The organism is Streptomyces sp. NPDC046939 (assembly GCF_040644575.1).
Classification (GTDB): Bacteria; Actinomycetota; Actinomycetes; order Streptomycetales; family Streptomycetaceae; genus Streptomyces.
Genome location: NZ_JBEYWV010000046.1, coordinates 1 through 54,076, shown reverse-complemented (window position 1 = coordinate 54,076; position 54,076 = coordinate 1). Strand labels below are relative to the sequence as shown.

Here is a 54,076-nt window from a genome sequence, read left to right as displayed (position 1 = left end):
GGCGTGCCACAGGTCGAGGCCGAGCACCACGTCCCGGTACGGCGTGTCGACCGATCCGCGCCCGGTGGCGTCCGGCTGGTGTTCGGCCTGGGCGCTCTCCTCGGCTCGGACGAGAACGACAGGCACCGTGGACCGTGCGACGACGCCGTGCGCCACCGAGCCGACGACGAACCCGGTGAAGCCGCTCAGGCCGCGCGATCCGAGCACCAGGAGCTCCGCCTGCTCGCCGGCGGCCATGAGCGCGGGAACGGGTTCCTCGGCGATCTCGGCCGTACTCACGGCCAGTTCCGGGTGCCGGCGCCGTATCCCGGCCTCGACCTCGTCCAACAGCGCCTGCGCCCCCTTCTGTTCGGGGTCGCCTCCGTTGGGCGGGACGCTGATGCCGGCGAGCGGAGCATAGGTGTAGGGCTGCCACTTCCAGGCGTGCATCAGAAGCAGCGGCCGGTCTCGCAGCAGCGCTTCACGGGCGGCCCAGGCGGCCGCGGCCCGGCTTTCCGGGGTACCGTCGAGTCCTGCGATCACGGAACGAGTCATGGCCCAACCTCTTCGCGGTCCGGTGATTTCGGTTGTCCGGGGCACTGCTCAATGTCCCTGGCGCGCCCGGTGGTCGCGCCGGGCCCTGCGGCCCCCTCCATGGGGCCGGACGTCCCTCGTGACCCGGCTGGGCCTGCGTGTCGGACAAGCGCACCGGACGGCCGGGTCGTGTGCTGGACAGTGTCGACGGTCCGGGCAGCGGTTTCTCCGCCGACGGCTACGACTTCGCCGAGGTGTCGTACGTGTGCAGCGCCGACATCCGGGCGTGGTACTCGTCCTCGTCGATCTCCCCACGGGCGAACCGCTCCGCCAGCAGCATCTCGGGGGTCGGGCGGTCCGTCGGCCGCGAACCCCGTTCCGGCCCGGAGACGGCGCGCAGCGCCACGACGGCCACCATGAGGATCAGGGCCGCGATCAGCAGCGCGCTCAGTGACGCGGCGGTCACGTCCCAGCCGCTCATGTGTCGATATGCGTCATCACCGTGGAACATGAGGAGCCACCTCTCCGCGAGGTCACGCGAGCGACCGGCATGTGTTCTCGCAGTTCGAGCATCCCCCGAGAGGTCTTGAGCGCGCGAGTGCACCGATGGGTGGTACGAGGGGACATTCGGCCCCATGTGCCGTGCCGTCCGGCGCCCGACGATGACCGGACATCCCTTCACCATCCCGTGACGTCTGGAGGAGGCCATGCCGCGCAGCCCGCACATTGTCAGCGACGTGATGACGCACGCCGTCGTCGCTGTCGGCCGTGAAGCCACGTTCAAGGAGGTCGCCAAGGAACTGGAGCGGTGGAAGGTCAGCGCGCTGCCAGTCCTGGAGGGTGACGGCCGAGTGGTCGGCGTCGTCTCGGAGGCCGATCTGCTGGCCAAGGAGGAGTTCCGTGACGCCGATCCCGACCGGTCCACCCAACTGCGTCGCCTGCCCGACCTGGCCAAGGCCGGCGCGCTGACCGCGGCCGACCTGATGTCCGCACCGGCCGTCACCGTCCACCCGGACGCCACCCTCGCGCAGGCCGCCCGTGTGATGGCCCGGCGCAAGGTCAAGCGTCTGCCCGTCGTCGACGACGAGGACATTCTGCGAGGCATCGTCTCCCGGTCGGATCTGCTCAAGGTGTTCCTGCGCACGGACGAGGAGATCGCCGAAGAGGTGCGCCGCGAAGTCGTCGCATTCCTGTTCCGCGTCCCCGTCGAACCGATCCGGGTGGAGGTCAAGGACGGCATGGTGACCCTGACCGGTCGTGTCCGGGACAAGAGCCTGGAGCCGACGGCCACCCGTCTGATTCGCGCCGTCGAAGGCGTCGTGGACGTGCAGGTACACCTGTGGGAGACGGCGCGGCAGCCTGGCGAGGGGTGACGGTTCAGGTGAGGCCACAGGTCAGGCGATAGCCTCCCAGTCGTCCTCGGCGCCTATCGTCTCGGTCACCTCCCGGCAGCCGACAACGGTGAACGTGTCGGCCAGTCCGGTCAGTCTCAGCAGCCTGCTGAACGCCGCATCGTCGCTCACCAGGGTCAGACGCCTGCGGCGTTGCCGGCAGCGGTTGCGCAGCGCGCACAGCAAGGACAGGCCCGCGCAGTCGATGAACGACATGTGGCGCAGATCGACGTACACCTCGCCGGCCGCCTCGCCGACCAGCGTGAGCAGTGGGGCCGACATCTGTTGCCGTGCGAGGATGTCCAGTTCACCCCGGAGTGCGATCACCTGCCTCCCTCGCGATGTGCGGACGCGAAAGCCGAACGGGGCGTCTTCCTCGGCCACGGCTCCTCCTCCCGGTGCCTGAGCGGGCGGCGAGATGTGAGGGTGCCGAGACGTCCGAGACGTGGCGGGAGCAGCGATCCGGGCGTGGGCAGGGCCGCCCACATGACGCGCGGGTGCCCGCGCCATTGTCGTGCTCACCAGGGTCAAGGGTGAAGTCGATGTGCCAGGGATTTACCCTCGCGTGCGCCGGTCAAGCAACCTTCGCGGCGGGGAGAGAAGTTGTCCGGAACTTTGCGCTGAGAAGGCCGGTGCCCGTCGATGGGGAGGGTTCGCGGACGGCCCCGGCAACGTCGCCGAACAGCATGCCGTCAGGGCCGGTCGGCCCACCGCGTCGACCACCCGGGCGCGATGTACTGGACAGTGAAGGTATGCGGCGTTCGCCTTCATCGAAGGGAAGGAGGGCGAACCTCCATGAACACGTCTCGCTCCCTGCACCGCACCGCTCTCGTCTCCGCCGTACTGGCGGCCGGACTGCTCGCCACGGCGACCCTCACCGGCGACGCGGCGAAAGCCACGGCCCCCGGCCCGGTCGCCGTCACGTCCGGCCGCGGCGGTAGCCCGACATCCGCCGTTGACAGGGCCGCCGACTTCTACGGCACCTACATCGACGTGCTGCACGACTCCGGGCACGGGCGCCTCTCCGCTGCCCTGCGTGGGCACTACCTGACCGGGAACCTGCGGCACAACCTCGCGCGCTGGGAGGCCGCCCACCACGAGGACGGGGTACTGCGCGCCAAAGGTGTCCCCGTCCAGTGGTCCGTCGCCTACAACGACAGCGGCATGGGCCACTGCTGGAGCAGGGCCACCCTCACCTGGCAGGATTCCGGTGGCCGCACCCATCGCACACACCTGATGGTCCAGTCCGACCTGGCCACCGGCCTCGTCTCGGGCATCGAGACCGTCAAGTGACGGATGCGTCCCGCCACGCGAGCGGGGTGCCGTGCGCGGCGCTGTGGGGTGGAGGAGACGGCTCCGCTGGGCGACCGAGCGGATCGCAAGCCGCAGCGACGGCGGCGCCCCGGCCGTTCTGCGGGATGCTGGTACACGGGTGGTGCGCCGCACCGCTTCGCACCGCGGCAGAGCGCCGGTCCGGCCGCTGTCGTGCCGTTCGAGCTGTCCGATGAGGGTCTCGTGGCGAGGTGAATGCCATGCACAGCCGATTCGAAGCCGACCGGGGGCTCACCGCCCGTATGACGGTCACGATGTTCCTGCTCGGGCTGGTGTACGTGGCGTTCGTCGCCGCGCTGATCGTCCTTCTGAAGTCCGCGGTGCTGGTGGTCGTCATCGTGGCCGCGGCGCTGCTGGCGCAGTTCTGGTACTCCGACCGCATCGCCCTCTACGCGATGCGGGGACGCCTCGTCACGGCGGAGCAGCAGCCCCGGCTGCACGGCGTGATCGACCGGCTGTGCGCGACAGCCGACATGCCCAAACCCAGGGTGGCCGTGTCGGACATGCGCCTGCCCAACGCCTTCGCCACCGGGCGCAACGCCGATCACGCGGTGATCTGCGTGACCACTGGGCTCCTTGACCGTCTGGACACGGAGGAACTGGAGGGGGTTCTCGCCCACGAGCTGTCCCATGTCGCGCACCGCGACGTGGCGGTGATCACCATCGCCTCGTTCCTCGGAGTGATCGCCGGGCTCCTCGTCCGCTTCATGTTCTACTCCCAGCTCTTCGGAGGGCGCCAGCGCGATCAGAACACCGCTGCTCTGCTGGGGATCGTGATGGCGGTGTCCGCGGCCGTCTACGCCCTGAGCTTCCTGCTCATCCGTGCGCTGTCCCGGTACCGGGAACTGGCCGCCGACCGTGCCGGGGCCATGCTCACCGGCAGGCCCTCCGTCCTGGCCTCGGCCCTGACGAAGGTCAGCGGTGACGTCGCGCGCATCCCGGCCCGCGATCTGCGCACCGCCCAGGCGTTCAACGCGTTCTTCTTCACCCCGGCCCTGCGGTCCGGGCCTTCCGTCGCGGCGCTCTTCTCCACGCACCCCACCCTGGAGCGCCGCCTTGAGGCGCTCGAGCGGCTCTCCGCCGAGCTCGATGAGCCGGGCAAGCCCGGCCCGTCCTGACAGGGGCGTGATGCCGTGCGTCTCCTCGACATCCTTCTCGGCCGGAGCAAGCCCGCCGCACCCGATCTCGACCAGCTCTTCGGCCTGCCGTCGGCCGCGATCACCCTCCAGGCGGCCGTCGGTCACACACCGACGGGGCTCGGCTCCGTGTGCTTCGCCAGCACCGAGGGTGCCGCCTTCGCCGAGGTCCAGCGGGAGGTGCGGGCCTTGCTCGACGCCGACACGGAACGCGGTGACGTTCCGGTGGAGTTCAGCCGTGACGAGTACGGCTACTCGTGGCTGCTCTCCCGCCGTGGCCCCGACGACCTGCCTGCCCTCGTCAACGATCTGCACGCGGTGAACAGCGGCCTTCAGGACAGCGGGTTCGGCCCGCAACTGCTGTGTTCGCTGGTGACGTTCCGCGCCACCGGTGGGCCGGCCCCGCTCGCGCTCGTCTATCTGTACAAACGTGGCACCTTCTACCCGTTCGCCCCGACGACCGGGCACCGGCGCGACAACGCGCTGGAGCTGCGGGTGAGGGCCGCGCTCAGGGACGACCTGCGCATCGAGCCGGAATTGAGCCGCTGGTTCCCGGTGTGGGGCGCACCAGGACTGTGACACCCCGCTTATCTCCCAATATCCCAAGGAGGGGACATGACGAACCGCATCGATCAGCCGCGCAAGCTGGATCTCGTGGGCAACCCCGTCCGCCTCGGCGGTATCGGCACCGGCTTCGAGGCGACACTGCGCTACCGCGTGAGCGACGGGCACGACGAGGTCACCGGTGACTTCCACGTCGGCGGCGGAGGCGGTGAGCACGGCCAGTTCCAGGTTCAGGCCGATGTGGCCCGTGCGGCGTTCAAGTCCGACAGGCTCCTCGTGCAGGTCTTCGAGGTGAGCGCCAAGGACGGCAGCGAGATCCACGTCGTGACGGTGCCCGTGCTGTACGGGCCTCGCATCGTGCCCGGCTACTACGGCTACCGTGAGCACACGGTCGTCAAGGGCGACACTCTGGCGGCCCTGGCCAAGACCTACTACGGGGACGCCTCGTCGTATACGCGCATCGTCCGCGCCAATCCGGAGCAGATCACCGACCCCGACAAGATTCTGCCAGGCCAGGTACTGCGTATCCCCATCGGTTCGTGACCGCCCACGCCTCAGTACACCGAGGCCGGCCAGGTGCAGGCCACGGCCACGATGACGCCGACGTCGAGGAGTACGCCGACGGTGAGCCACGGGTCGAACCAGAGCGTCTTCAGTACGAGTCCTCCGGCGGCTCCGACGAGGGCCGCCGTGGGCCACCAGGTGCTGCCCGCCAACAGCCCCGCCCCGGCGACCGTGTAGACGACCGCGATGTACCAGGCGATCGACAGAGCGATGGCCCTGACCGGTTCCGGGGCGATGTGTACGGCGGTGAGGGCCCAGGAGTGGCCGGGGTCGAAGGGGGGCGATTCGCCGGGGCGGCGCGGCGCCGTCCAGACCCCTGGGTGCAGCAGACCGTGCACGATCAGGAAGACCGCCGAAAGAAACGTGATCATCTCAGCTCCTTCGCCCCACCGTTCCACCGTCCTTGCGGGGCCGCCTCCTCGCAGTGGTGCGGCGCCGCTCCGGTGAAGGCCGGTTGCAGCAGTAGCTCCACGAGGTCGTGGACGGTCGGGAAATGGCCCGGCGCTTTGGCTGCCATGACGGGTTCCTCCGCCCAGTCGTCTCGCTCGCCCCCCATGCTCGCGCCGCGGCCGGCCGGCGGCGAGTGCCCGAGCGGGCACGGGGCCGGTGTCGCACGGACCCGGCCGGCCGGGACGTTCGACCCCGTCCGCCGCCCTGTACGCCATCGTGGCCACGGTTCCCACGTCCGCCACCGCAGTTCAGGGCCGGTCGGCCCCTGGTCAGGGCTGGCTGCCTCCTGTCCGGGATCGGCCGCGGGCGCTGCACTGTAAGGAGAGGACGCAACTCCCCGCCGACACCGGCCGGTCGGGTGCTGGTCGGTACGTCGGCGGGACGGGGGAAAGGCGGTGTGCCATGCGCTTCGACGACCGCAGGGCAGCCGGACGACGGCTCACCTGGCATCTGCAATTCCTGCGCGGCCGGCATTCGGTCGTCCTGGGACTGTCCCGCGGCGGGGTGCCCGTCGCCTACGAGGTGGCCCAGGACCTCGGCGCGCCCCTCGACGTCCTCGCTGTACGCAAGCTGTGCGTGCCCTGGCAGCCTGAGCTGGGGTTCGGCGCGATCAGCGAGAACGGGGTCCGGGTCCTCAACGAGGAGGTGATCCTTCGGACGGGGCTGCCCTCGGTCACCCGCTCGGCCGTCGAGAAGGCCGAACGCCCGGAACTCGAGGCGCAGGTGCGCCGCTACCACGCGACGCGAGCCCCCGTCCCCCTCACCGGACGCCTGGCGGTGCTCGTGGACGACGGGCTGGCCACCGGCGCCACCGCGGAGGCGGCCTGCGCCGCCGCCCGTCGGCGGGGCGCGGTCGAGGTCGTCCTGGTGACACCCGTCGCACCGATGTCTGCCGTCGACCGCCTGCGCCCGCTGGTCGACGACCTCTACTGTCAGCAGGCCCTGCACCACCTCGGTTCGATCGGCGGGTGGTACGACGACTTCGCCCAGACCACGGACGCCGAAGTGCTGACCCTGCTCGGGCAGGCGACCCACGCGGCACCCGCGCCCCGGCTGACCGTCGCCTTCGAACCCGCACGGCCCAACAGGGAGGTCTCGGTGCCCACCACCGGAGAACTGCTGGCCGGTCACCTCTCGGTGCCCGACGCCGCTGAGATGGTGGTCGTGTTCGCCCTGGCCGGCAGCAGCGGCAGGAACAACCCCCGCAATCAGTTCCTCGCAGCCGCCCTCAACCGGTCCGGCATCGGCACGCTGCTGCTCGACCTGCTCACGGAGAAGGAGGAACGGGAGCGCGGCGCTGTCCTCGACGTCGGCCTGCTCTCGCGGCGACTGCACGAGGCCTCCTTGTGGCTCCGTCATGAAGCCGCCCTGCCTCTCGCCTACTTCGGTGCCGGGAGCGGAGCCGCCGCCGCCCTGGAGGCGGCCTCGTACCCTGACGCCGACGTCCTCTCGGTCGTCGCGCGCAGCGGTCGCCCCGAGTTGGCCGACCACGAGAAGCTGGCGCGGGTGCGTGCTCCGGTCCTGTTCGTCGTGGGCGGCCGGGATCATGAGGCGCTGCGCGCCTGCCGTCTCGCGACCGACATGCTGCACGGCGAGTGCGGGCTCGCCGTGGTGCCGGGCGCCTCGCACCTGTTCACGGAGCCGGACACGCTCACGGCCGCCGCCGAGCTGGCCGAGGACTGGTTCGCCGCGCATCTCGGCCGGCCCGTCCTGGCGGCTCTGCCGCAGCGCTCGGCGTGACTGAACGCGGCGCCGCCTTGCCGCCATGACCGCGTCGACATGCCGGTCAACTGGTCCTTGCTGTGCGGCAGCATGCCGGCCCGCCTCTGCTTCGGAAACGGGACAACGGGCGCGCCGCGCCGTCGAGCGGCCCGCCGCACGCGCGTCGCCGGGGGCCGGACGGCCCGTCGCGCGGGACATTCGTCCCTCGACCGGTCACCGGCGGGTGGGCACGCTGGCACGAGGACACCGCCGCGAAGACAGGGTGAGCATCATGGCTGCCAAAGAGTGGACCGTTCGCATCAACATCACCGAGGAAGGCGACGAGACCCGTGCCCGCGCCGTGCTCACCGCGCCGGGCTCGTCGATGACGCTCTTCGGCCGGGGTGCGGCCCGGCGCAACCCGATCGACCGGCCGGTCCCCGAGATCGGCGACGAACTCGCGGTCAGCCGCGCTCTCGCAGACCTGGCACAGCGCGTGCACGGAGTGGCGACGGACGACTTCGTGGAGCTGGCCGGGCCCGTCGACCCGGCGTGACGGAGGCCGGTCCCATGACGGTCCTGGTCGCCTGCGCGAGCGAGCACGGCTCCACCCGGGACGTCTCCGAACGCCTCGCCGCCCGGCTGTGGCAGCGCGGGCTGGCCGTGGACCTGGCGGCGCTCGGCGACGATCCGGACCCCGCGCGGTACCGCGCGCTCGTGCTCGGCAGCGCCGTGCACGACGGCGCCTGGCTGCCCGAGGCGGCCGACTACGTCCGGCGTCGGCAAACGGAGTTGGCCACCCGCCCGGTGTGGATGTTCAGCGTCGGCATGACCGCCGCGCTCCCCCTCCCGCTGCGCATGCTGGCGCTTCGCACGGAGCAGCCCGCGATCAGCCGCGTCGTCGAGTCCGTGGCGCCACGGGGCCACCGTCGCCTCTCCGGCGTGATCAGGCCGGACCATCTCGACCGGCGGGGCCGGATCGTCTTCCGGCTCCTCGGCTGCCGCTACGGGGACCACCGCGACTGGGCCGAGATCGACGCGTGGGCGGACGGTGTCGCCACGGCACTCGGCGCATAGTTCCGTGGCGCGCGTGGAGGGCGAGCGGCTCACCAGTCGGTGGTCAGTAGAGCGAGGCGGGCCAGCACAAGGCCACGGCCACGACGACCGCCACGTCGATCAGCATGCCCGGCGTCAGCCAACGGTTGAACCAGAAGCCCTTGAGCGCGATCCCCACGACGGCCGCACCCACGGCCCCCGTCGGCCAGTCGGTGAGTCCCGCGAGGACCGCCGAGCCCGCGATGGCGTAGAGCGCCGCGGTGGTGCAGGCGAGCAGTACGGCGGCGGCCCCCGCGCGGGCCTGTGGCAGCCCCACGGCGTCCAGCACCCAGGAGTGGCGCGGGTCGAAGGGCCCGGCCGGCCGGGCCCGGGGCAGCCACACCGGCAGGTGGGCGATCCCGTGCAGGATGAAGGCGGCGGCGATGAACGCACCGGCCACGGCGGGCCCCTCTCTCCGACGCTCGTGGGCGAGGCCGTTCACGACGACCCCGCTGTCAGCGTCGTACTCCGTCTGCCCTCTCCGACAGGGCCGGGCGGACCGCTCGCGGGGGTCTCACGTCCCCTCCCCCACCATGCCGGCGGGCTGCGACGATCGATACAGGAGCCGGTACACCTCCCGGACCGCGCTCGCGGCCCGGCCCGTGACCACCACATCTCGGGAGGCGAAGATCATGATGAAGCCGATCGTCGTTGGGCTCGACGGTTCCCGGCAGAGTCAGGCCGCGGCCGACTGGGGCGCCCGCACGGCTCTGCGCCGCGGACTGCCTCTGCGTCTCGTGCACGCCTGGCAGGGATCGACCGGACCGGTCGGGGCAGAGACTGTGCCACCCGACTGCACCGTGCCGCAGTACTGGGCGCGGCGGGTGCTGCGGGCGGCGATGGACCGGCTCAGCGAGCGCCACCCGCAGCTCTACATCAGCGCGGAGCAGATTCCGCGGCCGCCCCGTGAAGCCCTGCTGGCGGAGGCCGAGAGCGCCGAGCTGCTGGTCATCGGCAACGAGGGTCTCAGCAGCGTCGGGGCCCTGTTCTCCGCTTCCGTCGCCCTCGCGATCGTCGCCCATTCGCCCCTCCCGGTCGTCCTGGTCCGGGCCGGCTTCACGGCCGCGGACGAGCGCCGGCGCGACGGCGCCGGGACCCCCTCCGCGGACGCTCCTTTCCGTGACGTCGTCGCGGCCGTGGATCTGCGCGAGTCCTGCGACGGAGTGCTGGCGTTCGCGTTCGACGAGGCCGCGCGTCGTGGAACGGTGCTGCGCGCCGAGCACATCTGGCACCCCTCGATCCACACCCCGCACACGTCGGTCCCCCGCGCCCACGCCGAGGCGCAGGAGGCCGGGGAGGCCGCACTCACGGACCTGTTGCGGCCGTGGCAGGAGAAGTACCCGACGGTGCCGGTGCGCGCGGCGGTCGTGCGGGCCCGCACCTCCCACGAGATCGTCCACACCGCTGAAGGCGCGGGGCTGCTGGTGGTGGGGCGCAGGCCACGCCATACGGGCCTCGGCCCGCACACCGGTCCGGTCACCCACGCCGTGATCCATCATGTCGCCTGCCCCGTCGCCGTCGTACCGCACGACTGAGGAGCGGGCGCCGACGCAGCAGAACAGGCGGTACCGCCATGCTTCGGACACAGGCCCGTCGCGAGAGCGCGGGACACGCGGTGAGTCACCTCGTGCGCGCGGCGGTCACCGCGCCCTCCCTGCACAACTCGCAGCCGTGGTTCTTCACCGGCGACGCGACCGGCATCGACCTGTTCGCGGACGCCACGCGCCGCATCCCGCTCGCCGACCCTGTCGGCCGGGAACTCGTCATCAGTTGCGGCGCGGCGCTGTTCAACATCCGTCTGGCCATGCGGCACCTGGGCTTCAGGCCGGTCGTCCGCCCCTGCCCGAGCCCGTGGAACCGCGCACACCTGGCCCGGATCGAATGGGGGCCCTACGAGGAGCCGGGGCACCTGGAGGAGGCGATGCATCGCGCGACCCGGGACCGGCACACGCATCGCGGACCGTTCCTTGCGGCACCGCTGCGCCCGCAACTGGCCGACGAGATGCGGGAGCAGGCGCACGCCGAAGGCGCCGGACTGCAGAGCGTCGAGACCGGGAGGCCATGCACGCGCATCGCCGATCTCGTCCGTGCGGCGGAGGACGTGCAGCGCGCCGACCCGGCCCGCCGCGCCGAACTGAGGCGCCGGAGCCAGGAGTACAACGGTGCGCGCCTCGACGGTGTGCCGCTGGCGTCGTGCTCGTACCATCCCGACTGTGTCTCGCTCGCGGGGCGCGACTTCGTCGGTCTGACCTCCGCCCTGCCCGCCCCGCCCGCGTTCTGGCCGTCGAGGACGGGGCTCGTCGCCGTCCTCACCACAGGGCGGGACACCCGCCTGGACTGGCTCGCCGCCGGGCAGGCCCTCCAGCGCGTCCTGCTGTACGCCACCGTGAACGGGGTCGCCGTCGCCCTCCACACCCAGCCGCTCGAACTGCCGCGGCTGCGCGCCGAGGTGCGTGCGGCCCTGTTGTTCGGGCAGTTCCCGCAGGTGATCCTCCGCTTCGGTCACGCCGAGCCCGGTGTGCCGACGCCGCGGCGCGCCGTCGCCGACGTACTGCGGCCATGAGCCGAGGGCGGGGCGCACCGGCGTGCGCCCCGCCTTCTCACTTGCTCACTTGCCGTCACGCGTCGTCAGGACGTCTCCCGCCGAACCGGGACCGTCCGTGTACCGGCCTTCTCGGTCTTGGCCAGCGGGACGGTCACCGTGAGGATGCCGTCCTTGTAGTCGGCGCTCGCCTGGTCCCCCAGGGCCCCCACCGGAAGCCTCAGGGCACGGGCGAAGGCACCGTAGACGAACTCGGTGTGGTGTTTGTGGGCGGTCTCCTCACCCCGCTCGGCCCGCAGCGTCAGGACATCACCGGTGACACTGATCTCGATGTCCTTCTCGGCGTCCACTCGACCCTGATGCCGTACAGTCCTGCACCACTGCGGTGCGCCGGGACGCCCCCGAAACCCTCGATCAGGTCGGGCAGCACCGGCGGCCGCCACTCCAACATGCCGGCCATCTCGCCTCTCCTTTCCAGAGGTGGCTCGATCAGTACCGCCTTCAGCGTGCTGCGCCCGCGCGCGCATCGCCTAGGGCCCCTTCGGGCCGCTCACGGGCCGTACCGCCCTGACGCGGACCCGCCCGGCGTGGCACGGTGAGAATCGGGGAGCCGCTTCCGCTCCCCCGGGCTGGACCGAGAGGCGGTGCGGACCATGGCGCTTCCCCTGGTGGTCGGGGTCGACGGATCCGAGGCGAGTCTGCGCGCGGTGAACTGGGCAGTCGAGGAGGCGGCACTGCGCGCGTGCGAACTGCGCATCGTGTACGCCTCGCTCTGGGAACCGTACGAAGGCGCCGATCCGGCGGTCGCTCCCGGCCGGTCCGACCGGAGCGGCACGGAGGAGCGGATACTGCGAAGCGCCGTCGTCCGGGCGGCAGCCCACGGCCTGGAGGTCAAGACCTCCACGCACGCCGCGGCCGAGGAACCCGAGGATCTGCTGCTGCGCGAGGCTCGCAACGCGACCGCCCTGATCACGGGGCGCAGGGGCCGCGGTCCCGTGCGGGAACTGCTGCTCGGTTCGGTGAGCCTGGCGGTGGCCGCGCGTGCGCCGTGCCCGGTGATCGTGGTGCGCGGCAGCGCGGCCGGCCGCGACGGCACACACGAGCGCATCCTGCTCGGCGTGGGTGACGCCGCGTCGTCGGGGGCCGCCGCCCGCTTCGCGTTCGCGGAGGCGTCGGCCCGCCGGTGCGTCCTTGACGCGGTCCGTTCCTGGCGTGTCCCCGCGCACGCGGGCGCCGACCACCCGCTGCTCACCAGGGAATCCGCGTCCGCGCACGAGCAACGGGCGCGGGCGCTGCTGACCGAGGCCCTGCGTGCTCCGGCGAAGCTCCATCCCGAGGTGCGGGTCCGTCCGGTCGCCGTGGAGGGGCTCGCCCGCCGCATCCTCATCGACCGCTCAGCCGCAGCCGACCTCCTGATCGTCGGAGCGCGCAGGCGCCACGGCCACCTCGGCCTGCAGGTGGGGCGGGTCGGGCACGCCGTACTGCACCACGCGGACTGCCCGGTCGCCGTGGTGCCGCAGCACGGAACGTGAGGAGAGACGATCACGACGGTGGCCGCCGCGGGACTTCGATGAGGCCGCCACCGTCAGCGCAGACGCCGCAGGTACGGGTCCTGGGGACGGGCCGGTGCCAGCCTGATCCGGGCGTCGAGCGCGGTGACCCCGCCGCCCCAGGCGAGCACCGGGTTCAGGTCCGCCTCGGCCAGTTGCGGGAGATCGCTCGCCATCCGCGAGAGGCGCAGCAGGAGTTGTTCCAGTCCTTCGAGGTCGACGGGGCCCTCGCCGCCGTGCCCGAACAGCAGTGGGGCGCAACGCGGCGCGGTGATCAGGTCGTGCACGTCGTGGTCGGTGAGCGGGGCGAGCCGGGCCGCGTGGTCGGCGAGGACCTCGGTGGCGGTACCGCCGAGCCCGAACAGGACGAGCGGGCCGAACACCGCGTCCTGGACGACGCCCGCGACCAGCTCGATGCCGCGCCGGGCGAGCGGCTGCACGATCGCCCCGGTCATCAGTCCGGCGAAGCGTGTCTCCAGGTCCCGGTACGCGGCCCGTACCTGGGAGTCGCCCCGCAGGTCGAGGTGGAGGGCGTGCTCCTGGCTCTTGTGCAGCAGCCCCGGCCAGTAGGCCTTGAGGACGACGAGTCCGTCGGGGCCGCGCAGCCGCTCGGCGGCGAGGACCGCGTCGTCCTCGGACGTGGCCCAGGCCCAGGGCAGTTGCGGGATGCCGTAGCAGTCGAGGAGCGCGGCGCACCTGACCGGGTCGAGCCACCCTCCGTCCTCGTGGGCGGCGAGGTAGGTGTCGACGACTTCCTTGGCGCGGCCGGGGTCGGTGTCGGCGACGACGGGGACCGTACCGGCCGGGCGGGCCAGCCACCGGCCGCGGGTGACCGCGTGCGCCAGGGAGCGCGCCGCCGCCTGGGGGTCGGCGTAGGCGGGGAGCAGCCCGTCGTCGGCGGGGAGCAGCCGGACGGGCTCCGCCTGGTCGAGCAGGACCGCGGCGAGCGTGCGGTGGTGCCGGAAGCCGTGGTCGCGGGTGAGGGACCGGACGAGATCGTCGCCGGTCGCCACGGAGACGGCGGTCGGCACCAGCGCCACCAGGATCGCGTCCACGGCGGGGGACGCGGCGAGTATGTCGAGGCAAGTCCGCAGTTCTCCCTCGGAGACGGCCGCGGTGGCGTCGACCGGGTTGGTGACGGCGGCTCCCGCGGGCAGGACGGACAGCAGCCTGTCGACGAGTTCACCGCCCAGCTCGGGCACGGTGAGCCCGGCCTCGGCGCAGGCGTCGGCGGCGAGGACACCGGCGCCGCCCGCGTTGGTGACGACGGCGACCCGGTCGCCGGACGGCAGTGGCTGCGCGTGCAGCAGGGCGGCGGCGCCGAGGAGTTCCGGGATGGTGCGGGTCGCGGTGACACCGGCCTGGAGGAAGAGGGCCTGGCGCGTCATGGTGCGGGTGGCCGCGGCGGCCGAGTGGGAGGCCGCCGCCCTGCGGCCGGCCTCGGTGCGTCCCGCGTCGACGGTAAGGACGGGCATGCGCCGGGTGACGCGGCGCGCGGTGTGCGAGAACGCGCGCGGGTTGCCGAAGGACTCCAGGTGCAGCAGCGCCAGGTCGGTGCGTCCGTCGCTCTCCCACCACTGGAGCAGGTCGTTGCCGCTGACGTCGTACTTGTCGCCCAGGGAGACGAAGGTGGAGACGCCGATGCCGAGGCGTGCCAGGCCGCCGAGGAGGGCGATGCCGACGCCGCCGGACTGCACGGCGACCCCCGCTGTGCCGGGCCGCGGGTGGGCGGCGGTGAAGGTGGCGTCGAGGCGCAGGTCCTCGTCCGTGTTGGCGAGGCCGAGGCAGTTGGGGCCCACGCACCGCATGCCGTAGGTCCGGCACGTCTCGAGGAGCGTGGCCGCCTGGGTGGCGTCGAGCCCGGCGGTGACGACGAGCAGGGCCCGGACGCCCGCCTTCCCGCAGTCCGTGGCGACGGCGCCGACCTGGGCGGCGGGCACCGCGACGACCACGAGGTCCGGGACCTGGGGCAGCGCGCTCACGGTGGGGGCGGCGCGTACCCCGAGTACGGACGCCGCCTGCGGATGAACGACGTACAGGCTTCCCGTGTAGTTGCCGGTGCGCAGGTTGTGCAGGAGGGCCCGGCCGACCGAGCCGGGCTTGCGGCCCGCGCCCGCCACGGCCACCGAACGCGGCCGCAGGACCGGTATCAGACTCGCCACGTCGGCGGCGCGTCCGCGCTCCTCCACGGCCGTCAGGTAGTCGTCACTTGGCGCGAGTTGTACGGTGCAGTGCACCTCGGGTCCGTCGAACCGTCGGGCCGTGCGCAGGCCGAGGTCGGCGAAGACCTTGAGCATCTCGTGGTTCTCCGCCAGGGCGTCCGCGGTGAAGGCGCTGATGTCGTCCTGGCGTGCCGCGGACGCCAGGTGTTCGAGGAGCAGGGTGCCCACGCCGCGGTGGTGCCAGGCGTCCGACACGGCGAGGGCGATCTCCGCGAGATCCTTGTCCGCCGTCCGCTCGTACTCGGCCACGCCGATCAGCCGTCCCTCGGCCTCCGCAAGGAGCCCGTGGTAGCCGGGCCGGGCCGCCTTGCACATGCGGTCCGCCGCCATCCGCGCCGAGGAGCGGCTCAGTCCGAAGAAGCGCAGCCGCAGGTTCTCGGCCGACATCTCCTCGTAGAACGTCCGCACCGCGTCGTGGTCCGCGTCGGTCGCCGCACGGATGCGTACGGTCGTGCCGTCCGCGAGCAGCGCGTGCCGTGCCTCGTTCATGGCCTCTCCCCTGTCTCCCCTGTCCTTCATGTCCGACCGCTCCGATCCCTCGGGCCTCATTCGATGCTCAAGATGTCCTTGACGGGCCGCCGCGGGGTCATCGGCCCCCTCGGTCCGTGGCCGAGCCGCAGGACCATCTGGACGTGCCCGATGTCCGACAGGGGGTCACGGGCGAGGCTGCGCAGGTCCGGCCACTCCAGCGGGTGCGAGGTCAGCGAGGCGACGAGGTCGTTGCGGGTGGCGACGAGCAGGACGCGTTGCAGGGCCTGCCCGGCGCGCAGCCAGTCCGGGGGCGTGTCCCGTTCCGTGCCGAGCAGCGCCAGCCGGGGCGCGCTCTCGAAGACCTGGGCGTCGCGGCCGCCGACCGGGCGTCGTCCGGCGAAGTCCCGTACCAGTGCGTCGCCGTCCCGCGCCCGTGGTCCGAAGGCGTAGCCGGGAACGCCCTCGGCCGTCGCGTCGGCGTCGTCCCCGACACGGGTCCAGCGCTCGACGTCGCCCATGCGGCCGGGGTCCGGCAGGTCCCGGTCCTCGGCGTCCCGTACGAGGTCCCGCAGCAGTTCGCTGTGCCAGGGGTCGGCGAAGAGCAGCCGGGAGTGCTCGAGTCGGGCCGCGTCCAGGAGCGCGGCCCGTACCTCCTCGGGCAGAGCGGTCTCAGCGAAGGGCCAGCGGCTGGTGTGCCGTTGAGCGATCGCGGGATACAGCTCCGCCATGCGGGGGAGCTCGTCGGGCGGGGCGGGCACGCCGAACCGCACCGTGGCCAGCAGCAGCCGGTCCCCGGGGTCGGGCAGCAGACGCACGCGGGGGCTCAGGCCGAGGTGGGCGGCCGCGACCCGCACGTTGAACAGGGCGGCTCCGCACCCCAGGTGCACTCCCCGGAGGTCGGGATCGGTGACCGGCATGGCCCGTGCCGGGTCGGCGCGGAGCGTCAGCGTCCGGCTGCCGGTGTCGAAGTGGAACCGCCACGGCTGGGCGTTGTGCATGGACGGCGCCTTCGCGGCGTCCCGGACGATCTCGGCCAGGGCCTCCCTGTTCAGAACTGACGCGGGCATGGCCGCCTCCTCTTCGCTCGCCCGGGTTTCACCGGCTGTCGTCTCCGCCGGTCGGGCCGGGCGCCGCCCACCCCGCCGTCGGGGAACACGTCCACGTGCCCGTACTGCACAGGCGTGCTCATCACGGGTCTTCCTTCCTTCGCGACGTCACGCGACGTCACGTGACGTCAGGGATGGGGTACGACGGCGACGGGGCAGCGGGCGTGATGCATCAGCGCGTGGGTGACGGGTCCGTTGTGCCGGCCGAGCACGTGGCCCTCGTGGGCGTGCCGTCCGACCACGACGAGTCCGGCCTCCCCGGCGGCGCCGAGCAGCGACGTCGCCGGACGCCCCTCGACCACCGTCCCGACCACCTCGACCCCGGGGAACTTGTCGCGCCACGGCCTCAGCACCGCGTCCTGGAAACCGCGCCACTCCTCCCCGCGCCGCGGCCCTTCGGCGAGAGCGAGTTCGCCCGGGCCGAGTGTGTACAGGGCGGGGCTCCGCCAGGCGGACAGCACCCGCAGGCGGGCGCCCCTCAACCGTGCGGCGGCGAAGGCGAAGTCGAGCACTTCGTCACAGGGATCGGCGAGATCGAGCCCGAGGACGACGGTCGCCCCCCGCGACGAGGCAGGGCTCTCGTCGAGCACGCCGGTGCTCACCAGCACGACGGGTACGGGCGATGCCGCGGCCACGTTCTGCGCCACCGACCCCACCACGATCCCGGTGACCGTCGCGAGCCCGCGCGATCCGAGCACCAGGATCCCGGCCTCCTTCGCGGCGCCCAGCAAGGCGGCCGACGCGGGTCCCTCCAGCGCGTCGGCCGTCAGCGGCACCCGCGGACAGACAGCACGTACGCGGCTCTCCCCCTCGTCCAGCATCCGGCGCGCCCGCACCCTCTGCGCGGCCCCGGCCGCCGTGACGCCGGCGGGCACGTCGGACGGCGGGTGCGGGTTCCAGTTCCAGGCGTGCACGAGCCGCAGGGGCAGATCACGCAGCTCCGCCTCCCGCGCGGCCCACTCGACGGCGGCGAGGCTCTCGGCGGATCCGTCGACTCCGGCCACTACAGGTCGCTCCATGACGCTGCCTTCCGTGCGGTCTCCTGCGCCGTCCCGCCTCATGGTCGCGTGAGCGGCGAGCGGCGAGCAGGGGCCGCCGGACCTTGGATGAGGACCATCCGGCCCCTGCCGCACACAACCGACCGCCCCGAACCCTGGTGCCAGAGCCCTTGGCGGAGGAGGCCGGTGGTGGACAGGGTGGACAAAGCCGCGTACGAGAAGGAGCTGTACCGGCTCCAGACCGAGCTGGTGAAGCTCCAGAGCTGGGTGAAGGCCGAGAACGCCCGCCTGGTCGTGGTCTTCGAGGGACGTGACGCCGCGGGCAAGGGCGGCACGATCAAGCGCGTGGCCGAGCATCTCAATCCCCGCTTCGCCCGCATCGTCGCCCTGCCCGCGCCGACGGAGCGCGAGCGTTCGCAGTGGTACTTCCAGCGGTACGTGGAGCAGTTGCCGGCGGCCGGGGAGACCGTCCTGTTCGACCGCAGCTGGTACAACCGGGCGGGCGTGGAGCACGTGATGGGTTTCTGCACCCCCACCGAGCACCGCCGCTTCCTCCAGCAGTGCCCGATCTTCGAGCGGCTGCTCGTGGACGACGGCGTCCTGTTGCGCAAGTACTGGTTCTCGGTCAGCGATGCCGTGCAGGAACAACGCTTCCACCGTCGTCTGAACGACCCGACCCGGCGCTGGAAGCTCTCCGCGCTCGACATGGAGTCCATCACGCGCTGGGAGGCGTACTCGCGGGCCAAGGACGAGATGCTGGTCCACACCGACATCCCGGAGGCGCCCTGGTACATCGTCGAGAGCGACGACAAGCACAGCGCGCGCCTCAACATGATCGCGCATCTGCTCTCGACGGTCCCGTACCGGGACATCCCGCCGCCCGGACTCGCCCTGCCGAAGCGGCCGGCCTCCTCGGGCTACCAACGCCCGCCGCGCGACCTGCAGACCTACGTCCCCGATCACGCGGCCCGGCTGCGGTGAGGGTCACGGTCCTTTCGGTGCGCCCTGCCGCCGGGACAGCAGACCGCGCCGCTTCGGTCGCCGGATGCGACTGCCGACCTGGCGGGACCAGGCCGAGATCTGCTCGAAGTCGCGGAAGTCCCCGTAGTGCTCGGGCCGCAGATATCTGTCGGCGAGCCAGTTGCCGCTGCCCGGCCGCAGGCAGCCGCCGAACGTGATGTGCTCGCGTCCGTTGAGTCTGATCATGAGCTGGTGCACCGTCGGGACGGGCGGGATGGCCGACTTGCTCGCCGAGTCGTCGAGGGGTCCGCTGCTGAACAGCCACAGCGGCCGCTGACGGAGCGCGGCACCCTCCGTCTTGGCGAAGCGGTGGGCCGCTTTGAGCCAGCGTGACTCGTACAGCGGGCTGCCGAGCACCACCGCGTCGTACGCCTGCACGTCGACGACATCGTCGACCAGCAGCATCTCGGCCACGTGTCCCGTGCCGTGCAGCACTTATGTGATCGTGCGGGCGATCTCCGCCGTGGACCAGTTCTTCGTCGCGTAGGCGACGAGCACCCTGCTCCCCATACCTGTTGCCTTCCTCGGGACGTGCGGCTCAGAACCGATGCTCCGCGTCATGACAGGTCGGGCAGGTCAGACGGCGGGCGGGCTGTCTGGACGTGGAGAGCCCCATGCCCTCCTGCCGGTGTATCTCCTGGGTCGACACCTTGAGGTGATCGGGACAGAGCGCGGCGCCGCACGTTCGGCAGACGGCCACGGCGGCGGTCGGCGTCCCGGCTTGGTGGCAGTCGTAGCAGTTCATCCTTCTCCGCACCTTCTGTGCTGGGGATGCCGGGCACGCTAGCCCTCCCGCCCGGCCCTGCACAGGCGACAGTCGGCCTCATCTCCCGCGCCGGCGACGACGGCTGTGGGGCCGGTCGGGCCGTTTCGGGGACCAGCGGCCCCTGCTCGCATCGGCAGAACTTCAGCAGGTTGGTGACGACCGGTTCCGGCCCACATTCCACGCCCGGAGGCGTGCATGCCCCAGAACACCGCACCTCCCGCGCCCGTCCTGTCCGACGACGAACTGCGCACCCTGGACGCCCACTGGCGGGCCGCCAACTATCTGGCGGCCGGACAGATCTACCTCATGTCCAACCCGCTGCTGACCGAGCCCCTCGCACCCGAGCACGTCAAACCGCGCCTGCTGGGCCACTGGGGCACCTCCCCGGGCCTCAACCTCGTCCACACCCATCTGAACCGGATCATCAAGAAGCGCGACGTCGCGGCCTTGTGCGTGTGGGGCCCGGGCCACGGCGGCCCCTCCGTCCTCGCCAACTCCTGGCTGGAGGGCACCTACTCGGAGACCTATCCGGACGTGAGCCGGGACGCGGCGGGCATGGCCCGCCTGTTCCGCCAGTTCTCCTTTCCCGGCGGCGTCCCCAGCCACGTCGCCCCGGAGACCCCGGGCTCCGTCCACGAGGGCGGCGAACTCGGCTACTCACTCGCCCACGCCTACGGTGCCGCCCTGGACAACCCCGGGCTGCTGGTCGCCTGCGTCGTCGGCGACGGGGAGGCCGAGACCGGTCCGCTGGCCGCCTCCTGGCACGCCAACAAGCTTCTGGACCCCGTTCACGACGGCGCCGTCCTGCCGATCCTGCACCTCAACGGCTACAAGATCGCCAATCCGACCGTGCTCGCACGGATCCCGGAACCGGAACTCGACGCCCTGCTGCGCGGATACGGCCACGACCCCCTGCACGTCACGGGGGACGACCCGGTGGCCGTACACCGGGCCATGGCCGCCGCCCTCGACCGCTGCGTCGACCGCATCGCGGCCATCCAGAGCGCCGCACGCGCCGGTGGAGGCCACCCGCGCGAACCCTGGCCCATGATCGTGCTCCGGACGCCGAAGGGCTGGACGGGGCCCGCGGCCGTGGACGGAGTACCCGTCGAAGGCACCTGGCGCGCGCATCAGGTGCCCCTCGGCCAGGTGCGCGAGAACCCCGGTCACCTGAGGCTTCTGGAGAGCTGGCTGCGCTCCTACCGGCCGCACGAACTCTTCGACGAACACGGCAGGCCCACCGCCGACGTCCTCGCCTGCGTCCCCGAAGGAACCCGCCGCCTGGGCGCCACCCCGCACGCCAACGGCGGCCTGCTCCTGCGCGACCTCCCCCTCCCGGCGATCGAGCGGTTCGCGGTCCCCGTCGACAAACCCGGACAGACCCTGCACGAACCCACCCGCGTCCTGGGAGGGTTCATCGAGCACGTCATGCGCGACACCGCCGACCGCCGGGACTTCCGCCTCTTCGGCCCGGACGAGACCGCCTCCAACCGGCTCGGCGCCGTCTTCGACGCGAGCGGCAAGGCATGGCAGGCCACGACAGTGAGCACGGACGAACATCTCGACCCCCACGGCCGCGTCATGGAGATCCTGTCCGAACACCTCTGCCAGGGCTGGCTGGAGGGCTATCTGCTGACCGGCCGCCACGGGCTGTTCTCCTGCTACGAAGCGTTCGTCCACATCGTCGACTCGATGGCCAACCAGCACATCAAGTGGCTCAAGACCTCCCGGCAGCTGACCTGGCGCGCGCCGATCGCCTCCCTCACCTACCTCCTCACCTCACACGTGTGGCGCCAGGACCAGAACGGGTTCTCCCACCAGGACCCCGGCTTCGTCGACCACATCCTGAACAAGTGCCCCGAGGTCGTCCGCGTCTACCTGCCGCCGGACGCCAACACCCTGCTCTCCGTCGCCGACCACGCCCTGCGCAGCAGGGACTATGTGAACGTCGTCGTCGCGGGCAAGCAGCCCTGCTTCGACTGGTTGTCGGTGGACCAGGCCAGGGTCCACTGCGCGCGTGGCGCGGGGATCTGGGACTGGGCCGGAACCGCGACGGACCGGGAACCCGACATCGTCCTCGCCTGCGCGGGTGACGTACCCACGCAGGAAGTGCTCGCCGCGGCCCAGATACTGCGGCACCGGCTGCCCGAACTCGCCGTCCGGGTGGTCAACGTCGTCGACATCGCCCGCCTGATGCCGAGGGAGGAACATCCGCACGGCATGACCGACTTCGAGTACGACGGCCTGTTCACGACCGACAAGCCCGTCGTCTTCGCGTACCACGGGTACCCGTGGCTGATCCACCGCCTCGCCTACCGCCGCACCGGCCACCACCACCTGCACGTCCGCGGCTACAAGGAGGCCGGCACCACGACCACCCCGTTCGACATGGTCGTCCGCAATGATCTCGACCGCTTCCGCCTCGTCATGGACGTCATCGACCGCGTGCCCGGTCTCGGCGTCCGCGCGGCCTCGCTGCGCCAGTCGATGGCCGACACCCGCGCCCGCCACCACGCCTGGATACGTGCGCACGGAACCGATCTGCCGAAGGTCGCGGACTGGAACTGGACCTCCTAGCCGTTCTTGGCGCCCGACGGCGATGCGCCTTCATCGGCGGCGAGAGAGAAGTATCCCTCCTCTTCCTGGGCGAAGTGCAGCCGCAGGACGGTGTTGAGCCCGTAGAGGCAGGAGCGCAGGTCGTCGAGTTGCTCCGGGACCAGGCCGCCACCGGCGTGGGCCAGCCGAAGGTGGGTGGCGATACGACGGGAGAGGCGTTCGATCTCGGTGTGGGTCCGGCTCATGGTGGTCGTGGCCTCGGGGCCGCCGAGGGCGGGGGCGAGGGCCGGGTACAGCTCGTGCTCTTCGGCGTACTCGTGCGGCAGCAGCCTTTCGGTGAGCAGCCGGTGCGCCTCCTCCACGGCGGCCCGGGCCTCGGCGCCGTGGGGGTCCGACAGCCGGCCGGCCGCGTCCCGTACGGCGTCGAGCACGTCCTGGAGGTCGGCGTGTTCGAGGGCGAAGCGGTGGATGAGCGATTCCACGGCAGGGGTGAGGGCCGGGCGCAGGGCGCGGTCGACGCGCAGGGCCCGCAGGGCGTTGAGGATGACGGCCGCGTCGATGCCCTCCTGGAGCAACGCGCCGACGGCGGGCGGGAGCACGTCCTTGCCCGGCGCGGACAGCAGCACGGTGCGGGCCCCGGCCTTCAGGTGCAGGGCGGCCGAGTCGCGGGTGCGGAAGCGGCCGGTGGACTCGATCACGACGTCCACGCCCGCGTCGGCCCAGCGCAGCGCGGCCGGGTCGCGCTCGGCGCTGACGGCGATCTCATGGCCGTCCACGGTGATCGCGGTGTCGCCGTGCCGGACCCTCCGGCGCAGCGGCCCGAACGTGGAGTCGTAGGACAGCAGATGGGCCAGGGTGACCGGAGAGGCGATGTCGTTGATGGCGACGACCTCGAGGTCGAGGGGTTCTTCCTCGACGCGGTCCATGGCGGCGCGCAGATAGGTGCGGCCGATGCGGCCGAAGCCGTTGATGCCCACGCGGATGGTCATGGTGGTGCGCTCCTTCGTGGATCGGGGTCCCGGGGCTCGTCCCCGGCGGGGCGAGGCCGGCAGGCCGCCACGGATGATGCGTGACCGGCTTGCCGGGTGTGTCGCCTCTGTGCGCGCGAGGCCGGTGCCCCGGCCCCGTCGTGGTGTGGCCGTTCGGTGTCGTGACCGTTCAGCGCAGCCAGGCGTGGTCACGGACGAACGGCAGCCTGGCCCACAGGCGTCCGAGCCCGAACGCCTCACCGGCGGCCGCCGCCGCGAGCACGATCAGGGCGAGCGCGTAGATCACGTGGTAGTCGGCGAACGGGTTCGTCGACATGCTCGGGGAGCCGTCCGACAGGTGCTTGGCGGGCGGCCACTCGGCCAGCCACATCAGCGCCATCATCGCCGTACCGGCCACGGCCGCCAGGCGCAGTGCGACGCCGCTCATCACGGCGACGCCGATGCCGAGGAGGCCGAGCATGAACAGCCAGTCCGCCCAGGTGTCGCCGGCCCAGGAGTGGAACGTCGACTCCATCGGCCCTGCGGCGACCCCGCTGAGGAAGCCCTTGGTCGGCGAGCCTCCGTCGATCCAGCCCTTGCCGGACGGGGTGGCGTACCCGAGTCCGAAGGTCTTGTCGAGGAAGGCCCACAGGAAGACGAAGCCGGTCAGGATGCGCAGGCTCGCGAACGCGTAGGCCTGGGCGGTGAAGGTGCCGGTGTCGACCGACACGTCGGTGCCGCGCGCGGCGGCCGAGTGCCGGCGGAAGGACGGCAGGTGGAAGCCTCCGCCGCTGTGAGAGGGGTCGTGGACGGCCATGACGCGGTCCCTTCGACGAGGATCGACGGATGTCCTTGCACTGCCAACTCTCGCGCCGTCAGGCCGGGGACACCGCGTGCCGAACGTCCGCGGCAGGGGCGTGAACGGCCCTGCGCGCAGGGCCGCTCGGACCTTTGACCGCGGCACGTCCGGTCCCGGCGCGCCACCCACGGAAGCGGGGTGGTGCGACAGTTCGGCGAGTCGCGACGGTTCAGGGTGATGGATCAGCTCTCCCAGGGCTCCGTGGCCGCTGGGCAGCTCACCGATCGCCGTCCGCTCGGCGTCCACCAGTTCGACCCCGGCCTCTGCCGTGCGCCGCGTCGATCCTTGCCTGCGACGCGTCGAGCATGGCGTCGAGCCGGGTTTTCGGCACGTGCTGCTCGTGCGTCCCGTCCATCGCTTCCTGCCCGGGCCCAGGACCCGCGGGCCCCGGGCTGCGGACGCCGACAGCGTGTGCCACCCTCCCCGCGCCAGGGCACCCTGCCCGACGGCACCCACCCGGCCCAGACAGGGTGGCTGGCTCCGTGTCAGGTCACCCGGTGGCGGTCGGTGCTGTGGCCGCGGGCAGCGTCACCGTGAAGACGGTGCTGCCCGGCTCGCTCGCCACGGTGACGCTCCCGCCGTGTGCGGCCGCGACCGCCGCGACGATGGACAGGCCGAGCCCGGTGCCGCCGCCCTCCCCGCGCGGGCCCTCGCCGTGCACGAACCGCTCGAAGAGGGCCGGGAGCAGTGCTGCGGGAATGCCCGGGCCGTCGTCGGCCACGGTGAGATCCACCGTGTCGCCCGCCGGGATCAGTCCCGTGGTGACGCGGGTGCCGGGCGGGGTGTGCCTGATGGCGTTGGCGAGCAGGTTGGCGAGGAGTTGGTGGAGGCGGTGCGCGTCTCCCACCACCATGACCGGTTCGGTCGGCAGATCCAGGGACCAGCGGTGTCCGGGGCCGGTCGCGCGCGCGTCGGCGACGGCGTCGAGGACGAGCCGGGTCAGGTCCATCGGCCTGCGCTCCAGCGGCCTGCCGGCGTCGAGCCGGGCGAGGAGGAGCAGGTCGTCGACCATGGCGCCCATCCGGGCCGACTCGGCGGCGATACGTTCCAGGGCTCGGGTGACCTGCGGCGGCACGGGGCCCGGGTGCAGGAGGGCGAGTTCGGCGTGGCCGCGCACCGAGGCGACGGGTGTGCGCAGTTCGTGGCTGGCGTCGGCGGAGAAGCTGCGCAACCGCTCCTCGCTGCGCTGGCGCTTGGTCAGGGCGTCCTCGACGTGGCCGAGCATGCGGTTGAAGGCGCCGGTGACCTGGTCGACCTCGGTGCTGCGCGGGCGGGTGTCCGGTGCGCGCGCGGGCAGCGCCACCTGGCCGCTGGCCAGCGGGGACTCGCTGACCTGCCGAGCGGTCGCGGCGATCCGGCTGAGCGGGCGCAGCGACCAGCGCACCCACAGGGCGCCCGCGACACCGGCGCACAGCAGAACGAGGCCGAAGACGCTCAGGCCGACGAGTTCGAGGCGGTGCGTGGCGGCCTCGACGGGCTCCAGCGGAAGCCCGGTGATCAGGACATCGCCGTCGCGGCCCGGCCGGGCGGCGACCCGGTAATCGTCGAGGGCCGACAACTCGACGCTGTGGCCGCGGCCGTCGACCGGCACGGCACTCAGCGCCCGCTCGTCCTGGTCGCTGAGGTCGACGGTGAGGTCCGTGGCGTCGTCGCCGCCGCGGACCACGGCGGCGTTGGTGACCGTGCCGCCGGCGAGCCGGACGCCGAGCGTACCGGTGGCCTGCCTGCGGGTGTCGCCGTGCTCGTCGCCGTCGTGATCGTCGCGGCGGGTGGACCGGTGCTCCAGACTCGCCGCGAAGGCGCTGCCGGTGTCGGACAGTTGCTGGTCGACGCGGTCGGTGAGGAAGGCGCCGAGCTCCAGGACCGCCGCTCCGCCGACCGCCGCGCAGCCGATGGCCAGCAGCACGAGCAGCCCCGCGGTGAGCCGGGCACGCAGGGTGTGCGGCCGGAGCCGCCTCACCGGCCCACCGGCTTGAGGACGTATCCGGCGCCGCGCACCGTGTGGATCATGGGTTCGCGGCCCGCGTCGATCTTCTTGCGGAGGTAGGAGATGTACAGCTCCACGACATGGGCCCGGCCGCCGAAGTCGTAGGACCACACGAGGTCGAGCAGCTGGGCCTTGCTCAGGACGCGGCGCGGATTGCGCATCAGGCAGCGCAGCAACTGGAACTCGGTCGGCGACAGCTCGACCGGGACGCCGCCGCGGCTGACCTCGTGCGCGTCCTCGTCCATCTCCAGATCACCGACCACGAGCAGCGAGGCCGCGGCCCGCTCACGGGTCATTCCGGCGCGCCGCAGCAGACCGCGCACCCGCGCCACCAGCTCGCCGAGGCTGAACGGCTTGGTCACGTAGTCGTCGCCGCCCGCCGTGATCCCGGCGATGCGGTCCTCGACCGTGTCGCGCGCGGTCAGGAAGAGCACACACACGTGTGGCTGCGCGGCCCGCAGCTCCCGCAGCACGGACAGGCCGTCGCGGTCGGGCAGCATGATGTCGAGGACCACCGCGTCCGGGTGGAAGTCGTGGGCCTCGCGCACGGCGGCCCGGGCGGTGGCGGCGGAGCGCACCTCCCAGCCCTCGTAGCGCAGGGCACCGGCGACGACCTCCGCGAGGTCGGGCTCGTCGTCGACGACAAGGACACGCACGGGCGTACCGTCTGGGCGGGTCAGGCCCGCTGGGCGTTGGTTCATGGCCCCTCCAGGGTCTCTCGGTCCGCTCTGAGTTTCCTCTGAGCGGGCTGCCCGGCTCCGTCCTGAGAGCCGCCTCAGAGGTTGCCGCGCCACAGTGGGCGGCACATCGCCCGGAGGAGCCGCCCATGGCCACCACCACCCACAGTCCACCACCGCAGGTCCGGCACCGCGCCCCGAACGCGGAGCGGCGCCGCTCCCCCGCCGCACCCCTGCTGCTGGCGGCGTGGGCCGGCGGTGTCGCCGTCCTCGCCCTGTGGTGGCACGACACGGCGTCCGTGCTCGGCAGCGCGGGCTGGCTGACCGGCGCGGGCCGCATCACCGGACTTCTCTGCGGCTACATGTGCGCCCTGCTCATCGCCCTGATGGCGCGAGTGCCGTGGCTGGAGACGGGCGTGGGCAGCGATCGCACCGCGCGCTGGCACGCGTCCGCCGGGCGCTGGACCCTCTCGCTGCTCCTCGCGCACATCGTGCTCACCACGCTCGGCTACGCCGCACAGGCACATGTGGGGCCACTGCCCGAGCTCGGCACGATCGTGTTCGACCTGCCCGACATGGTCAAGGGCACGGCGGGCGCCGTCCTGCTGCTCGCCGTCGGCTACACCTCCGTGCGCGCGGTGCGCCGGGCGATGCGTTACGAGACCTGGTACTACCTGCACCTGACCACCTACGCCGCGGTGTTCCTGGCGTTCTCCCACCAACTGGCGCTCGGCGCCGACTTCGTGGGCAGCGCGCCCGCACGCGCGGCCTGGTACGCCCTATACGCCTTCGCGGCCGGCCTCGTCGTGTGGTTCCGGGTGCTGACGCCCCTCGGCCTCAATCTGCGCCACCGGCTGCGCGTGGAAGGTGTCGTACGCGAGGCTCCCGGCGTGTACTCGCTGTGGATCCGCGGCCGGCGGCTCGACCGGCTCGGCGTCCAGCCGGGCCAGTTCATGCGCTGGCGCTTCCTCGCCCCCGGCATGTGGAGCGCCTGCCACCCCTACTCCCTGTCGGCGGTGCCCCGCGGTGATCTGCTGCGTATCACCGTCAAGGCGCTCGGTGACCACAGCGGGGCCGTCGCCACCCTGCGGCCCGGAACCCGGGTGTGGGCGGAGGGGCCGTACGGCGCGCTCACCGCCGCTCGGCGCCGACGCGGCAAGGTGCTCCTGATCGCGGGCGGCACCGGCATCACGCCGCTGCGCGCCCTCTTCGAGTCGCTGCCCGCCGCGCCCGGCGCTCTGACCCTGCTCTACCGGGCCCGCACCGCCGAGGAGCTGGCGCTGCGCGGCGAGCTGGAGGCGATCGCGGCCGGGCGCGGGGCCCGTCTCGTGTACGCGCTGAACGGCCCGGACGGTGCGCGCACCCCGATCACCTCCGAGCGGCTGCGGGCGCTGCTGCCGGATCTCGCCCGGCACGACGTGTACCTGTGCGGACCGCACGGCATGGCCGTGGCCGCGTACGACGCCCTGCGCACGGCCAAGGTGCCGGCCTCGCGCATCCACTACGAGTCCTTCGAGATGTGAGCCCCTGCCATGCGCGCCCACCCTGTCCGCCGCACCGTACTCACCTGCGCCGCCACCGTCACCGTGACGGTCCTGACCCTGTCCCTGAAACCCCACCACGTGGCACCCGCCCTCCCGTCCGCCCCGTCGCCGCCGAAGAGCGCCGCCCCGGACACCGCCGCCGGGCGCACGGTCACGGGTTCCACCGTGCGGACCCGCTACGGGCCCGTCCAGGTCGAGCTCACCCTCGACGGCTCCCGGATCACGGCCGCCCGTGCGGTGCGTGTCCCCGGCGGAGACCCGCACAGCCAACAGATCAGCGCGTCCGCGATACCCACGCTCGTCCAGGAGACGGTGGACGCGCAGAGCGCCAGGATCGACACGGTGTCCGGAGCGACCTACACCAGTGAGGGCTACATCACCTCCTTGCAGAGCGCGCTGGACAGCACCCATGGCTGAGGCGCCCGGGCTGCACAGCGTCGTGCGCACCATGGGGACAGTGTTCTCGTGCACCGTGCGGGACGCGGCGACTCCCGCCCTGCGAACGGCGCTCGACGAGGCCGCTGCCCTCCTGCGCCATCTCGACGCCGTGTTCTCGCCCTTCCGGGCGGACAGCGCCGTCTGCCGCATCCGGCGCGGCGAGTCCGTGCCGGCCGCGTGGGAGGAGGAGGTGCGCGAGGTCGTCGCGTTGTGCGACGAGGCGGGGCGGCGAAGCGACGGCTATTTCTCGCAGCGGCATTCGGGGGTCTTCGACCCCACCGGGCTGGTGAAGGGGTGGGCGGTGGAGCGCGCGGCCCGCCTGCTGCGGGACGCGGGGGCCGCACACGTCTGTCTGAACGGCGGTGGCGACGTGCAACTGCACGGCGGTCCGTGGCGCGTGGGCATCACCGATCCCCTGCGGCCCGGGAAGACGGTCGCCGTCGTCACGTCCGACGAGGGCCCGCTGGCGATCGCCACCTCGGGCCCTGCCGAGCGGGGCCACCACATCGTCGACCCGCGCACCGGGGCGCCTCCCCGGGCCGGCCTCGCCTCGCTCACCGTGGTCGCCCCCGGCCTCACCGAGGCGGACACCCTGGCGACGGCCGCCTACGCACGCGGTCCCGGCGCCCGCGCCTGGCTGGAGGCGCTCCCCCACGTCGCGGCGTTCGCCGTCACAGCGGACGGGGAGACCTGGGCGACGCCCGGTCCAGGCCGCTCCGCGCCATGACCGATGGCCCGCCGTGCGCGGCACGGCGGGCCGGAACCGGACATCCCCGGCCCGGGACGGTCGGCCCCCTCCTGACGCCGCCTCGATGGCGGCACGATGGAACGAGGGCGCGACAGAAGCACCGCGAGGACCGAGGGACGGAGCATGCCATGGTCAGGCCTGTCGTCGCAGGAGTGGACGGATCCCCTGAGAGCGCCGACTCCGCTCGCTGGGCCGTGCGCGAGGCGTCGCGGCGCGGCACCTCCCTGCGTCTGGTCCATGCCGTGGAGGGTCTTCCTCCGGAAGGCCCCCGACCGCGGCTGCCCGAGCTCAGCGCGCCACTGGAGCGAGCGCACCGGCTGCTGCGTGCCGTCGTGGACGATGTCGCCGCGCACACCCCTCACGTACCTGTGTCGGCCGATCTGATCCCCGGCACGCCCGGGGAGGCGCTGCTCCGTGAGGCGTCAGGGGCCGCCCTCCTGGTGCTGGGCAGCCGAGGGTTCGGCGCTGTCGGCGGAAGGCTCGCCGGGTCGGCTGCCGCGGCCGTCGTGGGCCACGCGAGGTGCCCGGTCGTCCTCGTGCGGGCGGGCACACGAGAACGCGACGCGTTCCTGCCCAGGACCGACCCCACCGCCGCGGACGTCGCCCGTGACGTGGCGCTGGCGCTCGACCTGCCCGGTTCCGGTGCCGAGCTGCTCGACTTCGCCTTCGGCACGGCGCAGTCGCGTGGAAGCGCCGTGCGGGCCGTGCACGTCTGGCATGTTCCGTACGCCGCACCCATGCCCGACGCGGCTCAGCGTGCCGTTCTGCGCGAGGACGCGGAACTCGGTCTCGCCCGGCTCCTGCGTCCCTGGCGCGAGAAGTACCCGGACGTCTACGTGCACGAGGTGCTCGCCGAGGGCCGGGCCACCCACGAGGTCGTCCGGGCGGCCGGTGGCGCGTGCCTGCTCGTCGTGGGCCATCATGCGCGCCCCCACCCGGTGGGCTCACGCACCGGCTCGGTGACGCACGCCGCGATCCACTACGCGAAGTGCCCGGTCGCGGTGGTCCCGCACGACCGACACACCTGACACCACCGTTGAGGGAGCCGGGACACCTCGCTGCTGGACCCGTCTCAACCCGCGCGTTTCCGCCACTGCGGCCCTGTCCGCTCCCACTCCGCGTCCCACTGCGCCATCCGGCGCCGGTCGAGCCGGCGCCGCCCCAGATGCCCCGCGACCAGGACGGCGCCGACCGCACCGGCGCCCGCGGGGCCGCCGAACAACGCCGCCGACAGCCGGGCATCGGCCGGGTCGACGGGCTCGGGCAGCAGCCGGTCGGCGTCGGCGTCCGTCCACACCGTGACGCGCGTTCCGGCCGCTCCGCCCGGCTGGACCCGGGCGGAGCCGGAATGCGGTGCGCCCTTGGCGTCGCGCCGGCTCACGCTCGCCCACACGCGGCTCAGATCCGTACTGCGCCCGATCACCTCGCTCTTCGGGGCATTCTCGGTGAGCACGGCCGTGACCGCGTGGCGTTCGGCACGAGCGCGCACCATGCTGCCCTCGACGGCGTCGGCGGTCGCCACTCCGGCGAGGCATCCGAGCGCTCCCGCGACCGTCCACGTGATCAGGATGACCCACCCCTCCGCGACATCACTGCCACGCCGCAAGGGGTTGTGCCGCCAGCGCCACCACCACACCCGGCGCGTCCTCGCTCGTGACCGGCCCATGACCGACTCCTCGTCGAAGCGGCGACCCCGGGGAACATCCCCGAAGCCACACTCCCGCGCGCCGCGGAGGACGGGGCAGGGGCCGGTCAGGTACGTCCACAGGACCGGAACGCCTCTTCCGACGTGCCGTTAAGGACACATCGTGGAAAGGCCACATCGTGGAACGTCGCTGCTGGCCGCCGTGGTCGTCCTGACAGTCCTGACCTGGTTCGCCGACACCCTGTACGTCCGTCTGCGCGGCCACGTCGCGTCTCCGAGGAGCCCGGCCGACAGCGGGCCTCGGGTCACCGGGCCCCGGCGGTCCGCGGATCTGGCCGGGCACGTCACCTGAGACGGAGCGTCCGGGCCCGCCGCCCCGTACCGGTCGTCGTAGGCCTCAGCCGTGGGGCACCACGGCCACCGGGCACGCGGAATGGTGCAGCACCGCATGGCCGACGGGGCCGAGTTGCAGGCCCACCCCGCTCCGGCGTCGGCGCGCGCCCACGACCAGCAGGTCGCTCAGCGCGGACGCCTCCACGAGGAGGTCACGCGCGTGACCTTCCCGCGGCATCTCCCGCAGGGTGACGCCCGCGTGCACCGCGTGCGCCTCGTGCAGGGCGGCCGTCAGTTCGTTCTCGGCGCGGATCCGGTGCACCCCGACGTCGTCCGTCGGGTAGTCCGGGATCTCGTGCGCGGGACAGCGCCAGGCCCGCAGTGCGAGCAGTCCGGCCCCGCGCAACTCCGCCTCGCGCAGGGCGAACTCGACGGCCGCCGAGGCGCGTTCCGGGTCCCCGAGTCCGAGGACGATCTCGTCGAAGCCGCCGTGGACGTTCTTGTCGTGGCCCCGCACGACGACGGTGGGCGCCTCGGCGTGGGCCGCGACCGGCAGGCTGACCGAGCCGAGGAGAAGGCCGGCGAACGTGCCGTGCCCCCGGCTTCCGACCACGACCATGGCCGCGTCGCGGCTCGCCTCGACCAGTGCGCCGACCGGGTCCGAGGCCGTCACCTGGGCGGTCACGTGGAGTCCGGTCGCACGCCTGCGGACACGTTCGGTGGCCTGCGCGACGATGTGGTCGGCGAGCTGCCTGCCCCCTTCGCGGCCGAGCCCGAGCGCGGGCGCGTGTCCCTCGTAGCGCTCCCAGCGCGAGGCGTGCAGCAACCGCAGCCGCGCACCCCGGCGCACCGCCTCGTCGGCCGCCCAGTCCAGCGCCTGCAGGCTGGACTCCGAACCGTCGACCCCCACGATCAGCGGTCGTTCCTCCATGGTGCTCGCCTCCCTCGCGTGTCCCTCCACGCTGCCAGTCGGGTCCGCGTCGCTGCAGAGGCGAACCGGCCCCGCCCCCGGGACGTTCGGCCCCCTGCCCGAGCCCGCGTGCGGGTGCACTGTCGTGGCGGGGGCCCGCACTCCGCAGGGCACGAAGGGAGCCGTCCATGGCCGCACGGACCCGGATCGCGGTCATCGGCGTGGGCAACGAGTTCCGCCGCGACGACGGCGTCGGCTGTGCCGTCGTGGCGCGGTTGCGGCAGCGCGCGCGAAGCCGTCCGCTGCCGCCGGGCACGGAGCTCCGCACGTGCGACGGTGACCCCGGCCGGCTGATCGGCCTGTGGGAAGGCGCCGACCTGGCGATCGTCGTGGACGCCGCTCACGCGCACCCCTCCTCCCCTGGACGGGTGCACCGCGTCGCACTCGAGGCGGACGCCCTGGGTGTCGCGCACTCCACCAGCTCACACGGTCTGGGGCTTGGTGAGGCCGTGGAGTTGGCACGGATGCTGGACCGGTTGCCCGGAAGGCTGGTCGTGTACGCGGTGGAGGGCGCCGACCACTCCTTGGGCGACGCGATGTCGGACGTGGTCCGCCGCACCGTCGCACCGCTCGCCGACGCGGTGGAGGACGAGATCGTGAGGCACCGGGATGCCACGGCGCGCGCGTGAGCGACAGCGCGCGGTGGTGCGGGACTTCACGGTCTCCGGCACCGTCCAGGGCGTGGGGTTCAGGCCCTTCGTCCATCGCACCGCCACCGCGCTCCGGCTCACCGGGTGGGTGGCGAACGTCGACGGGCACGTGGAGGGCAGCGTGTGCGGTGTCCCGGACGCGGTCGCGAGCTTCACCCACCGGCTGCGTACGGACGCTCCGCCGCTCTCACGGATCCATGAGGTCCGCTTCCGCGATCACGACGCGCCCCCTTCACCGTCCCGCGCGTTCGTCGTGCGCGACAGCGGCACCTCCCTGTCGGGGGCCGCGTCGCCGCGTGAGGTTCCGCCGGACGCCGCCCTGTGCGACGCCTGCCTCGCCGAGCTGCTCGACCCGCGCGACCGCCGCTACCGCCACCCCTTCATCAGCTGCACGGACTGCGGCCCCCGCGCCTCCATCATCGAGGCATTGCCCTATGACCGCGCCCGCACCACCATGCGCCGCTTCCGCATGTGCGCCGACTGCGCGTCCGAGTACGCCGACCCGCACGACCGGCGCTTCCACGCCGAACCGATCGCCTGCCCTGCCTGCGGCCCGCGACTGGCGTGGGAGGACCTGCGGGGCGAGGACGCGCTGCGGGCGGCGGTCAAGACCGTCGGGAGCGGCGGCATCATCGCGCTCAAGGGACTCGGCGGGTATCAACTGGTCTGCGACGCGACGGACCCCGACGCCGTCGGCGAACTGCGCCGCCGCAAGCACCGGCCGGGCAACCCGTTCGCCGTGATGGTGGGCGACATCGAGGCGGCCCGGCGCCTGGCCCGTGTCGGCACGACAGCCCACGCCGAACTCACCCGCGGCGCGCGGCCCGTGGTGCTCCTGCCGCTCGGCCCCGTCCGGCTGCCCACCGCTGTCCATCCGCGCACGGACCGGGTCGGCCTGTTCCTGCCCACCACAGGACTGCACCACCTCCTGCTGTGCGATCTCGCCCGTCCGCTCATCGTCACCAGCGGCAACCGCGTCGGCGAGCCCCTCGTCGTCGACGACACCGACGCCGCGCGCACGCTCGCCCCGATCGTGGACGGAGTCCTCTCGCACGACCGGGCCGTCCGCGCACGCTACGACGACTCGGTCACCGAGGTCACCGGCCGGACCGTCCTCACCGTCCGCCGGGCCCGCGGGCTGGCTCCGGCACCGCTGCCGCTGCCGCGGTCCGCGCCACTACCCCTGGTCGGCGCGGGCGCCCAGTCGAAGCACACGTTCTGCCTCGCCGAGGGCGACCGGGCGCATCTCGCCGCGCACATCGGCGACCTGGGTGACGCCGCCACCTACGAGGCGTTCCAGGAGTCGTACGACGCTCTGCGGCGTCTCACCGGGGTCCGTCCCCGCGCGGTGGCGCACGACCCGCACCCGGGCTATCTCTCCACCCAGTGGGCGCACGCCGGAGGGCTGCCCCGGATCGCCGTACAGCACCATCACGCCCATCTCGCGGCGTGCGCCGCGGAACACGGCTGGAGCCGCCTCTTCACCGGCGTCGCCTACGACGGCCTGGGCCTCGGCGACGACGGGGCCCTGTGGGGCGGCGAGATCATGGTCGCCGACCTCACCTCGTACCGCCGGGTCGGCCGCCTCGCCACGGCCCCGCTGCCCGGCGGGGAGGCGGCGGTCCGCAACCCGTGGCGCACCGCTCTCGGCCACCTGTACGCAGGAGAGCGTCTCGGCCGGCCCGGGCCCGCGCCACGGGCACCCGGTGACTTCACCGACCGTCTCGATCCACGCGCCGTGACCACGGTCCGCACCATGATCGACCGGGGACTCAACTGTCCCGCCGCATCGAGCGCCGGCCGGTTCTTCGATGCCGTGGCGAGCCTGCTCGGACTGGTCGACACCGTGTCCTACGAGGGTGAGGCGGCCGTCGCCCTGGAGACCGCGGCGGGCCGCCTGCGCGCCGCGCCCCTCGCCCACCGCGTGCTCCGCGCCGGCGGACTGTGGGTCTACGACACGACGACCACCCTGACCGACCTCCTCGACCGGCGCGCCGACGGCGAGAGCGTGCCCCTGCTCGCCGCCGCCTTCCACCGCGCGCTCGCCGAGGCCACCGCCGAACTGGTCCGGCGCGCCGTCGAGGCCGGCGCTCCGCGCACGGTCTGTCTGGGCGGCGGCTGCTTCGTCAACCAGCGGCTGCTCACCGAGGTACGGCGGTTGCTGCGGGCGCAGGGGCTGCGGGTGCTCGTGGGCCGAGCCGTGCCGGTCGGTGACGGCGGCATCTCCTACGGGCAGGCCGCGGTCGCCGCCGCCCGCCTCGCACAGGCGAAGGAGTGACACGTATGTGCCTGGGGATCCCCGGACGGATCGTCGACGTGCGCGACGACGCCGGGCTGCGGATGGGCACCGCCGACTTCGGCGGTGTGCGCCGCGAGGTGTGCCTCGCCTACACGCCAGGCGCCGCCGTGGGGACGTACGTCATCGTGCACGTCGGCTTCGCCATCACCGAGGTCGACGAGGCGGAGGCGCACCGCACCCTCGACGTGCTGCGCGCCATGTCGGACGCCGTGGAGGGCGAACTGGGCGAGGCCTTGCCCGGCGGACCGGCCGGCCGGGGCACCGGGCCGGAAGGTCCCGGCCCCCGGCCCGACCGGCCCCTGCACGTCACCGAAGGGGAGCCGGACGCTGGATGAGAGGGCCCCGCAGGACGGAGGCAGACAGATGAAGCACAGCGACATCGGCTCGGTCATGACGGGGGACGTGGTGCGCGCACAAGAGGCCACGTCCTTCAAGGAGATCGTGCGCCTGCTCCACGAACACCGCGTCAGCGGCCTCCCGGTCGTCGACGAGCACGACCACGTCATCGGGGTGGTCTCCGAGTCCGACCTCCTGGCCCGCGAGGTCGAGGCCGCGGGCACCGACGGGCCGCACGCCCACGAACCGCACCGTCGCCGCCTGCCGCGATGGGGGCGGGCGCGGGCCGCGCACCAGAAGGCCGTCGCCCGTACCGCGTCGCAGATCATGTCCGCGCCGCCGATCACGGTCGGTTCGCGCGAGACGATCGCCGAGGCCGCCCGCACCATGGCGCACCACAAGGTGGAACGGCTGCCGGTGGTCGACGACGAGGAGCGCCTCGTCGGCATCGTCACCCGCCGCGATCTGCTCCAGGTGTTCCTCAGGCCCGACGAGGAGATCCGTCGCGAGGTCGTCGACGAGGTCTTCGTCCGCACCCTGTGGCTGTCCCCGACGACCGTCGCGGTGACGGTGCACCAGGGCGTGGTGACGCTCGACGGGCAGGTGGAGCGGCGCAGCGAGAAGGAGATAGCCGCCCGGATGACCGGGCACATCGACGGAGTCGTCGCCGTCGTCGACAAGCTGACGTACCGTCTCGACGACTCCCACCTGCGCCCGGACGAGCCGCACGTGCACGGCGTGCCCGAGGAGTGGCTGCGCAGGCTGTGAGACGCGGCCGGTTCCACGGCAGCGCGCCGACGGACCAGGGAGGTTGACCGGATGGAACGCTCACAACCCCGCGTGCTCGTCGCCTACGGCACCAAGTACGGCGCCACGGGCGAGATCGCGGACCACATCGGGGACACCCTGCGCCAGGCAGGATGCACCGTCGACGTCACGGCCGCGGGCGAGGTGGGACCGGACCTGTCCGCCTACGACGCCCTGGTCATCGGCGGCGCGCTCTACGCCGGCCGCTGGCACCGCGACGCGCGGCGCCTGGCCCGGCGCGCCCGTGCCCGGTCGCACGGGCGCCCCGTGTGGCTCTTCAGCAGCGGTCCGCTGGACGACTCGGCGGCACGGCGCGACATCGACCCCGTGCCGGGGGTGCGCCGCCTCGTCGATCGTCTCGACGCGCGTGAGCACGTCACGTTCGGCGGACGCCTCGACGAGAACGCCCGCGGACGGATGGCGCGGATGATCGTCAACTCCGGAAGAGGAGGGGACTTTCGGGACTTCGACCAGATCACCGCATGGGCCGAGGGCATCGCCCGGGAACTGCTCGCGCTGTCCGACACCGCCCGGCCGGGGTGATCCCGCCGTTGGGCCCAGCTGCCGGGCCGGTCGGCCCCTGCCGTGTCCGCCGGTGGCGCACGACGCTGGAGGTGACGAGGACGTCCACGTGAGGAGGGCTCCATGCCGGCCACCGACACCACCGCGGTTCTCGACCGTGCCGGGATCGACGCCCTCGTGGCGGCCCTCGTCTCCGACGGCCGCACCGTCGTGGGCCCGACGGTCCGCGACGGCGCGATCGTCCTCGGGCCCCTGGACGGCGCCGACGCCCTCCCCTGGGGCTGGGGCAGCGAACTGGAGGCGGGCCGCTACCGCCTCGTGCGCCGCACGGACGGCTCGGTCTTCGCCCACACCTCGGGCCCCCAGTCGTGGAAGACCTTCCTCCACCCCGAGCGCGAGAAGCTGTGGGAGGCCGAGCGGAGCCCCGAGGGCGAGCTGACCGTACGTGCGACGGAGGCGGAGCAGCCGTCCTACGCCTTCTTCGGCGTCCGCCCGTGCGACCTGCGGGCCATCGCCATCCAGGACCGGGTCCTCACCGGTGGGCACTACGGGGACGACGGCTACGCCCGCCGCAGGAACGGGGCGTTCCTCATCGCCGCCGAGTGCACCGAACCCGGTGCCACCTGCTTCTGCGTGTCGATGGGCGGCGGCCCCGCCGCCGACGCCGGGTTCGATCTGGCGCTGACCGAGATCGTCGACGCGGACCGGCACGAGTTCCTCGTACGCGTCGGCAGCGCGGCCGGGGCCCGCGTCCTCGAACGGGTCCCCTCCCGACCGGCCGACGGTCCCACCCGACAGAGCGCCCGGGAGGCCGTCGACGCCGCCCGCGACAGGATGGGCCGCGCCATGCCGCCCGTGGACCTGCGGGCCCTGCTCGGCACCAGCATGGACGCGGAGCGCTGGGACGATGTCGCCGCCCGCTGCCTGACCTGCGGCAACTGCACCATGGTCTGCCCCACCTGCTTCTGCACCACCACCGAGGAGGTCACCGATCTCACCGGCGAGCACGCCGAGCGGTGGCAGCGCTGGGACTCCTGCTTCGACCTCGACTTCTCCCGTCTGCACGGCGGCCCGGTCCGCGCCTCGTCCCGGAGCCGCTACCGGCAGTGGCTCACCCACAAACTCTCCACCTGGTACGACCAGTTCGGCTCCACCGGCTGCGTCGGCTGCGGCCGCTGCATCACCTGGTGCCCCGTCGGCATCGACATCACCGAAGAGGTCTCGGCTCTCGCACAGGAGGCCCGGTCATGATCGCCACATCCACTCCCCGTATGGCACAGGCGCTGCCCGAGGTCCACCGCGCCCGGCTGATGGCGCTCGCCCGCGAGGTCGGCTTCCCCGCCGGCACCCGGCTGTTCGAGGAGGGCGGGCCCGCCGACCGCTTCTGGATCATCCGCACCGGCACCGTCCTGCTCGACATGCACGTCCCCGGCCGTCGCGCCGCCGTCATCGAGAGTCTGGGGTTCGGCGAACTCGTCGGCTGGTCATGGCTGTTCGCACCGCACGTGTGGCAGCTGGGCGCGGAGGCCATGAGTCCGGTGCGCGCCTACGAGTTCGACGCCGCCCGGGTGCGGGAGATGTGCGACGCCGATCAGGAGTGCGGCCGCGAGATCGCCCTGTGGGTGGGCCAGGTCCTCGCACACCGCCTGCTCGCGGCCCGGATCCGGCTGCTCGACCTGTACGCCCCGCACGGAAGCGGGGTGCGATGACGACCTCGGTCCCCCTCCCCTACCAGGTCGTGGAGCGCCGGGAGGAGACCCGCGACACGGTCACGCTGACCCTCGCTCCCGTGCGGACCTCCCTTCGCCCGTTCGGCGCCGGGCAGTTCGCCATGGTGTACGCGTTCGGAGTGGGCGAGATCCCCGTGTCGGTCAGCGCCATCGAGGCCGACGACCGGCTCGGGCACACCGTCCGCGCCGTCGGAGCGGTCTCCCGGGCCCTGTGCGGCGCCCGCGCCGGCGACACGGTCGGACTGCGTGGCCCCTTCGGCATCGGCTGGGAGCCGGAGAAGGCGCGCGGCCAGGACCTCGTCGTGGTGGCCGGCGGCATCGGCCTCGCACCGCTGACTCCGCTCATCCGGCACGCCGTGCACACACCGGGGGCCTACGGCCGGATCAACGTCCTGATCGGGGCACGGACACCGGACGACCTCATCGCGCGCTCGGAGTCCGAGAAGTGGGCCACCGCCTACACCGGTGTGACCGTCGACCACCCCGCCCCGTCCTGGCGCGGCGAGATCGGCCTGGTGACCCGGCTCCTGGACGGCGCCCGCTTCGACCCGGCCCGCACGACCGCCTACGTCTGCGGCCCCGAGCCCATGATCCGCGCCACCGCACGCGACCTCGCCCACCGGGGTGTGCCGCGGGGACGCGTCCGGGTCTCGCTGGAACGCAACATGCGCTGCGCGACCGCCCACTGCGGTCACTGCCAGCTCGGTCCCGTCCTGCTGTGCCGCGACGGCCCGGCGATCGGCTTCGACCGCGCCGAACCCCTCATGTCCGTACGGGAGTTGTGACGTCATGACGACCGCCGACGCCCCCACCCTCGCCGTGTACAAGCTGGCTTCCTGCGACGGCTGCCAGCTCACCCTCCTCGACTGCGAGGACGAACTGCTCACCCTCGCCGGACGTGTGCGCATCGCCCACTTCCTGGAGGCGTCGAGCAAGGTCGAGCCCGGACCGTATGACCTCGCGCTGGTCGAGGGGTCGATCACGACCCCCGCCGACGCCGTCCGCATCCGCGAGATCCGCTCCGGCGCCCGGCACCTCGTGACGATCGGCGCGTGCGCGACGGCCGGCGGCATCCAGGCGCTGCGCAAGGCGGCCGACGTGGCGGAGTTCCGCCGCATCGTCTACGCCCGCCCCGAGTACATCGACACCCTCGCCACCTCCACCCCGGTCTCCGCACACGTCGACGTCGACTTCGAACTGCGCGGCTGCCCCGTCGACCGCCGGCAGCTCCTCGAAGTCATCACCGCCTACCTCGCGGGCCGCAAGCCCGACATCCCGGACCACAGCGTCTGCTTCGAGTGCAAACGCCGCGGCACCGTCTGCGTCACCGTCGCCCACGGCACCCCCTGCCTCGGGCCCGTCACCCACGCGGGCTGCGGCGCCCTGTGCCCCGCCTACGGGCGCGGCTGCTACGGCTGCTTCGGCCCCTCGGGGTCCGTGAACCTGCCCGCGCTCATCCCCGTACTGCGCCGCGACGGACTCGACGACCGGGACCGGGCGCGCCTCCTGCACACCTTCAACACCACCGCCTTCGCGCAGGCCGAGGAGGAGGGCCGGTCGTGACCCATCGCGGACAGCGCGTCGTGCACGTCGGCTCCCTGGCCCGCGTGGAGGGCGAAGGCGCCCTGCACCTGACGGTCGAGGGAACGACCGTCACCGCCGCCCGGCTCCAGATCTACGAACCCCCGCGCTTCTTCGAGGCGTTCCTGCGCGGCCGCGCCCACACCGAGCCACCCGACATCACCGCGCGGATCTGCGGGATCTGCCCTGTGGCATACCAGATGAGCGCGTGCGCGGCGATCGAGGACGCCTGCGGCGTCGACGTGCCGCCCGAGATACGTGCGCTGCGCCGACTGCTCTACTGCGGCGAGTGGATCGAGAGCCAGACGCTCCACATCTATCTGCTGCACGCCCCCGACTTCCTCGGCTGCGACGGAGCCGTGGACCTGGCCCGTACCCACCGGCGGGACGTGGAGCGCGGGCTGCGCCTGAAACAGACCGGCAACGCCGTCATGGAGCTGCTCGGCGGACGCGCCGTCCATCCCGTCAACGTACGCGTCGGGGGCTTCTACCGGGTGCCCGCGCCGGACGAACTGCGACCGCTCGCCGAGCGGTTGCGCGGCGCCCTGGACGACGCCCTGGCCACCGTACGGTGGGCCTCCTCCTTCACCTTCCCCGACGCCGACTGCGACCACGACTTCCTGGCGCTGTCCGAGCCGGACCGCTACGCCATCGAGTCGGGGACGCCGACCGTCCTGACGCGGCGGGGAGGCGAGGTGCGGCGCTTCGGCCTCGCCGCGTTCACCGACGAGGTCGTCGAGGAACACGTCCCGTACTCCACCGCCCTGCACGCCACCCTCCGCGGCCGCCGCCACCTCACCGGGCCCCTCGCCCGGTACGCGCTCAACGGGCACCAGCTCTCGCCCCTCGCCCGCGAGGCGGCCCGGGAAGCCGGACTCGACGGACCGTGCCGCAACCCGTTCCGCTCCCTCCTCGTCCGCGCCGTGGAGGTCGTGTACGCGGTCGAGGAAGCGCTGCGCGTCATCGACGCCTACGAGCCGCCGCGCTCCCCCGCGGTGCCCGTGCCGCCGCGCGCCGGGACCGGTCACGGCGCGACGGAGGCGCCGCGCGGACTGCTCTACCACCGCTACGTCCTGGACGCGGACGGCACCGTCACCGACGCCCGGCTCGTCCCGCCCACCGCCCAGAACCAGGGCGCCATCGAGGAGGACCTGCGATGCCAGGCCGAGGCGGCGCTGCACCACGGGGACATCGACGACGCCGCTCTCACGCACCTGTGCGAGCGGGCCATCCGCAACCACGACCCCTGCATCTCCTGCTCGACCCATTTCCTCGACCTCACCGTCGAGCGCACCCCGCACCCCCCGAGGAGGCAGCCGTGAGGACCGGTCCGCACACCGTCAGCGACGTGATGACGCACACCGTCGTCGCCGTGGGCCGCGAGGCCCCGTTCAAGGAGGTCGTCGAGCTCATGGAGCAGTGGCAGGTCAGCGCCGTGCCCGTCGTCGAGAGCGAGAGCCGGGTCGTCGGTGTCGTCTCCGAGGCCGACCTGCTGCCGAAGGAGGAGTTTCGCGACGCCGACCCCGACCAGCGGGAACAACTGCGCCGCCTCGGCGATCTGGCCAAGGCGGGTGCCGTCACGGCCGGCGAGCTGATGTCGAGTCCTGCCGTGTGCGTCCGGGCCGGCGCCACCCTCGCCGAGGCCGCCCGCATCATGGCCCGCCGCCACGTCAAGCGCCTGCCCGTGGTCAACACGGAGAACATGCTCGAAGGGGTCGTCTCCCGCTCGGACCTCCTGAAGGTGTTCCTGCGCTCCGACGAGGACATCGCCGAGGAGGTCCGCCACACCGTGGCCGCCTACCTCTTCCCCGACCAGCACGTGACCGTCTCCGTGCGGGAGGGTGTCGTCACCTTCGGAGGCACGCTGCACAACCGCAACCTCGTGCCCGTCGCCGCACGGCTCGCCCGCGCCGTCGAAGGGGTCATCGACATCCGCATGGACCTCACCCCGCCCAGCGGCCCATGAGGTACCTCGACGAATACCGCGACCCGCGCCTGGCCCGCCGCCTCCTCGCCGAACTGACCGCCACGGCCACCCGGCCCTGGCGCATCATGGAGGTCTGCGGCGGCCAGACCCACACCCTGGTCCGGCAGGGCATCGACGAACTCCTCCCGGCGGGCATCCGCATGATCCACGGCCCCGGCTGCCCCGTCTGCGTCACCCCGCTCGCAACCCTCGACCGGGCCATGGCCATCGCCGCCCGCCCCGGCGTGGTCCTGACCTCCTTCGGGGACATGCTCCGCGTCCCCGGCACCTCGACCGACCTGCTCTCCCTGCGCGCCCGGGGCGCGGACGTCCGCGTCGTCTACACCCCCATGGACGCGGTACGCCTTGCCGAGCAACTCCCGCACCGGCAGGTGGTGTTCCTCGCCGTCGGGTTCGAGACGACGGCCCCCGCCAACGCCATGGCCGTCCTCCACGCCGCCCGCCTCGGCCTGACCAACTTCTCGGTCCTCGTCAGCCACGTCCTCGTACCCCCCGCGATGACCGCCCTCCTTGAGGACCCGCACTGCGAGGTTCAGGCATTCCTCGCTGCGGGCCATGTCTGCGCGGTGACGGGCTGGCGGGCGTACGAGCCGATCGCGCGCACGTACCGCGTCCCTGTCGTCGTCACGGGCTTCGAACCGCTCGACCTCCTCGAAGGCGTCCTGATGGCCGTACAGCAACTGGAGAACGGCACCCACACCGTCGAGAACCAGTACGTCCGCGCCGTACGACGCGAAGGCAACCCCAACGCCCAGGACGCCGTCACGCACGTCTTCCGCGTGACGGACCGGGCCTGGCGCGGCATCGGCACGCTGCCGGAGAGCGGCCTCGAACTCGCGCCCGCCTACGCCGGGTTCGACGCCGCCCGCCGGTTCGCCGTCGACCGCCTCAATCCGGCCGAGGACCCCGCCTGCATCGCCGGAGCGATCCTGACCGGCGCCGCGCTGCCCACCGACTGCACCGCCTACGGCACCCGCTGCACACCCCGCACCCCGCTGGGCGCCCCGATGGTCTCCACGGAGGGCACCTGCGCCGCCTTCCACTCCGCGGGCCGCCGGCGCACCGAACGTCCGACCGAGAGCCGATCCGGGAGCACGTCATGACGTCCGTCTGCCCCACCCCGCACCACGAACAGGAGGCACTCCTGCTCGGCCACGGCGCGGGCGGCCGTCTCAGCGACGAACTGCTCCGTGACATCGTCCTGCCCGCCCTGGGCACCGCACCGGACACGGTTCTGGAGGACGCCGCACTCCTGCCGGGCGCCGGCGACCTGGTCGTCTCCACCGACTCGTTCGTCGTCGACCCGCTCGTCTTTCCCGGCGGGGACATCGGTTCGCTCGCCGTCCACGGCACGGTCAACGATCTCGCCATGCGAGGTGCGCTGCCCGTCGCCCTGACGCTGGCGATCATCGCGGAGGAGGGCCTGTCCACGGCCGATCTGCGCACTGTGCTGACCTCGTCGGGCAAGGCCGCACGCGAGGTCGGAGTCCCGGTGATCACGGGCGACACCAAGGTCGTCGGGCGCGGCGCCGCCGACCGGCTCTTCCTCACCACGACCGGGATCGGCCGACGCGTCCCCGGCCTCACCCCCTCCGCCGCACGTGCCCACCCCGGAGACGTGATCCTTCTGTCCGGTTCCCTCGGACGCCACGGAACCGCCGTCCTCTCCACCAGGGAAGGACTCGGCTTCGAGGCCACGATCACCTCCGACTCGCGTCCGCTGCACCGCCTGGTCCACGCACTCGCGCCCTGCGGCGCCGATGTGCACACACTCCGCGACCCCACCCGGGGCGGCCTGGCCGCCACACTCAACGAGATCGCCCACGCCGCGCACGCCGGCATGGAGATCGAGGAAGCGTCCCTGCCCGTTCCCGCCGCCGTGTCGGCCGCCTGCGAGCTGCTCGGCCTCGATCCGCTCGGCGTCGCGAACGAAGGCTGCTTCGTCGCGTTCGTCCACCCGCGCGGGGCCGCCACCGCACTGCGAGCGCTCCGGGCTCTGCCGGAAGGAGCCGAGGCCGTCCGCATCGGCGAGGTCACGCAGGGACCACCGGGACGCGTCCACCTCCGCACCCTGATCGGTGCGCGGCGCGTCATCGACATGCCGCTCGGTGAGCAACTGCCACGCATCTGCTGAGTCCGTGTCCACACCCCCCTCCCCCGCCCGGCCGTCGAGCGCGAGGATCGGAACCGAACGGCCCCCGCACCACACTTCTGTCTGCGCCGGAGGACCGCATGCCGAACGCCACCACACGATTCAGCGCGGAGCACCCCATCAGAGTCTTCCTCCTGGACGACCACGAGCTCGTCCGCCGAGGCCTGGCCAACGTCCTCGGTTCGGAGCCCGACATCCGGATCGTCTGCGAAGGCGCCACCGCCGAACAGGCCCTGCACCGCACGCCCGCCCTGCGACCCGACGTCGCCGTCCTCGATGTCCGCCTCCCCGACATGGACGGCATCACCGTCTGCCGCGAGATCCGCTCCACGCTCCCCGACACCGCCTGTCTCATGCTCACCTCCTTCGACGACGAGGACGCCCTGCTCGACGCCGCCACCCACCGCCCGCCTCCTGCACTCCCTTCGCACCCCCGCTCCCGCACCGCGCGACGAACCTCCCGCTCTGCGCAATCTCTCAGCAACGGTCATCGCCGCCCAACTGGACACCGTCGAGAACGAATAAAGGCGCCGTACGGCCCGTCCGCAGAGCCGGGCGGCCCCTGCACGGGGCGTCCACGCCCCGCCACGCTGATCCCAGCGGTCCGTTCCGCACTCGCCTTGTCCAGATGAAGAAGGCGGTCAACATGGCCTCGACACCCGTGAACGCGGCGACCCTGGAGGAACTGGTCTCGGCCGCCGTCGCCGCGCCGTCCATGCACAACACGCAGCCATGGCGCTTCCGTTTCGCGCCCGACGCCATGACCGTCGAGATCCACGCCGCACCGCAGCACATGCTGCCCGAGGAGGATCCGCACGCCCGGGCCGTGCACATCGCCGCCGGCGCCGCGCTCTTCAACCTCCGCCTCGCGGTGGAGCACCTCGGCTGGACGCCGGTCCACCGCCTCCTGCCCGACCCCGACCACCCCGGCCTCCTCGCGGCCCTGCGCATCACCGGCGGCGCCCGGCCCAGCAACCACCACGCCGCCCTCTACGACATGATCTGGCGCAGGCACAGCAGCCGCTTCCCCTTCACCGGCGAACGCCCGCCCACCCCGGTCCTCCATGAACTCGCCGAGGCCGCGCACGCCGAAGGCACCGCACTCGAACTGCCGGACGTCGCCGAGACCCGGCGCGTCCTACGCCTCACGTCCGAGGGCGAGCACCGCAACCACCTCGATGTGAAGCGCGCGGCCGAAAGCCGCCGGGCGACCGTCGCCGCCGCGGGCGCCGGACGCGGCCTGCCCCCGGCAGCGCAAGGCCCCCAGGACTCCTTCGCACGGTTGCCGATGCGGGACTTCACCGCCGAACGCCATACGGAACGACTGCCGTCCAGGGCGTTCGAACACACCCCCACCATCGCGATACTGCGCACCGCGCACGACCGCCGCTCCGACTGGCTGCGCTGTGGCCAGTCCCTCCAGCACACCCTGCTGGTCGCCACCAAGCACGGGTTGCGCACCTCCCTGCTCCACCAGGCGTTGGAGTGGCCCGACCTGCGCGAGCAGCTGCGCAACGCGGACCACCTCCGCCACCACGCCCAGATGCTGATTCGCCTCGGCTACGGGGAACAGGGCGCGGGCACGCCCCGCATACCGGCGCGACAGCTACTGACAACTCGGCAGGCGGGCCCGTAGCCGCGAGACGCCGTCAGCGCACGAGGCTTTCAGACCCCCGGGCGGGCCTCAGCGACGTTCGGGCAGGTCCGGCTCGGCCAGCATCCTGGGCGAGCCGGGCTGAGCGGACGCCGACGCCTTCGAGGCCGGCTTCTTGCCGCAGAACGCTGCCTCGAGCGTGCCGCCGAGCGCCGTGTTGGCGGACCCCTTGTTCGAGGTGTTGGCCATCGCGGAGAGGCTGCGTCGGCCGTCGCGGGTCGCGAAGGCGTAGGTGTAGTACCCCTGCACCGTACCGGTGTGGCCGTAGACCTGCGTACCGCAGGACAGGTCGTAACGGCGCAGACCGAGGCCGTAGAAGCGGGTGTTGGTGGTGTCGGTCGGGGTGACGGTGGTCATGGCCTCCAGCGTCTTCGGGGCCAGCAGCCTGCCCCGCATCAGCGCGGTCATGAAGGTGTTGAGGTCGGCCGGGCTGGAGATGACCGCCCCTGCCGACTGTGCCCAGGAGACGGTCTGTTCCGTGGAGTCGACCAGGGGCTCGTCGGCCTCGTCCGGGTGCAGATAGCCGCGTACGTGGAGTCCCGCGATCCGGACGTCAGGGTGCACGTACGAGGTGTTGCGCAGCCCCAGCGGCTTGATGATGCGGTGCTGGTACTCGTCGGCGACCGGCTTTCCGGTGATCTTCTCGATCAGCATGCCGACGACCACGAAGTTGGTGTTGGAGTACTTGTACGCCACTCCCGGTTCGGTGGTGCGGGGCTCGCTCAGTGAGAGGTCGACCAGTTCCTGGTAGCTGAAGACCCGGTTGCGTACGGCCTCGAAGCCGGGCACGGTGTGCTCGAACATCGCGTCGGTGTAGTCGGCGAGTCCACTGCGGTGAGTCAGCAGGTGTCGCACGGTGATCCGGTCGTCGGGCAGCAGCCCGGGAAGGTACCGGTTCACCGGGGCGTCGAGCTCCAGCCTGCCTTCCTGTACGAGTTGGAGCAGGACCACGCTGGAGAAGGTCTTGCTGACGCTTCCGATGCGGAACCGGGCGCGGATGTCCATGGCGGCGCCCGAGGCCCGGTCACGCACTCCGACGGTGCGGGCCTGGACGCCCTCGGGGCCGATGAACCGGGCCATCGCTCCCGGTGCGCCCTGGGCCATGGCGTCGTTCAGCGCGGCGACGACGCCTTCCATGTCGGGGGCGGGGGTGGTCGCACGCGTCGCGGCGGGGGTGGCAGGGGCGGCGTGGGCGTTCGTCGCGGGGACGACACCGACCGCGAGCGCGGCGAGCAGGGTGGCGCCGGCGGCCAGACGGCGGCGGTTGTTCAACGTCATGTCAGGTCCTTGAGTGAAGCGAGCGGAGGGCGGGAGTGGTTCGCCGGCCCGGCGTCCAGCAGGTGAGGCCCATGTGGTGCCCGCGCGGTGGGTCAGCCGCCACCGTCCCCCGTGGTCGGACACAGTCTGTGCACAGGCCGGGGCGCGGCCCAGCATTTCGAAGAACTTCGAAGCGTGTTCCGGTCGGCGGCTTTGCTCAGGGCTTTCGAAACCTGTGCCGAAACATGTGCGTCTCAAGAGGTGGTTGTCGTCAATGGGAGGTGTTCGTGGGCCGGTTCTCCGAGTTGTCTCTGGGGCCGCTGGAGACAGTGCCGGTGTCGGTGGTGGCGCAGCCCGGGGTCACGCTGATGTCGCTCGTCGCGGATGCTCTCGGCAGTCGTTCCCAGGGGGTGCACCCGGCCTGGCGGCGTACGCTGCGCTCCGCGGTGCCCGAGGGCGCGGAGGCGGTGCTGCGGCCGCTGTTCACCCGGGAGTACTCGATGGTTCCCGACTGCCTCACGCCGACGGCACCGCTGTGGGAGACCGATCTCTCCGTCCAGCTCGAACGTCTGGCTGACGTCCCGCCCTCACAGCTGTTGCGAGAGCTGGAGACGGACTTCGGGGGGACGGTCCCCCGGCAGTGGCAGTCGGTCGTCGACCGGCCGAAAGCCTTCATCCACGCGTACGCGGCCATCCTCGGCGCCGTGTGGGAAGCCTTCGGACCCGTCTGGGCGCGGGCCGGTTCCCTGCTCGCCCAGGAGACCGAGCGCGTGGGGGTGGCGGTCGTCAGCAACGCCTTGCCGAGCGTCCTCGCCGGGCTCGGGCCCAAGATCCGTTTCGCCGGGGAGACGCTGTACGTGCCCGATCCGCACCCCGAGACGTTCGAGCGGGGAGCCCGCCGCGTGGTGCTGGTGCCGATCGTGTCGGGCTACGGCGCCTCGGTCTTCAGCTTCGACCGTCCCGACGCCGTGTGGTTCGGCTATCCCGTACCCGGCCTCGACACACTGTGGACCGCACGGGAGACCACCGTCGAGAAGGACCGGCTCAAGCTCGTGGTGGGCACGCTCAGGGCCCAGATCCTGCGAGAGCTGGCCGGCCCGCGAGCCATGGGCTCCCTGGCCGCCGCACTCGACCGCACTCCGGCGACCGTGACCTACCACTGCGGTCAGCTGGAGGCAGCCGGGCTCATCGTCCGGGAGCGGCAGGGACAGCACGTGGTGGCGCGGCGCACGGCCTCGGGCGAGGCGCTGGTCGCTCTGCTGTCGGGGTGAGTTCGCGGCCGGATCCGGCCGCCCTGACATCCGTCAGGACCGCCGGCCGCTTCCCCTTTCTAAGGTTCGAGTCGTCTTCCAGGCCCGTCGACATCTCAGGGCACCCTCCACAGACAGGAAGAGACGGCTCTCATGCGTCCGTTCCGCTCCGCTCTCGCCACGGCCGCCGCGCTGGCCGCGGTCACCACCGGCGTCCTCGTCGCTCAACCCGCACAGTCCGCCCATGCCTCGGCCTCCGACTGCGAAGGCGGTGCGCATGGCTTCCGCGACCACCCCGACGACGCCGAGGGCGACACCGACAAGCCCAGGGAGTTCAGCCTCGGCAGCGTCCGCATCACGCTGGAGAAGGGCGTCTACGTCGGCCAGCAGATCGCCTTCGGGAAGATCAGCGGCCGCACTCAGCCCGGCGACAACGTCTGGATGGACTGGCGTGCCGACGGCTGGGACCGCGACCGGAACGCCATGTCCCCCTGGCTGCAGTGCGGGCCCTTCACCGTCCGCTCGGCCGGGCAGAGCCTGACCACACCGTTCCGCCGCACCAGCACCGACCCGCAGTACCAGTTCCGCGTCTGCGGCTCGCTGAAGTCGGACGGCGTGGTCCGCTGCTCTGTCTGGTGGTAGAGCCCGTCCGCCGCTCCCGCCTGCCAGCATCCACCCGGAAGGCATGACCATGCGCAGACCCCTGCGCGGCGCCGCCGCGCTCGCCGTGTCCGTACCCGAGCCACATGTCTACTCCTACGGCTTCCATGGCGCGGTCGCCGAGCTGTGCAAGTCCCGCAACACGGACTGCCACGACTTCATCCAGCCGCAGAAGGGCCGGTACGTCGACCTCACACCGATCAACTCACTCCACCTCAGGGAGCACTACCAGTGAGGCGCCGCCTTCTCGCCACCGCCGCCGCGCTGCTGCTGATCGGCGGTGTGGCGGGCTCCGCCGCCGCCGACGCCCCGGCCGGACAGCCGACCCGACCCGCCGCCGCATCCGCCGAGGTGCCCTCCGGTGTCAGCGCCGGGGTCGCCGTCTTCGACCGGCAGACCGGTACCTTCACCGAGCAGCTCAACACGAGCACCCGCTTCCGCTCCGCGTCCGTCGTCAAGTTGCTGCTGGCGTTGGACTACCTGTGGAACCGGGGCCCCGACTACACCGTCCCGGCCGCCGACCGGGCCTGGCTGGAGCCGATGTTGCGCGCCAGCGACGACGACGCGGCCAGCGCCTACTGGTCGGGCCACGGCGGTACGGCGATCATCACGCGCATGGTCGGCCGTCTCGGCCTCAAGGACACGGCACCGCCGCCCACCGGGTACGAGGGCTACTGGGGCTACACCGCGCTTTCCGCCCGCGACACGGTGACGATCTACCGCTACCTCCTGGACTCGGCGCCCGGGCCCGTGCGCGACTTCGTGATGGGGAACCTGCGTCAGTCCACCCGCTGTGCCTCGGACCGCTTCGACCAGCACTTCGGCATCGCCGGGGCGTTCGAGAAGCCGTGGGCGGTGAAGCAGGGCTGGTCGGGATCCTCGTACGAGAAGGGCACCTGCGGCCCCCCGCGCACCGCTGCCGCGACGCGCACGGCGAGCCCGGCACCGGCCGCCGCCGCGGACGTGGACCTGACCCGGCCGGCGCTGCACAGCACGGGCACCGTCGGCGCCGGTGACCGCTCCATCGTGGCCGTGTTCACGCTCCATCCCGTCGGCACGTCGTACGGGAAGGCGTACACGGACATCGGCCGGCTGACCCGCTCCCTGAACGTCCCCGGGGCCGCGCGGCCCGCGGGATGGTGGTACGGCACGTGGAGCGATCACGTGAACGTCCGCCCCGGCCCCGGCACGGGCAGCGCACCGATGACCCAACTCCCGTCAGGAGTTGAGGTGTTGCTGGGCTGCCAGGCCAGGGGTGAGGTGGTGAACGTACCGCCCTACACCAACGAGTGGTGGGCGTACCTGCCCCAGTACAACGGCTGGATCTCCAACATCTACATCAACTCGCCCGACAACAAGATGCCGGACGTCAAGGACTGCTGACCAGCCCTGCGCGGCGGCTCCGCCGCCTCACCGCTGGTATTCGGCGAGGTGGCGGAGCACTGTGTCGACGTGGGGCCGCACCTGTGCGGGGACGCCGCCCTCCGTGATGACCGTGCGGTCGCTCGTGCGGTAGCCGGCCGCCATCAGAGCGGGAAGCTCCTTCGCGGGCATGTCCGCCTTCTTGAACTGCTGGTCGAGCCAGCACACGTACAACGACATCGTGGAGATCGCGTCCGGCGGCGACCGGTAGTCCTTGTCACCGTCGCCGTCGCCGTCGACCGCCCAGGCCCGGAACACCGACGGCGTCCACATCGCGATGCCGTACTCCTCGGTCGCCGGGCGGGCCGCGTTCACGTCGAACCCGCTCTCCGCCTTGAGCATGGCGGCGAGGAACGCGGGAGTGACCTCCGCGTCGCTACAGCGGTGGGCGGCCTTCACGATGACCGGTCGGAGTGCCTCGGGCACGTCGGAGTCCTCCGGAATCTCCCCGGCGGCCGGGCCCGGCGTGCTGGTGACGGCTGTTGGCGCACCCCGCCCCTGGTTCACATGCTCGTCCTCCCCGCCTCCGCCGCCCCCGAGCAGCGCGGTCCCGGCTAAGGCGGCAGCCGACACCGCGGCCAGCGCCACGGCGGCGACCGGCAGCAGACGACGACGGCCACGCGGGCTCGCCAGTCGCTCGATCCGGGCGGACACGCTCGCGGCGGTGTGGCGCAGGCGACTGGCATGATCGGGTGCCAGACAGTCCCCGATGAGTCGGCGCCAGTTCTCGTCGATTCCGGCATCCAGACGCAGGGGCGCTGCGCCGCGGGCGTAGGTCTGCGCGGCGAGCGCGCGGGCACGGGCGGTGGTGCCGGGGAACGGGTGGAGCCCACCGGTGAGCACCTGGTGGGCCAGGACGCCGAAGGCCCAGATGTCGGCGGTCGGCCGCACCATCGTCCCGTCCGCCCCGGTCCGCTGGGACCACCACTCGGGCGGCACGTGATCGAGCGTGCCGAGCGGCGGTACGTAGGCGTGGGTGCCCTCCAGTTCGGTGGCCAGGCCGAAGTCGGCGAGCCAGACCCCTCCGTCCGCGCCCAGCAGCACGTTGGCGGGCTTGAGGTCGCCGTGCACCCAACCGGCGCCGTGCATGTGGGCGAGTCCGGCGGCGACACCGCGCAGGATCCGCACGGCGTCCGGGATCGGGTGGCCCGTCGCGGCGGTGTCGAGGACCTGACGCAGACTGGCCTCGGCCCGGTCCATGACGAGCGCGATGGCACCGTCGAGGGCGGGCAGGTCCGGCGCGTCCACGGTGCACACCGCGTGCGTCCGTACGAGGTGGGGGTGGTCCGCCTCGACACTGAAGCGCACCTCGCGCGCGACCAGTTCACCGAGCGCGGCACGCTGACCGGGTGCCAAGGCGCCGGTCGGCAGCACCTTCACCGCCACGACCGTGCCGTCGGCGACCGCGCGGGCCTCGTACACGGTCCCCCAGCCGCCCGATCCGATGACGGCGCCCAGCTGCCAGCCTTCGATACGGAAGCCCGCCGGCAGACGCGGCGTCCCGACAGCGCCCTGCTCGGCGCCTGTGAAGGTCATGCGCGGCTCTTCTGCGGGACGGGCCGCCTGCGGGGCGGCAGCAGGGCGAGGTGTTCCTCGCGCACCAGGCCGAAGCGCAGGGCGAGGGAGACCAGTCGAGCGCGCTTGACGCCGGTGCGGCTGTTGCCGTCGGCTCCGGTCTCGTCGCCGAGGTCCAGGCGCAGCTTGGCGAAGGCCAGGTAGTCGATGTGGTAGTTCACCGCGGAGCGGGTCAGGCCACGACAGCTCTCCAGCGGGCGAAGTCGTTCCGCGATGTCCCCGGCGCCCGGCAGTACACCGTCCGAGGGGTCGCGCAGCCGCGGCTCGCACAGGGCCACAAGGACCAGGAAGTACTTGGCTGTCGCGTCGAGCGCGTAGGGATGTACGGTCAACTCGCCTTCACCGAGCGGGGGTGGTTCGTCGAGGTAGGCGTGTTGCGGGGCGAACACCTTGAAGTCGACGCTCCCGCCCAGCGCGGGCAGGACGACTCTGGAGAACTCGAAGGGCACCGGCGCTCCGAGCCGACCCGGCGCGACGGTGAGGTATTCACCGGCGCCCTCCATGTTCTCGACCACGTACGCGGTGTCACGGCTGAAGTTCGACAGCCGCCAGTAGTCCTCGGCCGCCTCAAGGCGTCCCGCCCGCCGGGAGATTCCGGGGTCGGGCAGGACGATGGACACCGCCCGGCTGCCGGGCATCCCGCGCCCGAAGTCGGCCTCGTCACCCGGTCCCATGTGCAGCAACTCGGGCCTGTCGACGTCCTCTTCGCCCGGCCGTGACGGACCGGGTGGTTGCACAATGATCGTTTCCATACCGGCTTTCCCCCGATGTGGTCGCTGGAACTGGAGAGGTGGGTGCCGGGCGCTCTAGGGCCACGGCAGGCGACTGCCGAGCACGGCTTCGCGCACCACATCTCCATGTGCGTTTTTTTCGTCCGGCGCAGGTCGAGCGCGGGCCCCTGATATTCACACGGCGCATGCGGAGATGTCATGGAAGCCGGGGTGCATAATCCCTGCGATACGATAACGTGATGGTTATGATGGCACGTCAGGCGGCTCAAGAGGCATGCTTCATGGGGGCGTTCGCTTGAAGGAGCCGAGCATTCATCAACTACGGCTCTTTCTCGCACTGGGCGAGGAACTCCATTTCGGGCGTGCCGCCGAACGCCTGTTCATCACCCAGCCGGCGCTGAGCCAGCAGATCAGAGAGCTGGAGAAACGCCTGGGGATGCGTGTGGTGGAGCGCACGAACCGGACGATCACCTTGACCGAGGCGGGTCAGGCCCTGCTGCCCGAGGCCCGGGCGGCGGTCGCGGCCGTCGACCGGCTCAAGCGTGTCGCCGACGCACAACTGCGGCAGGCTTCAAGACGACTTGTGGTGGGCACCATGGGAGCCGAAGCCTCGATGGCGCACACCCGTGCCGTCCTCAACCTGCTGCAGGACCGCCACCCCGGAACCAGCGTGCAACTGGTCAACCTCGGCTTCGGCGATCACATGGCCGCGCTGGCCCAGCAAGAGGCCGATGTGGTGTTCCTGCGCCCGCCGGTGACGGACGACATCGAACTGCACCACCTCGCCACCGAACCACGCGTGGCCTGCCTTGCCGCCAACCATCCCTTGGCCGCCAAACGCCGCGTCACCCTGGACCAGTTCGCCGACGTCCCCGTGGTCGCCATGCCTGACGAGGTTCCGCGGCTGTGGTGGGACTTCTGGGCGGTCGATCCCCGCCCCGACGGCACCCGCGTCCGCTACGGGCCGGTGGTCACCGACATGGAGTCACTGCTGCACACCGTGGCCGCCGGTGAAGCGATGTGCTTCCTGCCTTCAGCCGCCCGCGACTACTTCTCACGTCCGGGCATCACCTACCTCGAGGTGGCCGGACTCGCCCCCTCCACGTCCGCCCTCGCCTGGCTGAGACGGCGGCGCTCCGAACCCACCATCGAGGCCATCCGGCACGCTGCGCAGGAAGTCACCAGCCGGGGCTTCGACGCAGCCGTATGTCACTGAGGGGACCACGGGCTCCCTCGTCTGTCCGAACCCCTGGTGGGCGGGCCCGCCGCGGCCGGCCCCCCCCGCACGGCCAGAGGAGGCCCGACCGCGAGGCGCCG

General features: G+C 72.5%; 59 protein-coding genes (1 of these 59 cut by a window edge). 38 read left to right on the top strand and 21 right to left on the bottom strand.

Annotated elements, in window-relative coordinates:
• On the bottom strand, nt 1-534 hold the 5' portion of the coding sequence (locus tag ABZ877_RS36180; protein ID WP_361080210.1) for a universal stress protein. It extends 390 nt beyond the left edge of the window; only the first 534 of its 924 coding nucleotides appear in the window; its start codon is at nt 532-534; its stop codon lies beyond the left edge, outside the window.
• A gap of 217 nt (nt 535-751) precedes the next feature.
• A complete protein-coding gene (locus tag ABZ877_RS36175) occupies nt 752-1,024 on the bottom strand; it encodes an SHOCT domain-containing protein (RefSeq protein ID WP_361080209.1) in 273 nt (90 codons plus the stop codon).
• Nucleotides 1,025-1,220: 196 nt separating this feature from the next.
• Between ABZ877_RS36175 and ABZ877_RS36170 the strand changes: the two genes are divergently transcribed.
• The gene (locus ABZ877_RS36170) at nt 1,221-1,886 is read left to right on the top strand and encodes a CBS domain-containing protein (RefSeq protein ID WP_361080208.1); all 666 of its coding nucleotides are present in this window, start codon (nt 1,221-1,223) and stop codon (nt 1,884-1,886) included.
• Nucleotides 1,887-1,907: 21 nt separating this feature from the next.
• Here ABZ877_RS36170 and ABZ877_RS36165 read toward each other — a convergent pair whose 3' ends face one another.
• Nucleotides 1,908-2,288 (bottom strand): STAS domain-containing protein, encoded by a 381-nt coding sequence (locus tag ABZ877_RS36165; RefSeq protein WP_361080206.1) that lies wholly within the window; start codon nt 2,286-2,288, stop codon nt 1,908-1,910.
• A 411-nt stretch (nt 2,289-2,699) separates the two neighbouring features.
• On the opposite strand from ABZ877_RS36165, the gene ABZ877_RS36160 reads away from it, so the two are divergent.
• The 4 genes from ABZ877_RS36160 to ABZ877_RS36145 all read left to right on the top strand — a co-directional run bounded on the left by ABZ877_RS36160 (nt 2,700) and on the right by ABZ877_RS36145 (nt 5,479).
• Nucleotides 2,700-3,197 (top strand): hypothetical protein, encoded by a 498-nt coding sequence (locus tag ABZ877_RS36160; protein ID WP_361080204.1) that lies wholly within the window; start codon nt 2,700-2,702, stop codon nt 3,195-3,197.
• Between the two features lie 239 nt (nt 3,198-3,436).
• Nucleotides 3,437-4,354, top strand: coding sequence for a zinc metalloprotease HtpX (htpX, locus tag ABZ877_RS36155; protein WP_361080202.1), 918 nt, complete (start codon nt 3,437-3,439; stop codon nt 4,352-4,354).
• Nucleotides 4,355-4,369: 15 nt separating this feature from the next.
• Complete coding sequence (locus tag ABZ877_RS36150; RefSeq protein WP_361080200.1) at nt 4,370-4,951, top strand: hypothetical protein; 582 nt, start codon at nt 4,370-4,372, stop codon at nt 4,949-4,951.
• A gap of 36 nt (nt 4,952-4,987) precedes the next feature.
• Entirely contained in the window at nt 4,988-5,479 is a 492-nt protein-coding gene (locus ABZ877_RS36145; protein ID WP_361080198.1) for a Gmad2 immunoglobulin-like domain-containing protein, read from the top strand.
• 11 nt (nt 5,480-5,490) lie between these two features.
• Here ABZ877_RS36145 and ABZ877_RS36140 read toward each other — a convergent pair whose 3' ends face one another.
• Nucleotides 5,491-5,871 (bottom strand): hypothetical protein, encoded by a 381-nt coding sequence (locus tag ABZ877_RS36140; RefSeq protein WP_361080197.1) that lies wholly within the window; start codon nt 5,869-5,871, stop codon nt 5,491-5,493.
• Nucleotides 5,868-6,017 carry a hypothetical protein gene (locus ABZ877_RS36135; RefSeq protein ID WP_361080195.1) on the bottom strand — a complete coding sequence of 50 codons (150 nt, stop codon included), beginning with the start codon at nt 6,015-6,017 and terminating at the stop codon, nt 5,868-5,870. The genes ABZ877_RS36140 and ABZ877_RS36135 overlap by 4 nt, the downstream gene beginning before the upstream one ends.
• A 335-nt stretch (nt 6,018-6,352) precedes the next feature.
• On the opposite strand from ABZ877_RS36135, the gene ABZ877_RS36130 reads away from it, so the two are divergent.
• The 3 genes from ABZ877_RS36130 (at nt 6,353) to ABZ877_RS36120 (ending at nt 8,728) form a co-directional block, all read left to right on the top strand.
• Nucleotides 6,353-7,690 (top strand): phosphoribosyltransferase, encoded by a 1,338-nt coding sequence (locus tag ABZ877_RS36130; RefSeq protein WP_361080193.1) that lies wholly within the window; start codon nt 6,353-6,355, stop codon nt 7,688-7,690.
• A gap of 253 nt (nt 7,691-7,943) precedes the next feature.
• The gene (locus ABZ877_RS36125) at nt 7,944-8,207 is read left to right on the top strand and encodes a DUF1876 domain-containing protein (protein WP_361080191.1); all 264 of its coding nucleotides are present in this window, start codon (nt 7,944-7,946) and stop codon (nt 8,205-8,207) included.
• Nucleotides 8,208-8,221: 14 nt separating this feature from the next.
• Nucleotides 8,222-8,728 (top strand): flavodoxin domain-containing protein, encoded by a 507-nt coding sequence (locus tag ABZ877_RS36120; RefSeq protein ID WP_361080189.1) that lies wholly within the window; start codon nt 8,222-8,224, stop codon nt 8,726-8,728.
• 43 nt (nt 8,729-8,771) lie between these two features.
• On the opposite strand, the gene ABZ877_RS36115 is transcribed toward ABZ877_RS36120, so the two are convergent.
• On the bottom strand, nt 8,772-9,146 hold the full coding sequence (locus ABZ877_RS36115; protein ID WP_361080187.1) for a hypothetical protein: 375 nt from the start codon (nt 9,144-9,146) through the stop codon (nt 8,772-8,774).
• Nucleotides 9,147-9,348: 202 nt separating this feature from the next.
• On the opposite strand from ABZ877_RS36115, the gene ABZ877_RS36110 reads away from it, so the two are divergent.
• Both ABZ877_RS36110 and ABZ877_RS36105 read left to right on the top strand, forming a co-directional pair.
• A complete protein-coding gene (locus tag ABZ877_RS36110; RefSeq protein WP_361080185.1) occupies nt 9,349-10,281 on the top strand; it encodes a universal stress protein in 933 nt (310 codons plus the stop codon).
• An 80-nt stretch (nt 10,282-10,361) separates the two neighbouring features.
• Nucleotides 10,362-11,309, top strand: coding sequence for a hypothetical protein (locus ABZ877_RS36105; RefSeq protein ID WP_361080183.1), 948 nt, complete (start codon nt 10,362-10,364; stop codon nt 11,307-11,309).
• 65 nt (nt 11,310-11,374) lie between these two features.
• Here ABZ877_RS36105 and ABZ877_RS36100 read toward each other — a convergent pair whose 3' ends face one another.
• Entirely contained in the window at nt 11,375-11,638 is a 264-nt protein-coding gene (locus ABZ877_RS36100) for an Hsp20/alpha crystallin family protein (RefSeq protein ID WP_361080181.1), read from the bottom strand.
• A 303-nt stretch (nt 11,639-11,941) separates the two neighbouring features.
• Here ABZ877_RS36100 and ABZ877_RS36095 point away from each other — a divergent pair, with 303 nt between their 5' ends.
• Nucleotides 11,942-12,820 carry a universal stress protein gene (locus ABZ877_RS36095; protein ID WP_361080178.1) on the top strand — a complete coding sequence of 293 codons (879 nt, stop codon included), beginning with the start codon at nt 11,942-11,944 and terminating at the stop codon, nt 12,818-12,820.
• A 53-nt stretch (nt 12,821-12,873) separates the two neighbouring features.
• Here the strand turns inward: ABZ877_RS36095 and ABZ877_RS36090 are convergent, their stop codons facing one another.
• From ABZ877_RS36090 to ABZ877_RS36080, 3 genes are all read right to left on the bottom strand, one after another.
• Nucleotides 12,874-15,549 carry a GNAT family N-acetyltransferase gene (locus ABZ877_RS36090; RefSeq protein ID WP_361080176.1) on the bottom strand — a complete coding sequence of 892 codons (2,676 nt, stop codon included), beginning with the start codon at nt 15,547-15,549 and terminating at the stop codon, nt 12,874-12,876.
• Between the two features lie 56 nt (nt 15,550-15,605).
• Nucleotides 15,606-16,598 (bottom strand): nitroreductase, encoded by a 993-nt coding sequence (locus ABZ877_RS36085; RefSeq protein WP_361080175.1) that lies wholly within the window; start codon nt 16,596-16,598, stop codon nt 15,606-15,608.
• Nucleotides 16,599-16,765: 167 nt separating this feature from the next.
• Nucleotides 16,766-17,656, bottom strand: a complete 891-nt coding sequence (locus tag ABZ877_RS36080) for a universal stress protein (protein ID WP_361080173.1) — start codon at nt 17,654-17,656, stop codon at nt 16,766-16,768.
• A 168-nt stretch (nt 17,657-17,824) separates the two neighbouring features.
• Between ABZ877_RS36080 and ppk2 the strand changes: the two genes are divergently transcribed.
• Complete coding sequence (ppk2, locus tag ABZ877_RS36075; protein ID WP_361080171.1) at nt 17,825-18,616, top strand: polyphosphate kinase 2; 792 nt, start codon at nt 17,825-17,827, stop codon at nt 18,614-18,616.
• Between the two features lie 3 nt (nt 18,617-18,619).
• Here ppk2 and ABZ877_RS36070 read toward each other — a convergent pair whose 3' ends face one another.
• Nucleotides 18,620-19,090 carry a flavodoxin domain-containing protein gene (locus ABZ877_RS36070; RefSeq protein WP_361080170.1) on the bottom strand — a complete coding sequence of 157 codons (471 nt, stop codon included), beginning with the start codon at nt 19,088-19,090 and terminating at the stop codon, nt 18,620-18,622.
• Nucleotides 19,091-19,193: 103 nt separating this feature from the next.
• Complete coding sequence (locus ABZ877_RS36065; RefSeq protein WP_361080168.1) at nt 19,194-19,400, bottom strand: DUF2180 family protein; 207 nt, start codon at nt 19,398-19,400, stop codon at nt 19,194-19,196.
• A gap of 216 nt (nt 19,401-19,616) precedes the next feature.
• Between ABZ877_RS36065 and ABZ877_RS36060 the strand changes: the two genes are divergently transcribed.
• Nucleotides 19,617-21,998 (top strand): phosphoketolase family protein, encoded by a 2,382-nt coding sequence (locus ABZ877_RS36060; protein ID WP_361080166.1) that lies wholly within the window; start codon nt 19,617-19,619, stop codon nt 21,996-21,998.
• On the opposite strand, the gene ABZ877_RS36055 is transcribed toward ABZ877_RS36060, so the two are convergent.
• The 4 genes from ABZ877_RS36055 to ABZ877_RS36040 form a co-directional block, all read right to left on the bottom strand.
• The gene (locus tag ABZ877_RS36055) at nt 21,995-22,966 is read right to left on the bottom strand and encodes a glyceraldehyde 3-phosphate dehydrogenase NAD-binding domain-containing protein (protein ID WP_361080164.1); all 972 of its coding nucleotides are present in this window, start codon (nt 22,964-22,966) and stop codon (nt 21,995-21,997) included. The two genes, ABZ877_RS36060 and ABZ877_RS36055, sit on opposite strands and share 4 nt — an antisense overlap.
• 169 nt (nt 22,967-23,135) lie before the next feature.
• Nucleotides 23,136-23,762 (bottom strand): hypothetical protein, encoded by a 627-nt coding sequence (locus ABZ877_RS36050; RefSeq protein ID WP_361080162.1) that lies wholly within the window; start codon nt 23,760-23,762, stop codon nt 23,136-23,138.
• 532 nt (nt 23,763-24,294) lie between these two features.
• Nucleotides 24,295-25,764: a HAMP domain-containing sensor histidine kinase gene (locus ABZ877_RS36045; protein WP_361080160.1), complete on the bottom strand. Its 1,470-nt coding sequence runs from the start codon at nt 25,762-25,764 to the stop codon at nt 24,295-24,297.
• Nucleotides 25,761-26,492, bottom strand: a complete 732-nt coding sequence (locus ABZ877_RS36040) for a response regulator transcription factor (RefSeq protein WP_361080158.1) — start codon at nt 26,490-26,492, stop codon at nt 25,761-25,763. Before ABZ877_RS36040 ends, ABZ877_RS36045 begins: the two co-directional genes overlap by 4 nt.
• A 125-nt stretch (nt 26,493-26,617) precedes the next feature.
• Between ABZ877_RS36040 and ABZ877_RS36035 the strand changes: the two genes are divergently transcribed.
• The 4 genes from ABZ877_RS36035 to ABZ877_RS36020 all read left to right on the top strand — a co-directional run bounded on the left by ABZ877_RS36035 (nt 26,618) and on the right by ABZ877_RS36020 (nt 30,226).
• The gene (locus ABZ877_RS36035) at nt 26,618-27,991 is read left to right on the top strand and encodes a ferredoxin reductase family protein (protein WP_361080156.1); all 1,374 of its coding nucleotides are present in this window, start codon (nt 26,618-26,620) and stop codon (nt 27,989-27,991) included.
• A 9-nt stretch (nt 27,992-28,000) separates the two neighbouring features.
• Entirely contained in the window at nt 28,001-28,429 is a 429-nt protein-coding gene (locus tag ABZ877_RS36030) for an FMN-binding protein (protein WP_361080155.1), read from the top strand.
• Entirely contained in the window at nt 28,422-29,177 is a 756-nt protein-coding gene (locus ABZ877_RS36025; protein WP_361080154.1) for an FAD:protein FMN transferase, read from the top strand. Before ABZ877_RS36030 ends, ABZ877_RS36025 begins: the two co-directional genes overlap by 8 nt.
• A 149-nt stretch (nt 29,178-29,326) precedes the next feature.
• The gene (locus ABZ877_RS36020) at nt 29,327-30,226 is read left to right on the top strand and encodes a universal stress protein (protein WP_361080152.1); all 900 of its coding nucleotides are present in this window, start codon (nt 29,327-29,329) and stop codon (nt 30,224-30,226) included.
• A gap of 44 nt (nt 30,227-30,270) precedes the next feature.
• On the opposite strand, the gene ABZ877_RS36015 is transcribed toward ABZ877_RS36020, so the two are convergent.
• The gene (locus ABZ877_RS36015) at nt 30,271-30,864 is read right to left on the bottom strand and encodes a hypothetical protein (protein WP_361080150.1); all 594 of its coding nucleotides are present in this window, start codon (nt 30,862-30,864) and stop codon (nt 30,271-30,273) included.
• A gap of 142 nt (nt 30,865-31,006) precedes the next feature.
• Here ABZ877_RS36015 and ABZ877_RS36010 point away from each other — a divergent pair, with 142 nt between their 5' ends.
• Complete coding sequence (locus ABZ877_RS36010) at nt 31,007-31,195, top strand: hypothetical protein (RefSeq protein WP_361080148.1); 189 nt, start codon at nt 31,007-31,009, stop codon at nt 31,193-31,195.
• Between the two features lie 45 nt (nt 31,196-31,240).
• On the opposite strand, the gene ABZ877_RS36005 is transcribed toward ABZ877_RS36010, so the two are convergent.
• Nucleotides 31,241-32,107 carry a universal stress protein gene (locus ABZ877_RS36005; RefSeq protein WP_361080146.1) on the bottom strand — a complete coding sequence of 289 codons (867 nt, stop codon included), beginning with the start codon at nt 32,105-32,107 and terminating at the stop codon, nt 31,241-31,243.
• Nucleotides 32,108-32,274: 167 nt separating this feature from the next.
• Between ABZ877_RS36005 and ABZ877_RS36000 the strand changes: the two genes are divergently transcribed.
• The 15 genes from ABZ877_RS36000 to ABZ877_RS35930 all read left to right on the top strand — a co-directional run bounded on the left by ABZ877_RS36000 (nt 32,275) and on the right by ABZ877_RS35930 (nt 45,846).
• Nucleotides 32,275-32,775, top strand: coding sequence for a hydrogenase maturation protease (locus tag ABZ877_RS36000; RefSeq protein WP_361080144.1), 501 nt, complete (start codon nt 32,275-32,277; stop codon nt 32,773-32,775).
• Complete coding sequence (gene hypF / locus ABZ877_RS35995; protein ID WP_361080142.1) at nt 32,756-35,074, top strand: carbamoyltransferase HypF; 2,319 nt, start codon at nt 32,756-32,758, stop codon at nt 35,072-35,074. The genes ABZ877_RS36000 and hypF overlap by 20 nt, the downstream gene beginning before the upstream one ends.
• A gap of 5 nt (nt 35,075-35,079) precedes the next feature.
• Nucleotides 35,080-35,430 carry a HypC/HybG/HupF family hydrogenase formation chaperone gene (locus tag ABZ877_RS35990; protein WP_361080140.1) on the top strand — a complete coding sequence of 117 codons (351 nt, stop codon included), beginning with the start codon at nt 35,080-35,082 and terminating at the stop codon, nt 35,428-35,430.
• 28 nt (nt 35,431-35,458) lie between these two features.
• Complete coding sequence (locus ABZ877_RS35985; protein ID WP_361080138.1) at nt 35,459-36,199, top strand: CBS domain-containing protein; 741 nt, start codon at nt 35,459-35,461, stop codon at nt 36,197-36,199.
• A gap of 51 nt (nt 36,200-36,250) precedes the next feature.
• Nucleotides 36,251-36,781, top strand: coding sequence for a flavodoxin domain-containing protein (locus ABZ877_RS35980; RefSeq protein ID WP_361080136.1), 531 nt, complete (start codon nt 36,251-36,253; stop codon nt 36,779-36,781).
• A 102-nt stretch (nt 36,782-36,883) separates the two neighbouring features.
• A complete protein-coding gene (locus ABZ877_RS35975; RefSeq protein ID WP_361080133.1) occupies nt 36,884-38,011 on the top strand; it encodes a 4Fe-4S dicluster domain-containing protein in 1,128 nt (375 codons plus the stop codon).
• Nucleotides 38,008-38,469, top strand: a complete 462-nt coding sequence (locus tag ABZ877_RS35970; RefSeq protein WP_361080132.1) for a cyclic nucleotide-binding domain-containing protein — start codon at nt 38,008-38,010, stop codon at nt 38,467-38,469. The genes ABZ877_RS35975 and ABZ877_RS35970 overlap by 4 nt, the downstream gene beginning before the upstream one ends.
• Complete coding sequence (locus ABZ877_RS35965; protein WP_361080130.1) at nt 38,466-39,275, top strand: FAD/NAD(P)-binding protein; 810 nt, start codon at nt 38,466-38,468, stop codon at nt 39,273-39,275. The genes ABZ877_RS35970 and ABZ877_RS35965 overlap by 4 nt, the downstream gene beginning before the upstream one ends.
• A gap of 4 nt (nt 39,276-39,279) precedes the next feature.
• Nucleotides 39,280-40,053: an oxidoreductase gene (locus ABZ877_RS35960; RefSeq protein ID WP_361080129.1), complete on the top strand. Its 774-nt coding sequence runs from the start codon at nt 39,280-39,282 to the stop codon at nt 40,051-40,053.
• Entirely contained in the window at nt 40,050-41,393 is a 1,344-nt protein-coding gene (locus ABZ877_RS35955) for a Ni/Fe hydrogenase subunit alpha (RefSeq protein ID WP_361080127.1), read from the top strand. Before ABZ877_RS35960 ends, ABZ877_RS35955 begins: the two co-directional genes overlap by 4 nt.
• Nucleotides 41,390-42,037, top strand: coding sequence for a CBS domain-containing protein (locus ABZ877_RS35950; RefSeq protein ID WP_361080125.1), 648 nt, complete (start codon nt 41,390-41,392; stop codon nt 42,035-42,037). Before ABZ877_RS35955 ends, ABZ877_RS35950 begins: the two co-directional genes overlap by 4 nt.
• Nucleotides 42,034-43,161: a hydrogenase formation protein HypD gene (hypD, locus tag ABZ877_RS35945; protein ID WP_361080123.1), complete on the top strand. Its 1,128-nt coding sequence runs from the start codon at nt 42,034-42,036 to the stop codon at nt 43,159-43,161. Before ABZ877_RS35950 ends, hypD begins: the two co-directional genes overlap by 4 nt.
• The gene (gene hypE, locus ABZ877_RS35940; RefSeq protein WP_361080122.1) at nt 43,158-44,192 is read left to right on the top strand and encodes a hydrogenase expression/formation protein HypE; all 1,035 of its coding nucleotides are present in this window, start codon (nt 43,158-43,160) and stop codon (nt 44,190-44,192) included. Before hypD ends, hypE begins: the two co-directional genes overlap by 4 nt.
• Nucleotides 44,193-44,290: 98 nt before the next feature.
• Nucleotides 44,291-44,842 carry a response regulator transcription factor gene (locus ABZ877_RS35935; protein ID WP_361080120.1) on the top strand — a complete coding sequence of 184 codons (552 nt, stop codon included), beginning with the start codon at nt 44,291-44,293 and terminating at the stop codon, nt 44,840-44,842.
• Between the two features lie 14 nt (nt 44,843-44,856).
• Nucleotides 44,857-45,846 (top strand): nitroreductase family protein, encoded by a 990-nt coding sequence (locus ABZ877_RS35930; protein ID WP_361080119.1) that lies wholly within the window; start codon nt 44,857-44,859, stop codon nt 45,844-45,846.
• A 48-nt stretch (nt 45,847-45,894) separates the two neighbouring features.
• Here the strand turns inward: ABZ877_RS35930 and ABZ877_RS35925 are convergent, their stop codons facing one another.
• Nucleotides 45,895-47,142 carry a serine hydrolase domain-containing protein gene (locus ABZ877_RS35925; protein WP_361080118.1) on the bottom strand — a complete coding sequence of 416 codons (1,248 nt, stop codon included), beginning with the start codon at nt 47,140-47,142 and terminating at the stop codon, nt 45,895-45,897.
• Nucleotides 47,143-47,408: 266 nt separating this feature from the next.
• Here ABZ877_RS35925 and ABZ877_RS35920 point away from each other — a divergent pair, with 266 nt between their 5' ends.
• The 4 genes from ABZ877_RS35920 (at nt 47,409) to ABZ877_RS35905 (ending at nt 50,414) form a co-directional block, all read left to right on the top strand.
• Nucleotides 47,409-48,392 (top strand): winged helix-turn-helix domain-containing protein, encoded by a 984-nt coding sequence (locus tag ABZ877_RS35920; RefSeq protein WP_361080116.1) that lies wholly within the window; start codon nt 47,409-47,411, stop codon nt 48,390-48,392.
• Between the two features lie 132 nt (nt 48,393-48,524).
• On the top strand, nt 48,525-49,013 hold the full coding sequence (locus ABZ877_RS35915; protein ID WP_361080114.1) for a hypothetical protein: 489 nt from the start codon (nt 48,525-48,527) through the stop codon (nt 49,011-49,013).
• A gap of 43 nt (nt 49,014-49,056) precedes the next feature.
• Nucleotides 49,057-49,266 (top strand): hypothetical protein, encoded by a 210-nt coding sequence (locus ABZ877_RS35910; protein ID WP_361080112.1) that lies wholly within the window; start codon nt 49,057-49,059, stop codon nt 49,264-49,266.
• Nucleotides 49,263-50,414, top strand: coding sequence for a hypothetical protein (locus ABZ877_RS35905; protein WP_361080111.1), 1,152 nt, complete (start codon nt 49,263-49,265; stop codon nt 50,412-50,414). The genes ABZ877_RS35910 and ABZ877_RS35905 overlap by 4 nt, the downstream gene beginning before the upstream one ends.
• Nucleotides 50,415-50,441: 27 nt before the next feature.
• Here ABZ877_RS35905 and ABZ877_RS35900 read toward each other — a convergent pair whose 3' ends face one another.
• A complete protein-coding gene (locus tag ABZ877_RS35900; RefSeq protein WP_361080109.1) occupies nt 50,442-51,989 on the bottom strand; it encodes a serine/threonine-protein kinase in 1,548 nt (515 codons plus the stop codon).
• Nucleotides 51,986-52,780, bottom strand: coding sequence for a serine/threonine protein kinase (locus ABZ877_RS35895; RefSeq protein WP_361080107.1), 795 nt, complete (start codon nt 52,778-52,780; stop codon nt 51,986-51,988). The genes ABZ877_RS35900 and ABZ877_RS35895 overlap by 4 nt, the downstream gene beginning before the upstream one ends.
• 274 nt (nt 52,781-53,054) lie before the next feature.
• Between ABZ877_RS35895 and ABZ877_RS35890 the strand changes: the two genes are divergently transcribed.
• Entirely contained in the window at nt 53,055-53,975 is a 921-nt protein-coding gene (locus tag ABZ877_RS35890) for a LysR family transcriptional regulator (RefSeq protein ID WP_361080106.1), read from the top strand.
• Nucleotides 53,976-54,076: the final 101 nt, after the last annotated feature.

What these genes read in the sequence shown, in the direction of transcription:
- ABZ877_RS36135 (WP_361080195.1), bottom strand. Translation starts at nt 6,017, where the DNA reads ATGGCAGCCAAAGCGCCGGGCCATTTCCCGACCGTCCACGACCTCGTG.
- ABZ877_RS36125 (WP_361080191.1), top strand. Translation starts at nt 7,944, where the DNA reads ATGGCTGCCAAAGAGTGGACCGTTCGCATCAACATCACCGAGGAAGGC.
- hypE (WP_361080122.1), top strand. Translation starts at nt 43,158, where the DNA reads ATGACGTCCGTCTGCCCCACCCCGCACCACGAACAGGAGGCACTCCTG.
- ABZ877_RS35895 (WP_361080107.1), bottom strand. Translation starts at nt 52,780, where the DNA reads ATGGAAACGATCATTGTGCAACCACCCGGTCCGTCACGGCCGGGCGAA.
- hypF (WP_361080142.1), top strand. Translation starts at nt 32,756, where the DNA reads ATGCCACGGCGCGCGCGTGAGCGACAGCGCGCGGTGGTGCGGGACTTC.
- ABZ877_RS36005 (WP_361080146.1), bottom strand. Translation starts at nt 32,107, where the DNA reads ATGGAGGAACGACCGCTGATCGTGGGGGTCGACGGTTCGGAGTCCAGC.
- ABZ877_RS35960 (WP_361080129.1), top strand. Translation starts at nt 39,280, where the DNA reads ATGACGACCGCCGACGCCCCCACCCTCGCCGTGTACAAGCTGGCTTCC.
- ABZ877_RS35980 (WP_361080136.1), top strand. Translation starts at nt 36,251, where the DNA reads ATGGAACGCTCACAACCCCGCGTGCTCGTCGCCTACGGCACCAAGTAC.
- ABZ877_RS36080 (WP_361080173.1), bottom strand. Translation starts at nt 17,656, where the DNA reads ATGGAGCGACCTGTAGTGGCCGGAGTCGACGGATCCGCCGAGAGCCTC.
- ABZ877_RS36175 (WP_361080209.1), bottom strand. Translation starts at nt 1,024, where the DNA reads ATGTTCCACGGTGATGACGCATATCGACACATGAGCGGCTGGGACGTG.
- ABZ877_RS36120 (WP_361080189.1), top strand. Translation starts at nt 8,222, where the DNA reads ATGACGGTCCTGGTCGCCTGCGCGAGCGAGCACGGCTCCACCCGGGAC.
- ABZ877_RS35965 (WP_361080130.1), top strand. Translation starts at nt 38,466, where the DNA reads ATGACGACCTCGGTCCCCCTCCCCTACCAGGTCGTGGAGCGCCGGGAG.
- ABZ877_RS36140 (WP_361080197.1), bottom strand. Translation starts at nt 5,871, where the DNA reads ATGATCACGTTTCTTTCGGCGGTCTTCCTGATCGTGCACGGTCTGCTG.
- hypD (WP_361080123.1), top strand. Translation starts at nt 42,034, where the DNA reads ATGAGGTACCTCGACGAATACCGCGACCCGCGCCTGGCCCGCCGCCTC.
- ABZ877_RS36040 (WP_361080158.1), bottom strand. Translation starts at nt 26,492, where the DNA reads ATGAACCAACGCCCAGCGGGCCTGACCCGCCCAGACGGTACGCCCGTG.
- ABZ877_RS36060 (WP_361080166.1), top strand. Translation starts at nt 19,617, where the DNA reads ATGCCCCAGAACACCGCACCTCCCGCGCCCGTCCTGTCCGACGACGAA.
- htpX (WP_361080202.1), top strand. Translation starts at nt 3,437, where the DNA reads ATGCACAGCCGATTCGAAGCCGACCGGGGGCTCACCGCCCGTATGACG.
- ABZ877_RS36035 (WP_361080156.1), top strand. Translation starts at nt 26,618, where the DNA reads ATGGCCACCACCACCCACAGTCCACCACCGCAGGTCCGGCACCGCGCC.
- ABZ877_RS36055 (WP_361080164.1), bottom strand. Translation starts at nt 22,966, where the DNA reads ATGACCATCCGCGTGGGCATCAACGGCTTCGGCCGCATCGGCCGCACC.
- ABZ877_RS35935 (WP_361080120.1), top strand. Translation starts at nt 44,291, where the DNA reads ATGCCGAACGCCACCACACGATTCAGCGCGGAGCACCCCATCAGAGTC.
- ABZ877_RS36050 (WP_361080162.1), bottom strand. Translation starts at nt 23,762, where the DNA reads ATGGCCGTCCACGACCCCTCTCACAGCGGCGGAGGCTTCCACCTGCCG.
- ABZ877_RS36030 (WP_361080155.1), top strand. Translation starts at nt 28,001, where the DNA reads ATGCGCGCCCACCCTGTCCGCCGCACCGTACTCACCTGCGCCGCCACC.
- ABZ877_RS36065 (WP_361080168.1), bottom strand. Translation starts at nt 19,400, where the DNA reads ATGAACTGCTACGACTGCCACCAAGCCGGGACGCCGACCGCCGCCGTG.
- ABZ877_RS36000 (WP_361080144.1), top strand. Translation starts at nt 32,275, where the DNA reads ATGGCCGCACGGACCCGGATCGCGGTCATCGGCGTGGGCAACGAGTTC.
- ABZ877_RS35990 (WP_361080140.1), top strand. Translation starts at nt 35,080, where the DNA reads ATGTGCCTGGGGATCCCCGGACGGATCGTCGACGTGCGCGACGACGCC.
- ABZ877_RS35900 (WP_361080109.1), bottom strand. Translation starts at nt 51,989, where the DNA reads ATGACCTTCACAGGCGCCGAGCAGGGCGCTGTCGGGACGCCGCGTCTG.
- ABZ877_RS35985 (WP_361080138.1), top strand. Translation starts at nt 35,459, where the DNA reads ATGAAGCACAGCGACATCGGCTCGGTCATGACGGGGGACGTGGTGCGC.
- ABZ877_RS36015 (WP_361080150.1), bottom strand. Translation starts at nt 30,864, where the DNA reads ATGGGCCGGTCACGAGCGAGGACGCGCCGGGTGTGGTGGTGGCGCTGG.
- ABZ877_RS35975 (WP_361080133.1), top strand. Translation starts at nt 36,884, where the DNA reads ATGCCGGCCACCGACACCACCGCGGTTCTCGACCGTGCCGGGATCGAC.
- ABZ877_RS35930 (WP_361080119.1), top strand. Translation starts at nt 44,857, where the DNA reads ATGGCCTCGACACCCGTGAACGCGGCGACCCTGGAGGAACTGGTCTCG.
- ABZ877_RS36025 (WP_361080154.1), top strand. Translation starts at nt 28,422, where the DNA reads ATGGCTGAGGCGCCCGGGCTGCACAGCGTCGTGCGCACCATGGGGACA.
- ABZ877_RS35915 (WP_361080114.1), top strand. Translation starts at nt 48,525, where the DNA reads ATGCGTCCGTTCCGCTCCGCTCTCGCCACGGCCGCCGCGCTGGCCGCG.
- ABZ877_RS35925 (WP_361080118.1), bottom strand. Translation starts at nt 47,142, where the DNA reads ATGACGTTGAACAACCGCCGCCGTCTGGCCGCCGGCGCCACCCTGCTC.
- ABZ877_RS36160 (WP_361080204.1), top strand. Translation starts at nt 2,700, where the DNA reads ATGAACACGTCTCGCTCCCTGCACCGCACCGCTCTCGTCTCCGCCGTA.
- ABZ877_RS36145 (WP_361080198.1), top strand. Translation starts at nt 4,988, where the DNA reads ATGACGAACCGCATCGATCAGCCGCGCAAGCTGGATCTCGTGGGCAAC.
- ABZ877_RS35970 (WP_361080132.1), top strand. Translation starts at nt 38,008, where the DNA reads ATGATCGCCACATCCACTCCCCGTATGGCACAGGCGCTGCCCGAGGTC.
- ABZ877_RS35910 (WP_361080112.1), top strand. Translation starts at nt 49,057, where the DNA reads ATGACCATGCGCAGACCCCTGCGCGGCGCCGCCGCGCTCGCCGTGTCC.
- ABZ877_RS36020 (WP_361080152.1), top strand. Translation starts at nt 29,327, where the DNA reads ATGGTCAGGCCTGTCGTCGCAGGAGTGGACGGATCCCCTGAGAGCGCC.
- ABZ877_RS36170 (WP_361080208.1), top strand. Translation starts at nt 1,221, where the DNA reads ATGCCGCGCAGCCCGCACATTGTCAGCGACGTGATGACGCACGCCGTC.
- ABZ877_RS36085 (WP_361080175.1), bottom strand. Translation starts at nt 16,598, where the DNA reads ATGCCCGCGTCAGTTCTGAACAGGGAGGCCCTGGCCGAGATCGTCCGG.
- ABZ877_RS36090 (WP_361080176.1), bottom strand. Translation starts at nt 15,549, where the DNA reads ATGAACGAGGCACGGCACGCGCTGCTCGCGGACGGCACGACCGTACGC.
- ABZ877_RS36130 (WP_361080193.1), top strand. Translation starts at nt 6,353, where the DNA reads ATGCGCTTCGACGACCGCAGGGCAGCCGGACGACGGCTCACCTGGCAT.
- ABZ877_RS36095 (WP_361080178.1), top strand. Translation starts at nt 11,942, where the DNA reads ATGGCGCTTCCCCTGGTGGTCGGGGTCGACGGATCCGAGGCGAGTCTG.